The following is a 57671-nucleotide window of genomic DNA, read 5'->3' as shown; positions in this document are numbered from 1 at the left end:
TCCAATAGATGAATTCGCACCTAGACTTTCAGCCTGGCTCAGCGCTGAGGCGCTCAAATCGCGCAAGCAGAAACGAACCCTGAAACAGATGTTCCTGGACTTAAGGGAGCTGGGATATGAAGGGTCGTATGACCGCGTGGCAGCCTTCGGTAGGCAATGGACGGTGGGTCAAATGGACAGGGTCAATTCTGCGAGCAAATCAACACCATGGCTTCTGGCCCTGATAGGCAAATCTTCTGAATTGGATTTGTTCAATCATTTTCCCTGATCGAATTAATTAATTGTTGGCTAATGTTATCACCAACTATGATATCAGTGCGCGCAAGCGCCGACACGACCGTCGAACGACGCATCGGCAACGAAATCCATGCTCCAAATCTGGTTGATGGCAGTAGCGATCTGTTTGGGCTCACTCTGTTGCAAATCAACACCACATTCCATCAGCCAACTTTAAGCACAAGCAAAAATATCTCATGAAACGAGAAAAAGTTGTCTTTTACAGCATTTCCACTTGGCAAATAATCCCGTAAAGTCACAGCCGAACTGTAAAGACTCGTTAAGGGATACTAGCCCCTCAGGTTCGAGACGGTATTGGGACACTGTCTCGAGCCGGGACGTATAAAACACAATAATTGGAACGCCAAAATGTGGGCCATCCACAATATCCAGGGGAAATGGATACTTGCGGCTTGGATCGTTGGAGCAGTGTTGCCTGCGTACGGCGCAGGTATTACACCTGACGGGACAACAGCAACTACAGTAACAATGAGCGGCGGTCGGCCGACTATTAATATCGCGCCTGCGGTGTCCGGCGTGTCTCACAACACGTATACGGACTTCAATGTCGGGACGGCCGGCGTGTCGCTGAACAATATTGGCGTCAACGCGCGCAATATTATCAATCAAGTCACGAGCACCAATCCGAGCTTGATTCAGGGAAATATCACGGTGATAGGCTCGCGGGCCAACGTCGTGATCGCCAATCCCAACGGAATTACCGTCAACGGTGGTAGCTTCATCAATACCGGTAATGTGGCTCTGACGACAGGCGTGGTGTCCTTCAACGACATCACCTTGTCCCCGGGTAACGTCCAACGAAATGTAGTTCTCAACACGTCCAACGGCCAGATTGTTATCGGAGCTGCCGGGTTGAGCGGTGCCATCCTCGATCTTGAACTGATCGCAAAGCAAATCACAGTCAATGGCCCGGTACTCAATAGCGTTACCAACAATGCGGCGCGCATCAGGACAGTTGCGGGCGCTAGTCATTCGGAAATCGACGGTAGTGTCTCGCCGACCGACTTGCTCAGCACCTGGATTGGTCATACTGCACCGGGTACGAGCGCGGCCGGGACAACGGCGCTCGATATCACTTCACTGGGTAGTCTGACCGCGGGGCGGGTGGAACTGATCATCACCGAACAAGGCGCCGGCGTTCGCCATGCAGGTTCCATCTACGCCAACGTCGGTGACTTCAGCATTGCAGGAAATGGCGATCTCCATGTCGACGGCGGCCACATCAAGGCGGTCAATGATGTGGTCATTGCGAATGCTTCGGTAGATAGCCAAGCAGGGGCAGCAATATCATCTATTCAAGCTGGCCGTACGGTCGATATCCAGGCAGGCAATATTGCATTTTTTGACGCCGCCATCAGCGCAGGGACTCGCGCTGCTGACGCGAGCGGCAACCTGGTCGTGCTTCAGCGAGGAAACGTGCTGATCGGAACCGATGGGGTGCCTGGACTGAGTGCGATCTCCCTGAGCGGTACGCAGCTGGATGCCACTGGCGGGATTGCTTTCTACAATCAAGGCCAGTCTATGTCTTTGGGCGGCAATCAATTGGCTGCCGAGCAGGACATCATTCTTAAGGCGGGTGATTTATCTGCCTTCACCAGTTCGGCTGGTGCGGCCAGCATCATCTCCAAAACCGGAACTGTGACGCTCAATAGCTCGGCGGCGGCGACCTTGGCTGGCGCAGCGGTTAGCGGTGCCGCAGGAGTATCAATCAATGCCAGCAGTTTCAGCGCCACGGCTTACGCCGGCGGTGGGAGTGTCTCCAAGAGCGCTATCCAGTCGCTGGCCGGAGACGTCAACATATCGACCACGCAAGGCACTTCGCTGACTGGGACTGATCTCTTCGCTGCAAACAATGTTCTTCTGGCGAATGGCGGATTCTCCTCAGCCAATGAGGGAAGCCAGCGAACCACCGTTGTCGCATCGACAGGTGGCCTGATTGTGAATAGCAGCGCAGACATTTCAAGCATTGGCAGCCTGCTCCAAGGGAATAGCCGCATAGCAGGCAATACGGGGTCGCTGGGCGCGGTGACATTGACAGCGGCCGGCAGGATCTTCAATCGATCACCTTCAGAAGCTGTGCTTGGCGCCATCTTTGGTAAGGCGGATGACGTGGTGCTCAATGCGGGCAGTGATATCGAGAACCGGAATGCTCGCATCATTAGTAACCGAAGGCTTTCTCTTGCGGCCGGCGGCGCCGTCTACAACGTCATCGACAAGATTCCAGGTGCTCGCGGCGAGCAGGCGTCAAGCTACTCCGGAACTAGCACACGCTGGCTTGTCTTCTCAGAACGCAGCATCGGTTTCGACGTCGATTACGGGCAAGTGACGATGCCTAGCCAACTGGCTTACTTAGTTGCGGAAAGCGGCATGGACGTGCACGCCGCGAACTTTGCCAATCAAGGCGGCATTGGCTTGGTAAATGGCGGGGACATGAATATCGCCGTCACGAATAAATTCCGCAACGAAGCGCTACTCACCGGCAGTGCGCATTTCAAGCGCAGTTGCATGATCTTTTGTAGTGCCAGCGCCTCCAGTAACGTCACCACCTATGGTGGAAGCTTGTCGGCAAGCGGCAATATCAATATCAATGCAGGACAAGAGGCGGCAAATATAGGCGGCAACGTGCTGGCCCTAGGAAATTTGACGGTTACCGCTCCGGTCATCTACGCGCAAGGCGTGACCGGCTATCGTGCTTATTCTCAAAGCGGGATGAAGACCTGGTTTGGCAGTAGCTGGGCGCGTCTGTATGCCACCGATATTGGCGGTTCATGGCTTGCAGCCAACAAGTTGAAGCTCAATGGCCAAGGCATCATTGATGGCGGCAGTTTTACCGGGATGGCGGAACTGATCGCTAACAACGGCATCGTGACTTTGCGCACACCGCAGCGAGGTCAAGTATCAATCGAAAATAGCTTGGGATTGGGCAGCGGCATATGGTGAAGTCGGAATTGCTTTCCGACCTTGTTTGCCACATGGAACGGAAGAGGCGCCTAAAAGCGGGTATGGCCATGTCCATCGCATTGGTCTCGTTTGCTGCTGTGCAAGCGGTATATGCACAGAACATTCGTCCGGAACAGGATCCCGCTCAACGGCTGTTGCAAGAGCAGCGCGAACGTGAACGCCAGCGAGATGCCGAGCGTCCGCCTTCGCAGATCGAAATTCCCAAGGCCCCTCCTGCTGGGACGGATTTGATTATTGACGTCGAACAAGTGCCGGAGCCGGGACCGGTGTTTCAGATTGATCGCATCGACGTCACTGGAAACACCGTGCTTTCTCAGGCGCAGTTGGATGACGTGACACGTCCCTTCCTGGGCAAGCGTTTGGGTGGCGCGCGTATCAATCTTCTGTTGCGCCGCCTTACGGAAGCATTTGTGAATAAGGGATTGATAACGACCCGTGCTTATCTCGGTGAGCAGAATCTGCGGTCTGGTGTACTGGCTATCACCTTTGTTCCAGGAAAAATTGAGGCGATCAGGCTGAATGACCAGCAGCTTTCGCCAGCCGATGCGTCTGCCTCGCCCGACAGCGGCGGCTTGCTTACCGATATTGGCGTCAAGATGGCTATTCCCACCGCACCTGGGAGCACGCTCGAGCTGGCTGACCTGGAGCAGGGGGTGGAGCAGATCAACCGCATGCGCCGCAACAAGGCGGAAATGCAGATTCTTCCTGGCAGCACGCCGGGAGGCTCGGTGATCGGGATCACGAATAAGCCAGGCGACAGGCTTTGGTATAGCGCCGGTATCGATAACTACGGCAGCAAACAAACCGGATTGAACCGGACGCGCTTCGGTATTGAAGCGGACAACCTCTTGGGCTTTCAGGAAATTCTGTCGTTCAACTATAGCGGTAGCCGTGAAACCAATGCGCTGGTTGCCTCGGCTTCCGTTCCGTTTGGCTATAACACATTCAGCTATACGAACTCGCTATCTGAATATCAGACCTTGATCAGCGATACCGCGCTTCTCTATGGGAAGACTGTAGCCAGCACCTGGGGGTGGAATCGCGTCTTGTCCCGTAGCCAAGCCATAAGGACGGCGCTGGATGTGACTCTGTCTCTGCGCAAGGCAGACCGCGACATCAACAATCTTCTTCTTGATCCGCAGAAATTGACCGTGTTACGCGTCGCCGGCAGCGCGTTATGGCGCTTCCTGGCGCAGCAACGGCCCGCCACGCTTTCGCTTGAAGTAGGGATGTCAAAAGGGCTGAATGCCTTTGGCGCTAACAAAGATAGTCCTCAGATCACGGATAGCGAAGCCCATAGCCAGTTTACGAAGGTCGATGGCAATGCCGCACTCTCATTCGCATTGCCATCTCCAGATGTGCTCCAGCTCGCCATGCGGATGCAATTCAACGCCCAGTGGACAAGGCAGGCGCTATTCGGCTCGGAGCAACTCTTCGTGGGCGGCATGTCGTCGGTGCGAGGCTTCCGTGAAAGCGGCATCAGCGGCGATCGCGGAGCCTATGCGAGAAATGAGCTCATTTGGTCCAACGCACCGGCTGCGAGCGATGTGCGTGTGGAACCCTATGTTTTCTTTGACCTCGGAATGACCGAATTGATCGCCGAGCGACACACGCGAAAGCTATCCGGTATCGGAGCTGGGCTGCGCATGCAACTGCAAGCCGGAAAGCACGCCTGGACCAGCGAAATCACATTGGGGCGACCGGTTCAGCAACCTGACTTCCTTCCCCAGAAAGAAATTTTGCTATTGGCGACATTGAATTGGTCGTACTGAAACCTTCAATCAGATATCTCGAGTTTTTATATAGGGAGAATAAACAATGAAAAAACAGTTTGCGAAGAATGTTGCTTCCATCTTTTTGTGCACCCTGTTCGCGACTGCGCCTGCGTGGGCGACTGCCCAGACGGTACAGAAGGCCAATCTTCCCGCCGGTGTAGTGGCAGTGGTGAATGGGAAGAGTATCCCAGAATCTCAAGTTCAGGAGACCGTCAAGCTGACGGGTCTGCCCGATTCGGCGGAGTTGCGTAATGCAATCAGATCCCAGTTGGTGGCGCGCGAGCTGTTTCGGCAGCAAGCGGCAAAGACCCCTGCTCTTGAAAATCGCCCAGAGGTAAAGAAGGCCATGCAAGACGCTAAGGATGCCGCTGTCATCCAGATCTATCTGCGCGACTCGATCAAGCCCGAGCGCATCACCGATGACATGGTGCGGGAGCAGTTCAACGCAATCGTCGCAAGCCTTGGTCCCAATGAATACAAAGCACGCCTGATCCAGGTGGAAGATGATGCCACTGCAAAATCGGTCTTGGAGCAGATCAAGGCTGGTGGCGACTTCGGAAAATTGGCTGCGCAATACAGCACTGCGGCCAACAAAGCCAAAGGAGGCGAACTGGAATGGGTGAGCTTCAAATTACCGGCTCAGGAAGGCAAGACCCAGAACTTACCTTTGCCCGTTGCACAAGCTATTTCCCAGCTCGTTCCGGGTGGCGTCACACAGACTCCGGTCGTCTGGAATAACGAGAAGTACATCATTCGTCTCGATCAGTTGCGTCCGACACAGGTGCCACAGTATGACGACGTCAAATCTGCGCTGCGCCAAACCATGGAGCGGAAGGCGCTTGAACAGGCCACGATCAAGCTGGTATCAGAGCTGACCAAATCAGCGAAGATTCAGCAATAAAAATAGACGCATGCGCGAGTGCATGCGGGAAATAGTAAGCAAAGAAGAAATAGAAATTGGGAGCACCCCATGCGACGCGCCACGCCATCCACATTCGATTTCATCAACAATTCCGCCCGGACAAAAGTTGCCGTCGACAAGCTGTCGACCTTGACGATTGCGACCGGGCCCAAGTCGCGGCCGCTATGGCAGCGCATGATGTCTTGTGTATTGGCGTTCGTGTTGTGGTTCGGTCCGCTGCAGTTCATATGGACGGATGCCAAAGGCGCGGCAGCTCAAATCGGCGTCGGAGCAGACCTTTACGCAGCGCGTGAGGGCTACATTTCATGGGGTATATTTGCCTCCGAAGTGAAGGATGAGCTTGCAAAAGCAAAGCTGGATGGCAATTGGATTCCCGTTCTAACTCTCATTGAGACGCGGCTGCCGGGATATCTAAAGGTCGCACTGGGACCGATACGGGACCGGCTTCCCGATGTCAGCTTCGGTAGTGCTGCCTTGGCTGCACCGATTGCCGACCCTTCCGCACCAATACGATTTCAGCCTACTGTCACAACCAGCTCAGGACCAGGCGGTGGTGTTCCGGTCATCAATATCACGGCGCCGAATGCTGCCGGGATATCCCTCAATCAATACAGCCAGTTCAACGTTGACGCGATTGGCCTGATCCTCAATAACAGCCTGATTGGTGGCGGCACAACCCTGGGCGGCACTGTGGCCGCCAATTCTGGTTTGGACGGCCGGACCGCGTCGCAAATCATCAACCAGGTCACCACGCAAGGAAGTCCGAGTCGCATCGCCGGCACCATCGAAGTTTTCGGCGCGCAGGCTGATGTGATCATCGCTAATCCGAATGGAATCACCTGCACCGCCTGCGGCTTCATCAACACGCCACGGGTGGTCATGACAACCGGTGAGCCCCAATTCCTGGCCACACGCGGCGGTGCTGCCAGTGGCTTCGATACGGCGGCCGCGCTGTCGTACAACGTAACGGGCGGTCATATCCAAATCGAAGGATTGGCTGGTGCCAATGGAGTGCCAGGAGCGGGGATAGAGGGAAGTGCCGGCGTCATCGACTTGATCGGTGGCAGTGTCGGGATTAACGCATCCGTCAATGCCGGACGCCAGATCAACGTCATTTCTGGCCAGCAGTTGGTGTCCGAAGCAGTGGCAGGGCAAGGAAAGGCCGGTAGCGACTATAACGTCACCTCGAACGGCTCCGCGCTGAATTTTAGTGGTCCTATCCCGGGCGTGCAGATCGATGCCACAGCATTCGGTGCGATGAATGCAGGACAAATCAAGATTGTCGCAACGGCCGAAGGACTTGGAGTCAAGGCTGCCGTGCTTAATGCCAATAGCGGGAATGTTTCGATCGACGCAAATGGCGATCTCAGCGTTGGAGACGTTTATGGTAACCAAGCTACGAGCTTCCGCGCGACAGGAAAAGTTGCAGCGAACAGTATAACTAGTTATGGAAATGCAGGCGTTGCGGCGGGATCAGACGTCACCATCGGAAAAATGACGGTTGCGAATGATATCGATATTTCTGGCAAAAACATAGCGATAGCCAACGCAATGGTCGGTGGAAACTTGGTCGCGGCCGGCGTGGAAAACGTTTCAACCGATCAGTCGGGGGCGGTTGCCGGAAACGCAAAGTTTTCTGCTGGAACGTTGTTCGCGAATTCAGGAAAGTGGACTGCTGGCGCGACTGTAGAGATTTCTGCTCCGACCGTGGTCAATGCCACTTCAGCACAGATGGTCGGATTGAACGCTACAAAGGTTGTCGCCGGCGATTTGGGCAACTATGGGACTCTCTATGGAGGTGCCGTAGATCTAACATTGTCTGGTCGACTTGATAACTCATTTGGCAGCCTCCTTTCCAAGTCTGCTTTGGTCGCCCGTGCAAATTCCTTGTACAGCAATTTGGGCGGGACAATATACGTTGGCGATCCGAACGCCGCAGCAAACTCTGTGCCTGCAGGTGACATGAGTTTGACGATAAGCGGTAGCGGCAACAGCCTCAATAATCTTGGAGGGATGATCGCCGCCGGTAATGGACTGAGTATTGATGCTACGAATTCCACCATGGACCTGTCGGGAGCGCTTTCCGGGCGGCTCAATAGCGCTGGGCCTCTGTCGATTAGGGCTGGTACGCTCAACAACAGCGGCGCTTGGTTAGCTGGAGGCAGCAGCGTTTCGCTTTCGGGAACTAACGGAATAAGCAATCAGGGAGTAATACAAACCTCCGGAGACCTTTCATTGTCATCTGGAGCAACAATTGCGAATGCGGGCGTGGTCGTGGCCGGCCGAGACCTGACGGTCAACGGTTCGACTAACAATTTGTCTGGCGCCACGGTGCATGCTGAGAGGAACGCCGTCTTGACCGGTGGGGGACGGAATGCCGGGACAATCGAATCACTGAATGACGTTGCTCTGCAAGGGGCTAACTTCGATAACAGCGGCGGCACCATTCAAGCCAATCGAAATTTTTCGGCCAGTAGCATCGGAACGCTAACCAATGTGGCGGGAACCATCGCGGCGCAAGGGGATGTAGCAATACAGGCGAGCATCGTTAATAATGACCGCGCCGCACCTATTACGATTGCGTCGACGAGCGAAGAGGCGATCAACGTGGCATTGGTCAGGACGGCTAAAATCGGCAAGCAAAAGGTTGAGGTGCCGTACAACTACAACCCCAATGTGCCGTATGTCATTACCTATACGGTAGCTGACGCGTATTTATCAGATCTTTTGGCCAAAGCCAATAGCATCGACACTGGCGCCGGAACTTTCACTGTCATTGGGGAACAGGGGAAAGTTCTAACCTATGCCCTTCCCAAGGTTGATCGAATCAACTTCCAGCAAAAAGAGGGGGCCGCAGGGAAAATACTTGCAGGGAACAACGCACTGATCAACGCCGGATCGCTGTCAAATCGCGGTGGTGTCGTTACTGCCGCTAAGGAATTGACGGCTAATCTGGATGATCTACAAAATGGTTCTTCCGATACGGTCATTACCTCGCGCACCGGTGACACCGTCAATCTTGCCTCATTGACAGAGTTTGCAAGAACCAACCAGCCATATTTTTCTCTTCTAGTTGGCTATGTCGCGGCTGATAGCTACTCTCCTCCGTCCAGTGTGGTGGAGACCAGAGTACTGGGAACACGAGGAGTGCTAGCTGCAGGTACAAATGTCTCTCTGAACGGTCGAGGTAATCTGATCAATGCCGGCGACCTGGTCGCGGGCAATAACATCAATATCGCGTTGCCGGGCAACTTTATCAATCAAGGGACCTATCAATCGTCTTTCACGACAAGACCTGGATGCTTGCCCAGCATCACATGCCGCGAGAACAACGCGCATGTTGATACTTTTGCCTACCAACAGACATCCAATAACGTAGTAGCAGGCGGAAGCTTAACCGTTACGGCGCGAACTATAGCCAATGATTTCGGCACTCTCTCAGCACGCGGCAATGTCAATTTGAGTGCTGGCAGTGTTGATAACCTTGCGGGATCGATTCTTTCCAGCGGTGGCGATGTCAACATCGCGGCCGCCAGCATCATCAATCGTGTCGTCAGTCCTGTTGTTACTCATGTTAGTTATGGCAACGTCAATCCTGAATTTGCAGCTGGATGTAATGGCGGAGGAACGTACAAAGGCAGCGAATGCAACGTCGATAAGCAAAACCAAGCCAGTGCCGCTGCTGTTATAAGTGGGGCCCGAAACGTCAATATCGATGGTGATCATCTAGTTAATACTGGCAGCCTGATTACGGCAGGTGCCGACGCCAAGATCAACATCAGCAATTCTGTGGTCAACGCCGCAGTGTCCTTGAACACGTATTGGCAAGGGCATTGGACAGAGGAGACCTGCTGGTTCTGTAGCGACAAGGAGCACTACACAAACGGGGTAATTGCCGACGGCATTCAGGTTGCAGGTATTCAAGCCGGCAGCGTGCTTACCTTAGTGTCTAATGGCAATGTTCTGAACACCGGAAATCTATACGGAACAGATGTTTCTCTCTCCGGTTCAACATTGGTCAATGGCATCACTGATTCTCGTCAACCTACTGCAACATCCACAGTGGCTCCGCAGTTAATCGCCATCGGACCAACTGGCGGCGTGACTGATTCTGGTGGAGCACCTGACCCGAGAGCACCGGTCTACGCCGTGGCAGGCGGTGATCTATTGGCCTCATTCGGTCCCAGCTTACTGGTTTCGAATTTGCCCTCGAATCTGCGCCCGGGCACCAATTTGTTCTACTACGACGCTTCCACGGAAAGTAATCTAATCCGCCAAGCGGCTATTACCCAAACTGGAAGTGGTACTTTCGTCAAAGGCGTGGCATGGAATTCAACGAGTAGTTTGAGCATTGACGATCAGCAGAAGGCTATTCTCTATAACAATTCGATCCAATATGCCACCGAGCACGATCTGCAACTAGGAAAGCCGCTGACCGCGGATCAGGTTGCTGCATTAGATAAGCCGATGCTGTGGTATACAGAACAAAATGTTCCGGATCCGTCGTGCTCGTTCGGCAGCACAAAGTGCGGCAATATCACTGCTCTGATGCCGCAGGTGTATCTCCCGCCCAACTATGTGGGGAGAACAGCAGGAGGAGTCATTAGTGGCAGCGACGTCAAGCTCAGCTTTAGTCAAAGCATCACCAATACCGGCATCATCCAGGCTACAAACCTTGCCGTAAAAACAGCCAGCCTGACCAACGAACAGCGCAGCGTCGATATTGGCGTTTCGGATTACAAGGTCCAGGGTGGCTGGGTCGAATACAGCGGTACGCAGTTGCAACCAGGCGGCTTCATGTCGGCGGTCAACCTGAACGTCCAGGCCGATCGGATCACTGCCATCGGGGATGCCTTCCGGGTTGTCAATGCAGACGGCACCCATGACGTGACAGGAACCAATGCTCTACTCAATTCGTTGAGGCAGCAACTCGGAGGAGATTTCACCGAGATCGCTGCTCACGACAATATCCATACAGATTTCATCAAGGACACGAGCGGACCGGGGGCGTTTGGTCAGGTAATCGCAATTGCGATCGCAGTAGCCCTATCCGTAATGACCGGCGGGACGGCTGGTCTGGCTGTAATGCAGACCATCACCGGTAGCGCAGTTGCCGCAGGTTCGGCTGCAGCTATTGTTGCAGCCGGTATCAACGCGGCCATCGTCGGTACGCTCTCTAGTATTGCAACCCAGGTTATCACTACGGGACGTGTGGATTTGGGGGCTGCTCTCAAATCAGGTGCTGTCTCTGGCGTGGTTGCGGGTCTGACTGCAGGCGTGCTTGGCAATGCTCCTGGAACGCCCTCTGGATCTGGACTTACCGAGGGCGCCTCCAATAGCGCCAGCTCTGTTACGCCAAGCAGCGGTGCGGCGACCCAGCTGAGCAAGGGAAGTTGGGAAGACTTCGTGAGCCATCCGGGTACGTACACGGCTAACACGGCGATTCGTAGCGGCATAAGCGCTGCAATTAACTCGGCAGTCTATGGCGGAAGTTTTGGTACGGCATTCTTGAATGGAGTCGTGGCTGATGCGGCTGCAATTGGCGCTAACGGAATCGGGGGAGTGACGGATGCATATTCGCTCCAGAACTTATTAGGACACGCACTGCTTGGTTGTGCAGCAGCGGCTCTCGGTGGTGCCGATTGTGCAGGTGGGGCTGTTGGCGGCATAGCAGGTGCATTAGTGGCACCTTTTGTCCGCGATGGAGTATATGGTACTGATGCTTTGCACTACAACGACGCTGCTAACAATGCGACTGTTGCAGCTTTGTCCGCACTAGCCGGCGGAGGATTGGCAATCGCCTTAGGCGCCAGTGCAAGCGCTGCTGCCAATGGTGCAGTAAATGAAGCCCTCAATAACTCGCTTTCTGACCCTGTAAAAAAAGCTCTTATCTCTAGTAGGAATTGTGATTCGCTGCAATGCCTGACGACATCGGGAGAAAAGATCACGCAGATGTATCAAACTGCGCAGGCCGATATGCAGACCGCCTGCACAGGTGGTGAATCCACATCATGTCAGCAAGCTCGAGACGATTTCATGTCTCTGCGTAACGAATTGCAACGTATTAGCACTGTTTTGTCCGCTTCCTCGACATGTGAGACGGCTGGTTGTGTGGCGGTGAGTACCGGAGCAACCGTTGCAATAGGGGCTATGGTTGGGGCCGCACTGTCGAAGATAACCACACTTCTACGTGGAGTCTCTCTTTCCAAACCTACTCCGTCTTCGGAGGCTGCGCAGGCACCGAAGGAAATTCGAGGTTCCAGTGGGCCAGCTCCTGATCTGGCGAATCGAGCGACCGAAATTCGTGCTGAGCTGAATATCGGCGGAGGCAGAAACGTAGCTGTGGCCCAATATTCTATTGACGGTGCAACTGGAGAGTTGGTCGGCGTAAGTGGACAGGCGGCGCGGCCAGGAACGGTTGATGCACCTGCTCAGCAGATATTTGAAACAATACAAACCGGAAATAATTCTCGGACTCTTGATTCTGAATATAAGATATTGTCTTATCTTGCGACTAAACTAAACTCGGCTTCTCAAGGGGTTGTCAACCTCTATTCAGAGCTACCCGTTTGCGTTTCGTGTAGCGGAGTAATTGATCAGTTTCGGCAGAAATTCCCCAATATTGTTCTCAACGTAACAACAGGAAAGCCCTAATGAACCGCAAAGTGTTCGTTCTATTTGATGAATTGATAAAGCAAGGATTGCTGCTTCCTGAAGAGCTACATGGCTGTAACGAGCTAGAGATGGAAGAGTTAGAAGCGCATTTCCAATTTCGGCTTCCGGGTGCATATCGGGAATTCATGTCGCTTGCTGGAAAAGGGGCGGGGTCATTGTTTAAAGGGACAGATATCTTTTTCCCACGTGTTCTAAAGCTTCAATCCGAGGCGATGGACCTGCTGGCGGAACTTGGGAAAAGTTCGATTCTTTCCTCGTGCGCAAAAGTTTTTTGTATGCATCAGGGATATGAAATAAATTATTTTCTTTCTACCGAAGACGATCCCCCGGTAATGCAGTTCTTTGAAGGACAAGAAAGCCCCACGAACCCGTGGAGGACTTTTTCTCAATTTCTCGGTTCGGGAATTGATAGTCATCTTCAATACTGGGGAAATCTCCATAGTTAGTGTTGATTTGCTCGCAGAATTGACCCTCTCCAGTTGCCCCACCTTCCATTGCCTGCTGAAGGCAGCCACCTGGTCATACGACCCCTCGTATCCCAGTTCTCTTAAGTCCAGGAACATCTGTTGCAGGGTCCTTCTTTGCTTCCGAGATTTGACCGCGTCTGCGCTGAGCCAAGCGGAGAGCCTGGCGGTGAAGTCATCGAGCGAGCTTGGCGAACGCCTTGCTGGATAAGCAGGTTCGCTGACATCGGATCGGATGTGGCGGCGAACTGTGTTGCTGGAAATGTCGAGCCTGCGGGCGATTTCCCGAATTGAGATGCGGTCTCTGATGTACCAGCGTCGAATAATTCCAAGTAGGGCCACGTCTATCACTCCGTGCTCCCGCTCGCTGTCATGAGCAGGATTGTGGTCTAAACATGGGTCAACTTAGGATGCAAATTTCCAGGGAAATGGGTCAATTTTCGATGCAACTCAACAGCTTAGAAAAATAATGTGTTAAGTCGGTCCTGGATGGTCCCGGTGCATGCCACATACGAAGGATATCTGAATACACCGCCATGCGATCGCTTCCAAATCTCAGCTAAACCTCGATGCCGACCGTGGCTATTGCTGGATAGACGACGCGGGCAGCAGCAACGGTCTTTGGGATGTGGCAGAAACGATTTTGCTAGGAAAGATGGCGAAATATTGCTTTCAGGAAATTACGGGGTCGGCGTAATTTTTATGTGTTGAGACATTGCCGGACTGAATCAAATCAATTAATGTTCCCCCTATAAAAAAATCCATCAGGTACGGGGGTACAAGGTGCAAATAGATTTTCATCATGGGGTTACGTATATCTGTGCACGGTTGGCCGGCTTTGGTGGTGAAGAGGCTGAGATCATCGCCTATAGTGCGCAGTACGTAGATGATGCCACCAACGGTGGCGAGATCAATTTTGACAACGGGGCCATCTATAGTCGCATAGCATCTGCGCATAAGATGCTGGATTATCGAAACATGAGTGACTTGGCTGCTCATCGTGTATGGCTACCTTTCCATTTCTTACCTGGAAATGCTGGCGAGACGGAGAGCGAAAATCCGCCTGTACATAGTGCCGACGAATTTATACGACGATGCACTTGCCGGCCAGATAGCCATGTCGCTCGTCGAATGATGTTTGATGTCATTCGTCAACAAGATCGCCCCTATGCCCTTCATCGTTTGGGAATTGCTAGTCACGTTTACTTCGATACTTGGGCGCACCAAGGTTTCGTTGGCTTCCAACATGACGTTAATGTAGTAAAGGATATTGTCGCCAACGATGAAAAGCATCGTATGGGCTTCCGTGAGCAAGTTAAAGAATTTTTCCGAGAGAATTGGGATTCAGCCAAAAGTGAACTTGTGGGAGGGGTATTGTCACTAGGTCACGGCGCTGCACTGAGCTATCCAGATCGCCCCTATCTGCGATGGACATACACGAACGGGCTCGGAGATCGTATTGAACGAAACAATCCTCAAGACTTCAATGCGGCGGCTGAGAACCTTTATGCGATGTTTCGGCGATATTTGGACTACCGTACGGAGGGTGATGGCGCCCTCGACAATAATTATCTCCTTCCGGATGCTTTTCATTCAGTTAGAAAGAGCATCGAAGAAATTGATGATGAAAACGCCGAAGTACGTCACGCAAGGCGGCTGAAAAAAATAGCGTCGGGAGAATTTTCCTTTGCAGATTCCGTGGGCTATGTTCCAAAGGGGGGTGGATCATGGAAATACGCTGCTCTTGCCACGACTGCAAGCGATCGCGATGAGAATCCCTACACCTTCACTGAAGGTTTCAGCACCAGCAATTGGAAGAAATTCCACGATGCTTTACAGGTGCATCGTCTCTATATTCTTAGCGATTTATTACCTAGATTCGGATTGATTGCCGCCTAATGTGAAGGGCAATTATTAGGCCTTGGATTTTTGGCCGGCTGTGCTAATAGAAAAGAGAAATCGCTATCCTGCGTTCAACGAATCCCAAAAAATATATTCGGCGGCAAGTCACTGGCAGACGATTGGATAGCGCCTGACTGACCGAATGATTGATGCCGAGCGGTATGACTACTTCTGCAAAACCTCATCAAATTAAAGCATGGCCAGAATTGCGGGGATTGGTTCCCTTGCTGGCAGACCTCGGGAAAAGCCCTCGAGGTCGATCTATACATCTGCATTTGGACCTGTCTCAAGTCCACAAACTAGACTCGATTGGTTTGTCAATTTACCTCGCGCGAGTATCTCAATTTATTGAGAAGGCTGAAGAGGTCACCTATTTCATGACGCTACCTGACAAGCAGGACATAAGAGATCGCTTACAGCAGATTGATTTACTTTCGTTGATTGGCGAGCTAAACCTCAAGCCGAAGAAGGAGCGAGATCTCTTCGATCTCGACTTGGCGGCGATGACGGATGGCCGAATGAGGGATGACGCTTCTAGCGGGGAGAGGGACTTATGCATCGTGATTAGGCCAAGCGAGGGGCGCGGCGCTACGATCGCTCAGGCAAAAAGTAAGATAAAGAACTTCTTCCAGCGAAATGAGGGGCGGATTTTTGCTCAAGAACAGTTGATGATCATCTTTCTCGAGATGGTAAAAAATACGCTCGATCACTCCGGAAAGACTGCATATCTTGCATTGACGGTATCGGAGCGCAGCGGGCAAGGGTCGTTGCAGTTTTCGTACTGTGACACAGGGCAGGGCATTGGTAAAAGCATCCGTCAATTTATTCAAGCAGATGCCTCTGGTGAGAATCCCCAGCTCTTAAGATTAAAAGTCAAAGGGGGATTTTCTGACATCCTTCACTGGGCCATGCAACCGGGGAATTCGACAAAGTCAGGGAATGGCGTGAATTTCGGGTTAGGCCTAATGCTGATTGTTGATGGCGCAAAAAATTGTGGAATGCGTCTGGCACTTAAGGACGCCGATAGCGTGTGGCATTTGACATCCATGGAGAGCTCTAGCCACGCAGATATTCGCAAGTATGGAATCGCCACAAATGCGGGATCTTTGATGATGTTTTCTGGAGAGCTGGAATATCAAATATGACAAACGCGAGCATAAGAATGTCAATCGCAGCTCATGAGTTGGGATTGGTTGATCTAGATGAATACGGTTCGGCATCACAATTGGCGAACAGAATTGAGGCGGACGTAAGTCCTGCGGTAGAGAACATCGTTCTTGATTTACGGAAGTGCTGGTTGGAGTATTCGAATACAGCAATTTTTCTCGATTCGGCGTTAAAGACACTCCGCGAATCATCTTCCCTAAATGAGAAAGAATTGATACTCAAGTTGAGCATAGACTTCGGGGCGGCAGATTCTATGGCTTCGCTGTTGTTCCAAATATCCAAGCAGTTGGAATGTACTGCAAAAGATAAACCGGCGGAGATTGTGGCGCGCCTTAATCGCTACTGTGTAGAGAATGCCATCGCTTTGAGAATTGAGACATATGGGTTTCACGATGATGGCGATGCAGCCATGCCTAAGAAGACCTATACGTTTCCAGGGTGATCATGATTGATATTTCTGAAAAAATGAATGATGAGCAGCGTGCATCGGTCTTGCTTTTCGAGGTAATTGAGCGTGCAATTCGACTTCACAGCCACGTTGATCGTTCTTGTAAGGTGGTATCTCGCCCTGGTGCGCGTAGAACCGCTCAAGTCAGAATTTCTCGAGAAGTACAGAAGCTTCTTGAGCGGCATATCAATGAGTCGCTCAAACGATATAGAGACGTTCCAGCTCCCGAGCATAGGATTGCGAATCTCATTAATGATCTAGAGAGTCTTGCAGAGATTCACACGCGATTTTTGGTGGCGGTGCCAAGGCCGCATGAGCCCATTGAAATCATTAGTTATCTTCGTCAAATCCTATTCAGTCATCTTGAACCAGATTCCGACGAAGAGATCACCATACCTGACATTTTCGCTAGCGAGACATTGGGCGACCAAGCTCATTGGCTGAATCGTGGAGTATTAGATGCCTCCGTGCTTGAGGAGACCATTGAGAGAGGGAGAGAGGTTAGGCAATTCATGCTGGCCAATGAGGATATTGGAGACAAGGCCGAAGACTTCATTAATAAGAAGTCTGCGCCTAGAAGAAAAGATTTCAACTATGTTTCACTGCCGCGGGTAGATTTGGGGAACCCATGTCGTTGGCCATCGCTCTTGCATGAAATCGGGCATTTTCGGCTGGACGAAGAGAAAGTGTGGACGGATTTTTGCGCGGATCGCGACGGTGTTCAATTAGTGGCCGCCAGAAAGTGTATTGAAAGTTCGTCCGTTGATGCTGACGGCGGTACGATTGATCATGAACTGAGATCATGGTTGTATGAATGCTGGTGCGATGCGTATGCCGTCGTGAACGCGGGTCCTTCCGCATACTTTGCGCAGTTCCATGCATTCCTGTTTGGAAGCCCCCGAAATTATCTCTCTACACGGGAACAAGGCAGCCTTTACCCGCCCGCTTGGTTTCGGTTGCGTTTACTAATGTCGCTTTCGGAGGCGCGGTTGCAGCTAGAAGATGATGCCGCGCGCGCGAATATATGCGCACATATGTCGCGTGAGAAAGACATCTTCTACACAATTTTTGACGTCGATGAGAGATCCAGGAGTGAGTTATTCGAACTTCTGCATATTTTTCGAGATTTCATCCGGCGTCAGTTTCCACGGGAAAATTGGCCCTCTACTGCAAATGTTTCTTCCGAGGCGCTTAATCACCTCGTGGACGATATTGGTAAGGGGCTTCCCATACCTGCTATTTCATCGAGTGACATTAGGACTCAGCAAGCAGCTAACCCAGCGGAAATCTTATTGGCGGGTTGGATGCATCGAAGTTCGACCTATCGTAAAGATTTCTTGGAGACTATTGCTCCTTGGTTTGAAAAAATGGTCGACTTTAGCGATCTCATTCGGCAACTTAGAGCAAAGGTTGATCGTGCAGATGAAAGTCTAAAGCGATCATTGCAGATGGCGGAGTGGTTCAAGATACTCGATGAGCGTGCTAAGCAAGATGCCGCATCATCTAAAAGCCTTGGCTCGGTATCGTTGGATGGTGGTAGCGACGATAAAGTCGACGAAGTTAGATCAACTGATTTTGTTGGCTTGTTACCTGATATTCAGATCAATGCACTGCTGGAGAAGCGGGTGCTTCGTGTGATTCCTCTGATTGATGCGGACCGCCAAGTGTCAGGTAGTGTCATCGATCTACGTTTGGGCCATAACTTCGAAATATTTTTCTCAAACGTACATGGACAGGTTGATCCACTGAACTACAGTAGAACTAGCGAGAGTCTGGACGGTGATCTCTCAGATGCAGATTCGATGGAAATGGACGTTGATTTCCTTAAAAGTATTTCTATTGGGCCGGGGCAGTTCATTTTGGCGCACACCTTGGAATACATTAAGCTGCCTCCTGACGTTGCTGCTCAAATTGAGGGGCGCTCAAGCTTTGCCAGATTAGGGCTACAGATTCATATGACCGCCAATTTGGTAGAAGCTGGATTTGATGGGTGCTTGACCTTAGAGATCGCGAATTGTGGAAATTTTCCAATCAAACTTTATCCTGGAATGCGAATTGCGCAGCTGCGTTTCTTCAAACTGATGAGAGCACCACGAACGCCGTATGGGAGGATGTCTGGTACTAAATATCGGGGGATGTTGAGTCACAACAAAACACAGCAGTTCAGTGACTGGGAGATCGCAGCATTTCAAGAAGCTAGTCAGAAATTCAAAATTAATCCATGACTTGTTTGAACCTACTAATAAAAGCGATATATGGGGAGCGGATTGTGATTTTCTGCTATGTGGTGGCAGCAATAGTTGGGATTGCCGTGGCTGTTGTGGAGTTATTGAGCCGCTACGGTTCAGGCAATAAACCCTCTTGGATTCTTTGGGGGATTCCCCAAGCTATTTACTATCTAATTAATGGTGCGGCTGCCGCAATAGGGCTGTTTGTTTCGGAATCATTGGAGCAGACAAAGCTGATTGAACTCTACGGCAGCCATCCTGGCGAGGCAATTATCAAAATCGTGGGAGTATCGGTCGGTGCCATGTTTGTCCTGCGCAGTAGCCTATTTGCGGTGGGGAACAAGGAAGGACAATCAAAGGTCGATGTCGGACCTGCGCAGATTATCAATGTTTTAAATCAATATCTAGACTTTCAAATCGATAAAGCGCGTAGTGCCGCAGCTGTACTCGAGGTTTCGAAGCTTCTTGACACAATAAGTCCAGATCTCTTTTATCCGGATCTTGTATTGATTGCTATCACAGCTACGGAAGTGCATTCCAAGGACGTTCTGGAGAAGCTAAAGACGGATATGGAACTCTTATATGCAAATAAAGATTGGAAGAGCCCGCGCGCAAAAAATTTAGCAATGGCTTTACGCATTAGCAAATTACTAGGAGCGCGGACGTTGGAGCATGTTTTAACTGCCCTGAGTAAGGTTAGTGAGTCAGTGGGAGCTGCCGAGGCTGGATCAAGATCCACGTCAGGCGTAAATTCGCAAGATCCGGATGTTGCTCTGGATGAAATGTTGCAATTATTGCAACAAAAATCCCCAAAATCATCTGCTGGAGCTGATAGCAGTAGCGGACAGAGAGAAAATCCTTTAGCGGATACGCAAAATCAGGGCCAGCAAGATACAATAGGCAAACATACGCAAGGACTTGATGAGGGAGGTGAGAAGCAATGAAAACGACAAAGCAGAGCTCGTTGGAATGGTTCTTCAATACCCCTTCCTCGGCAAATTTCCCCCAGGTTTTTATGAGCCCGGCATTGTCCGCGCTTCAAAGTAATTTTGTTCAATTGGCCGATAGCGTTTTCGCTGCAGCTACCAGTGTGCATGACGATGTCTCCGCAGCGTCGATTCTGTACGAGCTCTCTAAGCGGGCAGGTGCGTTAGCGCAAGAATTCAAGAGTTCTTTCAATTCGCAGATGGCACAGGAGTTGGTTAGTACAACTAGAGCTATCGGGCTGGCGTTAAAACGAACGAGATCTGGGACTTTTCAAGTTGAGAGAGCTAATCGGGACTTTAAAGAAGTATTGTCTTGTTTGATTGTCTATGCTCGAGAGTCCTCGGATCACACCTTCAAGCAAAGTGTCATAGATCTCGTTCGGTCATTCGAAGCGGCGTTTCAGTGACTCAAATACGAACGAAGAAAAGTAAGGTCGCCAAAGCACTTACCTCGGAATCCCTCTCTGAATTGTCCTATACCGTGTTCGCGGGGGATGCCCGCGACCTCGTCCAGGAGTTGCTACCAAAGTCTGTACAGTCTGTCGTCACATCACCACCATATTGGGGACTTAGGTCTTACGGGGCAGAAAGTGAAATCGGCGCAGAAGCTACGATTGACGAATACCTAGATGCCGTCAGTGCCGTTTTCAATGCCGTAAAAGAAGTGCTTTGCGATGACGGGGTGGTTTGGCTCGTCATTGGCGATTCATACACTTCTGGAAACCGGCGATATCGAGATGCTGACAGATTGCATGTGCATCGAGAAATGACAACGCGTCCGAAAACACCGAAAGGCCTAAAGCCTAAGGATTTGCTTGGCTTGCCATGGCGAGTCGCATTTCGCTTACAGGCTGATGGCTGGTATTTGCGCTCTGAAAGTATCTGGCACAAACTCAATCCGATACCGGAGTCGGTAAAGGATCGCCCACATCAGAGCCATGAGCATATATTTTTGCTTAGTAAATCTGCAAAGTACTTCTTCGATTGGAACGCGCTAAAACAGTATGACTCACAGCGGCTGCGTCCTAGTAGAAGTGTATGGGCCGCTTCCGTGAATACAGGCATCTCGGGACATGCCGCACCCTTCCCGTTGGAGCTCGTGAAACCGTGCCTAATGGCGAGCACACGCCCGGGAGACCTTGTTCTTGATCCTTTTGCAGGCTCGGGATCTGTCGGTGTCGCGTGTAAAGAGTTAGATAGGTCGTTCGTTGGCATTGAGCTGATTACTAAGAATGTCCTGCTTGCGGAGACCCGGATCAACCAGGCCGTATCGCACCAAATGCAGTTTCCAGAGCCTGTTGCAACCTCGCCTGCTCCGAGAAGGAGAAAGGCGGAGCGTGCCGTTGGTGTAATGGAATAAGCCGGCGCAGCCGCTATTTTTTGCTGCGTCTGCTAGCAGATATCCCCCTTCATTTTTGAAAGTGCTTGTCCGTTTAGGGCTGGATGGATAGTTGCGTCTAAGCATCCCATGTAAGTGAATTTGAACAGGAGCGGAGTTGAGCATCTATGAGAACGTCGTCATCGGAAACTTTCTTTTTGGACTGGGTATGGCGCTGGGGGCGCGTGCAAGAACTAACATTCAACCGCCGGTCTCAATAAACCTGCTTCAGCAAACACCGCTGGATCCGATGCTGGGGGACGCTCTTTTGCAGGGTAGCCGTGCGATGCGGATTCTCGAGTTTAAGCGCGCAGAGAATAGTAGTCAGAAGGAGGCGTCCAAGAGGCGTGCGTTAGAGGCCATCCTGGGTAATAAGCAGTGGAAGCCCTTGGCTGAATTGTCACGTCAGGTGCATTGGTACATTGAATCTTCGCATTCAGTGAGCAAATTGGATTTCACAATTTGCCCTTATCTCGATTTCGAACATAGATCTCATTTAGTAGGGCCGACTTTTCAAGAGATGATTTCGAACTTTGCGGATGAATTGAGTAGCGACGGTCCTTCGCGTTCTGCACTATTCAAGCAATATCTAAATCTTCTGATTCTCACTAGCAAGAAACAATCTACCGGCTCTGGTGCCATGATCGTTTTTATGAGCGAATGCGGGGAACTTCGCTATGTGGCAGTGGAGCATTTTCATGAACTGGATTTGCATCTTGATAAATATCATGACCTTGTCAGGGGGAGAGCGAGCCACGCATCAGAATTGCGGCGACAGGAGTTCGAACGATTACAGCTGCAGGAGAAAAAGAAAGAATACGAACATGAAATCCAATATGGGCCAAGATAATGGCTAAGAAGAATCTAGACGCGGACGATGTTTTGCAAGCAGCTACCTCCGTAATCGAAGCCGCAGTTCACAATCAAGAAACTGCAGATGCACTGCTGGCGAAACTGAGAACCACGTTAAGAGCACTTGAGGCCGAAACTAGAGATTTGCCGAGAAAGGTTTCAGAAAAAGTCGAGCAACAAATGCAGGCTGCTGCAAATAATGCTGCAGACAAAATTGTAGAAAAATTTTCTGCTGCAAACCTGACTGCTATTAAGGCGGCAAAAGCTTATGAGAAATCAATTCAGGCTGGACCGAAACAGGTCATGCTTTTTGCGATTGCAGGGTTGGCGTTATTCGGTGCAGTAATCTTTGCAAGCGCGGTGTTTTACGTTCAAAGCCTTGATGCGATTCAGCAGAAACGGCAGGAGCGAGATTTGCTCATTGAGCAAATACAGAACTACCAGATTTTAAGCAGAATCGACTACATGTATTGTGGTCAGAGTCTGTGCGTGAAGCTTGATAAACATTTGAAGCCGAATAGATATGGTTACTATCCGGTTTCACTTCGGAATTGAAGTCACTCTTCTACAATTGAGATGGATATTAGCTAAAAAATATAGTCGTTTATTACTGGGGAAGATGCATGAATATGCCGTTGGAAAACAGAGAACTATCAATCCAAATTAAAGTAGTTCGTCAGTTTCAGCAGAACATGTTTGCACAGGCATTCTTAGCAGGATTCTATGGCGTTGAGATGGCCAAGGCCTTTGGTTGGAGTGCAGAGCAGCGGTTTCGGCAGATGCTTCAGGCACAGTCCATGTTGGCAGCAGGTGAGTCCAGGATGTACATGGCTGAAACCGAAGCGGGAAGCCCTGTAGGAATGATTGTGACCACCAAGACATCCGACAGAACGATTCGGCGACTGGAGTCTATATGGGTGGGAAATAGCTACCGTCGCCGAGGTGTCGCTCGGCGGCTATTTGCGGAGGCGAGACTTGGCGGTGCGGATTTCCATTCTTTCGCAGCACCAGAGGCAGTGGATTGGCATTTGGCGAACGGCTTTCGGGCACTCGGGGACAGAGAGGAAGGAACCGTTGAGATGTTTACGGGGGCATACAATCCTAAATACAAATTCTCGTATCGAGTACCACAATTAACCGAGGCCGATCAGCAGCACCTTCGGAGTATCGAGGAGTTTGAGTTAAATTTCCAGAAAAAATAGACGGGCGACTTAGCCGGCTATTTCATCCTCAGGTTGGTTTGCTAGTCCACCTTCAGATGAACACCGTTAATACCTGCAAGAGCTTAACGGCAACGGACTTGGCAATAGGCGGCGCAGCACTCAGACTTTATACTACGCCGTAGTGGCAGTCGCGGAGTGAGGCGTCACCAAAAGGTGAGCTTTTACGGGGAGCGTAGTGTTTTCGTGCGATCTCCGCTACCATAAAATCGTAAGTCCTCGGTGCGGCCTCTGCGAAAGTATTCTCCCGAGAGTATTGTCGTTTTTTGGGGAATGCGGAATCCATTGGCGATCTGACGCGCCGCGAAAGTCGGCCCAAAAAGGAGCTTGCTATGGCGATTACTTCCTTACCTATGCAAGAGTTTGCGCTGGATGTACATAAGGCATGTAGTGCGACTGAAAACGGTCCTGTCTATATTACGGACTGCAGCATAGACACGCATGTCTTACTCAGTTACGTCGATTATCAGCGCTTACTCGCACGCAAGGGCAACATTGCGCATAGCCTAGCTATGCCTGAACAGGCTGATATCGAATTTGAAATTCCACGCATCAATATAACTCTCCGACCAGCAGATTTCAGCTGACCATGCTGGGCTGAATGCAGAAAGGCCGACATCTGTCGGCTTCCCTATCTCACATCAAAAATTTGTCGGCCTAGTCTCTCGGGCACCTAATCCGTGTCGGAAAGGGCCTGCTTTCGCATTTTTGCGGTGATCTTGGAGGGCTAGAGGGCTGCTTCGGCTGGCTGGGATGGGCACTCAGACTGAGTGAGCGGGTAACGGCAAGGTTATGCATCAACTTTCTGAACGTGGCAAAGTTACGGTTCCTTGACTTTAGCTTTGATGGGTGCAGAGCGCGATGTAGTGTGAGGACATTCAGTGCTGCGAAGGCGGTGGCGCTTGGGTGGTGGCAAACATATCGTTTCAAGGCGCGGCAGCTTTATCGTTCCCGCCTCAATCTGCGTCGCTCAAGGCGACTCCATCACATTCACTCCATAGTCGCCGAGCTTCGGAGTAATGCTCCATTCCAAAAAACCTAAGTTCATATGGCATATGGCATCCTCCTATGCGCACCGCTGCGCAGGTGTTTTTTAGTTGACCGATGTTTGTCGTTGGCCGATAACAAGCGTCAACACTTAAATTTCAGTGGAATCATCGTCCCGCAAAGCACCTCGTTCAATGACAGTGCTCGGCTGAATCAGTGTGCCAGGCGCAATTACAGAATTTGCCCCAAGGCGGCTATGGTCTCCGACCAGGGCGCCAAACTTCTCAATGCCAGTATTGAGCAGAATACCATCGGCGCGTACAGAGATAGTTTTGTGGACCCGTTCATTGCGATGATTGCATATTATGCTGCCCGCCTCGAGATTGACATCGCGTCCGATAATCGAGTCTCCGACGAAATTGAAATGCGCCAATCTGGATTCTGCGAAAACGAAGGATGACTTGAGCTCACACCCGGGCCCAATACTGCAGCGTTCATCAATCCAGTTCCCACCACGGATATAGGCATGGGCTCCGACGAAGACGCCTGGGCCGATTATGGCTGGCCCTTTCAGGATTACGCCTTTTTCAACGGTAGCCGTTACATGAACGGCTACTTCGTTCTCAATGTTGAATTGAAACCGGTCGAGATCCTCCATCATCATCCTGACGATAGATTCGCTTTGGCCGGTAAGCCGCCACGGGGTGAGGTTCTTCCAGCTGGAAAGAGGGGTGTCTTCTATCGCAGAGATAAATTGAGATAAGTGCATGATTTGCATGGGTTTAGAAAACTTAAAACAGACCGTTTTCTCATCTTAGACAGACTGCTTCCGGACGCTTACGGACATCGGTCGCCATTCATTCAAGGCCAATCAACTGCGGTAACTCTCGCACAAAATCCGAACGTTCCCCGTAACTAGATGCGAGGTCCCGGATTTGAGTAGCAAGGTTTAGCTGAGTTGGCTCCGACGCCCGTTGTAGTTGGATCGCAAGCGCTTCCATTTGAGAAATCGCCGTGTCTCCATTCATATGCGAATCGTCCGTAAATTCCAGGAAGATAAACATATCGATTATTGAGCGCACTATATGTTCGTCGAGCATCTGATGCTGTGAACTTGTTCGTACATGATGGGCGGTGGACAACAATTATATGGGCTGCTCATGGTCGCTTGAGGCCGTCACGTGGTCAGGAACTTTGCCATTGAAATGTCGGCAAGGTAGGACCCGTCGGGAAGTCTTATCCTCTTCGAAAATCTGCCCTCTTCCACAAAACCGAAGCGATCATACAGTCGTTTCGCCACCAGATTTCCCTCCCTGACGCGTAGCTCGATCTTTTCGACCACATGATTATCGGCAGCCCAAGCAAGCAGAAACTCCATAAGCGCAGTGCCAATGCCGCGGCCCGTATTTCCCGGGTGAACGACGATGGTTAGCGAAAATACATGCGCCGTGGCACGCATAGCGCCAGGCTCAAGCAAGGCGTGCCCGGCAGGAGCCCCGTCGACTTCGGCGACGACATAAATTCCGGCTTCTCCCAGCCAAAGGATCTTTTCGTAGAAGGAGCTTTCGGAAAGCTCCTCGGGATCAGAGACAAGCAAGCCAGGCGTCCGGCTCGTCGTGCACTCGGCGCGGTATAGCGTCGTCGCGTCTCCAGGTTGGGCACGTCTTATCTTGATCATGTTGAGACCTTTGCGGCTGCGTAGTCAAGGCATTCCCCGATGACCAACATCAGTAGAAAGAGGCTGCTTCTGGCCGGCAACAGACGCCCGATACTTCTCTCATATTGCAGACATCCAGCCGTTGGCTTCAATATTTGCCAAAGCCCTTTCAAAATGTTCCATTGCTATATCGCAGTTGACGCGATAGCCTCCCTTCGAATGAGCACCATCGATTTTGGCACTCAAAACTCCCGGAGTATTAACGAGCATTGCCAGTAGCTCGTCTTGCTCTTTAATCGCAGGTAGTGCATTGCCTTCAAGTCTTATGAGTCTTAAATAGCCCATCATTTCACTTTATCAGGTTGATCTGGAACGTCCGTTTCTGGCCGATTGCGGACACGATGCACCGCACTCTATCATCGGCCGCCACGCTTGGCGAATAGCGGGTTACGCCATTAGCTGACTACCGGGCTTTTCCGAAAGCCTGTGCATCCTTCGGCGGATTTTCCATCACCCGCTACACTTCCGGTCGCTCCATCGCTTCGCCCGCATCATCGTGACGCGTCCTGCACCGGCAGGGAGTCAGAAAAATAAGTGTTGCGCACTCGGCGCGACTTGCCCAGATAGCGCGTCCATGCAAACGCGATGGCGCCACCCAGCAATAGCCCCACTGCCGCTTGCACCACCTCGAACGCGGTCAGCTCGCCGAAGGCAATCCAGGGAACAATTAGGTAAACGGCGGCCATGCCGACAATACAAGTCACCCACAGCACCCGACGTGCCCAATGCACTGCAGCGGGAGTGTGATCTTTCCACAGTCGCAGGCCCGCGCTAATGCTGAGTGCGGACCAAATCGACAACGTGGCATACATTCCTAGGCGGTAGGTTTGCCATTGCGACATGTCCAGCAACTCAGGATACGCCGTCTGCGTCCGGTGCATGTCGATCACCTGCCAGACACAGCCCAGCGGATCTCCCAGAAGCAGCGCCAGCACCAGCAATAACAACCATCCGCGCACGCCCTTGAGCGGCTTATCCGGCGGTCCTCCTTGCAGGGGGCTGAAGTGGCTGCTGTTATCTTCGATATGAGATTGACTCATACATCCTTTCCATTGGAGTTATTCGCCCAAGGCATCACCAAGGTTGACATTCGACGTCCAGGTATCGTGCGGCCATTAACGGTATTCACCTGCAATGACCACCCAACATGGGCATGAGCGGCTAGGTCGGCCTTCGCTTCGATTCCCGGAAGAGGCCACTGATCGACCGTATTGCCTGCGCCTCGACCAAATGAGACATCTGTAATCGTGTCAAACATGGAGAGGCGTTCATCGGCACTATTTGTATAATCTTCTGGATTTCGTGAACGATAACTCTTGTGAGAGTTTGCCTTCTTTTCAAGCGCTCGCCATATTTCCTCGTCAGTATCTTGTCCAACGACGACACCCATCCCTCGTACTTCGAGCACGAACTTTTTTCCCATCTGTTCGAGCATCATATGTCTACCAGTAGCGGATGCGACTGCGTGATCATCGGTTTGGCCTGCTACTCCGCGCGTGTACCTTCTGCTGCACTCGAAGACCGATGCATCCAGACCCAACTTCCGGCATATGCCAAGGCTGCCGTTCCAAGCGCAACCAATACGCCGTTTCGAATACCGCTTCGCATATCACGTCCGTCCTGACGTTGCCATGCTGGAAATCAGCGTGGCGCCACAAGAGGTTTTATGGCCCTCAAATGCAACTGCCTTGCCCTCAATCAGTACCTTCGGATCGCCTTCCACGATGACACAATCATGATGACCCGCTATCGGGCAGCTGCATTGATCGCCGACGCAGGCAACGGCGCGTCCCATCACGATCGATTTCTCTTGTCCGGTCACGACCCTCCCGCCGTGGCTGGTGGCGTCACCCAACCGAATGACTCCCCGCATACACTCTCCTGGCTACCGTTGGCGTTATTCGAACGGGCTTCTATTGCCGTGATTCTTCGCCCATGTCGCCTTCAGCGCGTCGTCCGGCGGGCTGACCATGATGATACTGGCCATGCCGTTCGGACGCCGGTTCACCGTCGCGCTGGAGCCGCCCTGGTGGTAGCTGGCGATCAGTCCGAGACCAATTTGCACCATGGGTGAACTGGTGCCGGTGTCGCCAACGCGCGCGCCAATGTCGTAGCCTTCCTTGACCTCGTCTGGATGGGGGGCAGAGGTGCCCATCTGCATCAAAGCTTGGTTTAGCGGGATGACCCATTGCTTGTTGCCGGTGGTGTCGTAGAAGACGCGTTTGGGTTCGGTGTTTTCAGGTAGTGCCGAGGTGGCAGCTTCCCAGCCCGCTTTCAGCGCGGCTGCTTGGAGTGCGGTCTTCAGCGGTTGGCCTTTTTCATCGGTGAGCTTCACATCGACTGGACGGTGTAAGTAGCCCAGCAGGGGCGCGCTGTCGTATTGCTTCAGCTGCCAATCGGTCCAGCGAACAGGAATATATGGTGTTGGCTTGAAGTCACCTGGGCCCTGGTTACTGATGGTTTTCCATAGCTCGGGGAGTTGGGCTTGCCACCAGGTTGCCGACATCATTACGCCTGGAGACGGTGTACCTACTCCTGCCATTTTTTCCTGCTTGTCGTAAAGGGTATTGAAACTATCGGAGCCGCGATCATCATTTTTTTTCCAGAAGAAATTCCACAGCTTGACGATGTCATATTCGGTGTCGTTCTTGTTGATGTTCGACCGCTGCTGCACGGCAAAAGGCTTGATCAGTTTATCGACGCGATCTGATCTACTGACTAGGAATGCCGCCACACTGTCTGGCATGGCGGGAATGACATGGCCTACTTCAGGTGTATCTACGTTGCCTGGTGTCTGCATCAGGGAACGCATCATTGACCCATCCGCGCTAAATATCAACGCTGCCGGCACGTCGGGGTGAGTATCGAAGAAGGAGAACAGTTTCTCAATCATTTCAGCACCGTCATAGGTGTTGGCGTCTTCCTGCCATAACAGCAGCGTCACGCCCAGGCCCGCTTGTTGACGTAGACCAGCAAGATCTCCGGCGGGACGAGAGGTTTGCTTCGACTTTGGTGGATAAAAAATGAACACCGGAAGAGGCCACTGATCGACCGCATTGCGTGCGCCTTCTCTGAAAACCAAGCCTGTTGCCACGCTTAGATCGGTCAGCCGTTGGCTTGCACTATTAGTGTAGTCGTCTGGATTCAGCGAACGGTAGCTAGTGTGGTTATTGGCTTTTTCTTCGATTGCGTCCCAAATTTCTTCATCACTTTTTTTTGCAATAGCGAGTCCCATTCCGCGGACTTCCAGTACAAACTTCTGTCCGGTCTGCGCTAGCATCGTGTGGTTCACTGAATGGTGCGTCTCAATCGCCGCAGGCGAAGGCTGCTGTTGAGCATTTGCCCCTTCGGCGGCATTCGATGAGCGGTGAAGCCAGACCCAACTCCCGGCATAAGCCAAGGCTGCAATTCCAAGCGCGACCAATACACCGTTTCGAATACCGCTTCCCATATTCACTGTCTCCTGTCCTGTTGACTGCCACTGATGGTAGTCCTCGTTCATGATATATCCGGTCCACAACGCTGCTCCGACCAGGAATGTGGCCACATAGGGCCATATACGCGGTTTCATCGTATGTTGCCCAATTGATTAAAGTTCTTGCTGGCCAGATCTTGATAAGTGCGCATTTCCATCATTCGCTCTTGGGCTTCTTTTTCTCTAATGGCTTGAGACGCCTTTGCGGTTAGTTCGCTTGTCACTAAATCGGGCATCGTCAGCGAAACAAATTGCTCTCCGGGAAATGCACCTGTCTGATAGTAATCAGCACACGCCTTAATGAAATCTCGATCTTGCTGGGACAGGCGATCAGTAAAGGCCTTGTTCTGCGTAATTTTGACAAATGCCGTAGGATCCATTTTCCAGTCCGCAATACGTATGAAGAGATCACGCCAAACCGGATCATCAAGCGTTACTGCCTGTCTGATTGCAACATCCATCGCAGTAACCCAGCGGTGATTCTCGGTGGAGTGCAAAATACCCGAATGATAGTTGTTGTCTTCGTAGACCTCTTCGTCAGTCTGCATACGTTCTCTCGCACGCTTAGGGGTCTCTTCATGCTCCACGATATAGAACACCGCACCTACTCCCGGAATGGTCGGCGGAAGGCCAGGCCTGATGCGCCAGTTGTGTGACTGCTCGTCCAGTGGCTTGCCGGCATTAAAGGCTGCCTTCGCTTTATCCAGGTCATAAAACGGATTCACCGTTCGCTCATATGTCTCCCACTTGAAGCTGGCATATTGGTTTCCCAGCATGACGTTTTTTGTGACGTCGTCCGGCGCAACCTTACCTGCTTGGTCAGCATGCCCTGGTCTGGGGCCGCCGGTCATTCCCTTGACCTCACCTCCATACAGATCGGGCTCGCAAGGGGGCTTTAATACTTCACCGTTGATATAGCGAATGTCGTTCCGTTTGAAATCTTTTTGTAGCGCCGTGCTGATGGCGAAGTTGCTCGCCCCGGCATCCGGACCGGGTGCCAAACGCTCGAATTGATCGCGTACCGGGAAACGTCCGACTGTGTTGCCAACGAGAACCTTCTTCCATTTTCCGGTGGCCGAATCAGGACGTTCCATGCGAGTCCACATTCTCTGGAAAAATCTCAATTTCTCCAAGCGTGCCATGGCTTTCATGGGCTTCCCTTCTTTGGCAGCTACGCCATCTGCCGGGACTTCATCCGGTACCCCAAAGGTGCCAATGCCTCGCACGCTTCTTAGGCCGACCACCGTATCTTCCGGGCAGAAGTACAGGTAGACCTTGCCCCGGTTGTCGCGCTCATCAAAAGTGATCCATTGCTTCCCGCTCTTGTCCAGTCGCTGGCCGTTGGTTTTACTCCACTTCGCACCCGCCCGGCCACGACTGTTGCAGTGGTTGATCATTAACTCCGCCAGATCGTTAATGTCGTAAGGATCGGCAGTGACTGCGTTGACGATGTTGATCAAGGTCTGAAGTTTGGCGTGACCAGTCTGGCTACAGTCACTGGTCTCATACAAGCTGTAGGGACTATCCACCATGATGATGCAATCAACACAGCGCTGTTTATTCTTTTTCAAAATAGCTTGGGCAAGCAGAGTCAGGATGGTGCCCTGACTATGCCCCATGATGGTAATCGTCTCATTCTCTGGCTGCATTCCATGAGCATCCGCAAGAGCAGAGGGCTTGACAGAACGGATAGTGGTAATCAGATGAGCCAGACGGGTAGCGGCTAGAATGAAGTAGCGCCGTTCAGGCGCTGCAGCGGCATAGAGCGAAGCCCCGCCCAGACTATTCTTGGTCACGCGGTTTGTGATCCAGTCAGCCCGAAACCCTTTTCCGTACATGTCTGGAATATTGTTTGTGGCATTGGCGAAGAAACCTCCAGCTTTACCAAAATGCTGATCAAGCCGGTTTCCATGGATATCCTGATACTGACCGCGGATTGTTTGGAAGCCTCGTCCATCGTCAACGCCGCCCTTTACTTCCTTGGTATTGCTTTTCCCTTTGGAGTCGAAACGCGCTATCTCATCATTGCGCGCACGATATCCCCAATAGAAAGGGATAAAAATACTTTTTGTCGCGCCAGTGATTTCTTCACGTCTGTATAGATAGGTATCAGGGTCGGCTAGAATATCGCGCTCCTGCTTTTCTGCCTTTGGTTTGGCTTTTACGCGTCGATATTCAGTTCCGTAGCTCCCAGCTTTCAAATCCCGACGATCCAATCTCTCATTCAGCCCTTGGCAAAGGCCTTCCTCAACAAAAGAATAGACGGCCCCCGGATCATTGACGCCATGAATGAAAATCACGATCCCAGGCAGATCACCTGGTACGGCGACATTGCGATTATTGGGCCGGTCGCTGCAGGTGACGGCAGCACCTTCCCCGATTTTATTGAATTGGCTGTCGGTATCGGCCATGATGATCCTTGTTCTTCTTTATAACGCAGGTTTCAGAATGTCGATCTTGAGGATACGCATGGCATCATCCTTGACCAATTCGGTCAGCCCGTTCGCATCGCTCTTGCCCTCGATCACACGGCCATCGTCCAGCATGATGCGGTAAGACTGATTAGCCGCAGCAGGCGCGGTGTCGGCGGATTCGCCCGGATAATGCAAACGGAAACGCTGATCCGTCGGCGCATTGCTGAAACTGGCCTTGGTGGCTTGCTGCGTCGAGGGACCGCCCCACTGATGGGATGCCGACAGCAGCTTGATGTCGCCCTGGGTTCCCATGGTCACGCCTGCACCAATCTTGATGTAGCTGCCATCTTCAGCGACCAGGCGTATGGTCGGCGCCGTGATCAAGACCTCGTTCTCGTTGGTGCTGATCTTCACGCCCTTCTGCGCATTGGCGGTCAGCGCTTCGTTCTGCGCCTGCAGCAGCACTGGCCCTTCGCCGGCAATCGCCTGGATGCCAGTGCCGCGAGAAAACAGCTGCATCCCCTTGCCCGCCGTGGCATTGAAGCGCTGGCCGCTCATTAGTTGCAGATGTTGTTGTGCGACCTGGTCGATGTTTTCCCCGGCATAGGTCAACTGGGTCTTAGGCGTGACCGCCACCGACCCCGTGGCCGCGCCAAAGGCCATGATGGCCTGCCCGGCAGTGGCGGTAGAGGCCCCGCTGTCTTGTCCGCTGTTATTGCTTCCTGCATTCCAGTTCTTGAAAGCGCCGGCCAGCGCATTCTGCCCGGCGCCGTCAGCAGCCTGGCCGCCATGCTGGCCCGCATAGTCTCCCAAAGACTTGAAGAGTTCGGTGCATTGCCCGAGCAGCTCATTGAGTTCTTCGCGATCCAGCATCTGCCCGGCAGCCTTGTTGCGGGCGTAGGTGGTCAGCAGGATGCCTTGTGCTGCCCGCAGCGAGGCGGCAGCATCAGTGCGCAGCTCTGCGCCTTCTCCGCGCGCCTGGCCGTTGCCATCGGTGCGCGGCTGGGTCAGATAGCCGAGGTTCAGTTCGCTGGCCGCGTGTTCGCTGGCCAACTGGCTGCTGATCTGGCCGGGCGTATCATCAAAGCGCAACTGGTTGTAGCGATTAGCCTTGATCTCCTTGGTCTTCATCCCCGACAGAAAACGGTTGCCCGGCAAGCCGCCTGCATGGCTGAAGGTGGCCGGCATGTTTGGCCCATTGTGCAAGACGCCGGTGACGAACATCTTATCCGGATCGCCGTTGAGGAAATCGAGCGCAACCTCCATGCCTACGCGAGGCAAGGTGTCGTGTCCATAGCCATTGCCGGCCCAACTGCTGCTTACGCGCACATAGGCACTGTCCGCGTCCGTTCCGGTGGCGCCCGCGCCCTGCGCGTGCACGTGATCCGCTGGGTTCAGCCCCTGAAGCTGAACCTTGATGCGACCGAGCTCGTCGCAGTGCACCTCTTCGTTCTGCGGACCGACTACTCTTGCCGTTATCGGATGGACGCGCGGCAGGTCGATCCGTGGATCATAGGTCGGTGTGAGCGCAACGCCGCGCCGCACGCAGGTAAAGCTGTTCTGGTAACGGGTTTCTTCCGTGGCAGAGGGGGCTGACTGGGTGACGATATCCGGCAGGCCGCTGCTCCAGCGACTGCTGTCGAACAGCATCTGCGCCCGCTCGTTGAGTGCCTTGGGCAGGTTGTTTTGGCCGCGATGATGCAGCCGCGTGACCATGAACTGCCGTTGTTCCAGCGGCAGTTGGCTGACGTCCGGGTGGCCGGTCAGTTCGAACCAGTGGCCCACGGCCAGGTCACGCACGCCACTAGTGCCCTCGATACTGGCCGCCCGCAGTTCGTGCGAGAGCATCCTGGCGGTGGTCAGGCGTTGATAGTCTTCGCTGGAGTCTGCGGCATGCGGGACATCGATGAAGCTGTCGGAGAGCAGTTGGGCCAGGTCGTTGCCTGCCTCGCCCTGGTCGAGGATGCTGACCTGCGATGACTGATCCATCGCGCCGTGCTTGTAGTCGGCACTGGCGCGCTGGACACTGCCAGAGACGATGTGCTGCGACGCCGACCACAGGGTGATTCCGTCGCGCTCTTCGGTCGCGGCCTCGCGGTGATAGCGCACGATGCCGGCGCTGGCCTGGGGCAGCTTCATCGGATCGTCGCAGAACACCAGCGTGTGGATCGGCAAGCTGGACTCGCTCTCCGGCCCACGCTTGTCGGCTGCCGTGAACCAGGCAATGCCCTCGCGTCGGCACAGGCGGCGGATGAAGTCAGCATCGGATTCGTTGAACTGCAGCGTCATTTCACGCACGGGATAGCGGCTGCGATCCGTGGCCGACAGGTCGAAATCAAAGGCCCGCGCCAGGGCAGGGCTTCTGGTTTGCCATTCCTTCAACAAAGTGTCGATGATGTCGGGCACGCTTTTGCTGCGGAAGATGCGCGTGTTGATCCGCTTTTCCAATACGGACAAGGCGTCGCGGATCGTTAGCTGATAGGTGGCGAGCGAACCGTCGGACTGGCCGGCCCGGGCGTCGGTGATGAGCCCGCAGATCTCATGCAGGGCGCCGCGATCCGTGACCAGCTGGACGGAGACCGGTACGCCCAGGAAGGCCTTCAAAGGCAGGTCCGAACGGGTGGACAAACAGGTCAGGTTTCCTTCAATGCCTGTGTAGAGGCCTTCCCTGATATCGATACGCTGCACAACCAGCACTTGCTCGAGCGTGCTTTGCGCCTTCCCCCAATGCAGCCGGATGGCCCGGTTGCTCTGGTTTAAGGCGGATGAGGCGAAGGCCTGCAATGCGTCGGCCAGATTCATGGCGCGGCTCCGGTGGACGCGGAAACGAATGATGTCGCCATGGTGGCGCTCCCAATTGCAATAGTTTTAATTTTTTGACACGACAGCAGAGCGATGAGGCAGAAAGCTCATCAAAAGTCGCTTATCAGATTACAGGAATACGAAGAAAGTTTCTCGCGAAGAAGAGTATTCAGGCTCAGCCGTGCGCGATCGCTCCCCCCCTTGGTTTTCCTTCTAGGGGCGTCGAAATTGTCGCTGCGTATCCCAGGGGCTTTGTTCTATCCCATTGTTCCGTTTGTAAGCTTGTTGAGATATTAAGTTAAAAGCGCAAAGCGTATATTGGTAGATTAAAGTACTCAATGCGTATATTATTTGGTGATGAATATGCCTCAACAAGTCTTTTTGCGCGACGCAATGCGCATTCTGAATATGACTCGGGAATCCTTTTCCCAACGCATTGGTTGCACCAAGCGTGCATTGGATACTTGGCTATTGCCCGACGAGTCGAGTGAGTTCCGGGCCATGCCTGAGATGGCAAGGCGTTTTATTTCGGAGATTCTGGCGGCCGGCGATCTCCGTGCCAGACGTGAAGAGTCTGGGTCTTCAGCACTGCGAGGCAAGGAGATGCCGCCCCGGGGTTTCGGTCGTTTGAGCCATTTGCTGTCGGTGGCACAGTTCAGCCGCGAGTCCGGCGAGCGCTTATTTGCACTTGCCGACATCATGCAACCCATCGCCAGGCGGCGCAAAGTCAGCCGTGTGCTGGAAGGTGCGGTACTGGCAAATTTGTTCTTCGAAGCCAGCACTCGTACTCGCCTCAGTTTTGCCTCGGCCTTCATGCGCCTGGGCGGCTCCGTCTGTGATACCACCGGATTTACCTATTCCTCGATGGCGAAAGGAGAGTCTATCGGCGACACCAGTCGTACTGTCAGCGGTTACGCCGATGTACTCGTGGTACGACATCCTGAGCAGGGCTCGGTGGCGCAGTTTGCCAGCGCCACCCATGTGCCGGTAATTAATGGTGGTGACGGCGCGGGTGAGCATCCAACCCAGGCCTTGATTGACCTGTACACGATTCAGCGCGAGTTCTCACGCCTGGGCAAACTGATCGACGGCAGCCATATTGTTATCACGGGAGACCTCAAATATGGGCGCACCGCCCATTCGTTGGTTCAGATGCTGTCCCTATATCGACGTATGCGTTTCACGCTGGTGTCGCCACCGTCCCTGGAAATGCCTGAAGAGATCACGCAGCTGATCGCCCTGCGTGGCCATGACGTGGAAGTATCGCATTCGCTGGAGCGTGCATTGCAAGGCGCAGACGTGATCTACACCACCCGCATCCAGCGCGAACGCCTGACCGGAGAGACCATTGACAGCTTTCTGTCCATCTTTGAAATCAACAAAAAGGTGGTCAATCAATACTGCAAGAACGACGTCATCGTGATGCATCCTCTGCCGCGCGACAGCCGACCGGGCGCCTATGACCTCAATATCGACCTGGACGGAGATACACGCTTGGCGATCTTCCGTCAGACCGACAATGGCGTGCCGATTCGCATGGCTATCTTCGCTACCATTCTTGGCGTTGACGGCCTGGTACAGGGCTCGTTGCGGGAGGCGAACTGGGCTGTGCCCGAGACATGGGGGCCAGACGACGTCTTGGATATCGATTCGCTTGAAGTTGGGGCGCAATAGGAAAGAAGGGTACATCCAGCCAACGCCCGCCATCTAGGCAATGTCTACTCAAAGTCTGCTTCCGGCCGAGGCTGTGTAAAAAGACTTGCCGCCACTTGAAGTAAACGTTCCGAAGCGAATCCTGTCCAATCAGCAGTTCATCGTTCAGGGCATGCCATGAAGCGTTTCATCGAGGGGCGGGATCGTAATCAGCAGATTCTACTACCCGAGCAATTAGACGACTACGTCACCGACTGTAATCCAGTAAGGGTGGTCGACGTTTTTGTCGATGAACTGGATTTGGTCCAGATGGGCTTCGCCATCATGCCCGCAGCAACGGGCCGACCTGGTTATCACCCCTCAGTGATGCTCGAGATATACATCTACGGTTATCTCAATCGATTGCAGTCAAGCCGCCGTCTGGAGCGCGAGTCACAGCGAAACGTCGAACTGATGTGGCTGACCGGCCATTTGAAACCGGACTTCAAGACCATCGCCAACTTCCGCAAGGACAACGGGGCCGCCATCACCAGTGTATGCCGTCAGTTTGTGTTGCTGTGTCAGCGCCTTGGTCTGTTCGCCGATGCGCTGGTTGCAGTCGACGGTAGTAAATTCAAGGCCGTCAATGGCCGTGACCGTAACTTCACGAGCGCCAAACTGCAGCGGCGCATGGAAGAGATCACGGCAAACATCAATCGCTACCTGACCGAACTCGACACAGCAGATCGATATGAACCTGAGCGCAAGCAACTCACAACAGACAGGCTGCGCGAGAATATCGCCGCCCTCAAAGCCCAAATGCAACATCTGCAAAGCATCGATTTACAGCTCAAACAAGCGCCTGACCAGCAAGTTTCTCAAACCGATCCTGATGCGCGTTCGATGAAGACGCGTGGGACCGGCGTTGTTGGGTACAACGTGCAGACAGCGGTGGATGCCAAGCATCACCTCATCGTGGCACACGAAGTCACCAACGTCGGAAGTGACCGGGATCAATTGCTCTCGATGAGCCGGCAGGCAAAACAGGCGATGGGAGTCCAGTCACTAACAGTGGTGGCCGACCGTGGCTACTTTAAGGGCGAAGAGATCCTTGCGTGCTCAATGGAAAATATCGACGTCATCGTGCCCAAGAATGTCACTTCCAATGCGACCGCTGAAGGCCGTTTCGGTAAGGCCGACTTCATCTACGACGCACAAACCGACGAATACCAATGCCCGGCAGGAGAGCGTCTCACCTGGCGCTTTATGAGCAAAGAGAAAGGATTAAATCTGCATCGATATTGGAGCTCGAACTGCCAACAATGCGCCCTTAAAACCAACTGCACCCCAAGCCCTCAACGCCGTGTGACACGCTGGGAGCACGAAGCCGTCTTGGAATAGATGCAGCAAAGATTGGAGCAGACACCGGACGCAATGCGCATACGCCGCCGGACCGTCGAACACCCGTTTGGCACGATCAAATTCTGGATGGGCGCAACTCACTTCCTGACCAGAACAAAAGCTCGTGTGAGCACGGGGATGAGTTCGCATGTGCTGGACTACAATATGAAGCGGATGATGAATATACTCGGCGTGGCATCGCTGTTGAAGGTAGTGAGCGCGTAAGCGCTTTAACATCTTGCTATCAACGCTCCGATTGAGCTTCATTCATTCCCGCATGAGAACGCTATCGAGACCTCTGTAATAGGTCAGTCGGCCAAGAACTGAGTAAAGTAGGCTGAGCCTCTGTTTTTACACAGCCTCGGCCGATTGCGGCCATCCCTCAGATATGTCGTTCTCACCCTCACATCGCGTCTTCTCCGCCAAGGCTAATGCGTCGTATTCAGACATGAACTCTGATAAACGAAGGCCGTTGCGCATAAACTCGCCTTCAGGCAAGCACTTGAGTTTTCGCTGACCAGTGCCTGTATCTGGGATTGCACATTGCTATGCACATGCCGTACCACGGCCTTTTGGATGGCGGTGCGTGGCTTAAAGATAAGGATGCGTGATCCTAGCCTCCGAACAGCCTTTGAAGCAGGCCGGCGTTGAACATCAAGGACAGTATCAGAGCGGCAAACAGTAACCCTGTGGCATATGAAAGAGCCTTGACCTTCGCATGGTGTCGATTGACGTAATCTTCTGCCTCATCACGAGCCTGTTGTGCCTGCTTCATTGCTGTCTCCGTCTCCGACAGGAACTGGAGTAGCGGAAACTGTTTGATATTCTTCTCTTTCACGTTTAGCTCTTTCACATACTTATTGACTGACTCGCCTTGCGCTTTGGGGTGGGAACGCCCCTCTTCATACTTAAAAACAAATCCGAAACCACCATACCAACGGTCTCGGGCATCGGGGGGAAATTCACTGGCCAGATGTTCAAAGACTTGAATGGGATGCAGGAGCTCTTCAGGATGGTTGGTCAATGCCCAGCGGATCACCTCGTTAAAACATACCGTGCCAATACCCAGCCCGCGCATGTTCCGATTCTCGATCAGCAGATAGCCGTCTGTGACCCGGACAAAGCAATTTCCCTTTTTTCCCGTCATGGAAACGATGCGCCGCGCGGGAATGTCGAAGTCATAAATCTCGAACGCAGCGACATCAATTCTCGAATTGTCCAAGGCCTTCCGAATAGCCAGTACGATTTTCTGTTGTCGGCGGCCTCCTTTTGACTTTATTTGGATAACCTTCCATGAGAGCGAAGCAACGGTGCCCTCTATTTCACCTTGAAAATCTGTCTGAACTACTGCGTACGGATCTGATGAATCGGCCACTAGGTGCATCGCCACATCGGCAGCCGACAAAAAGCTTTTCATTCGCGCCAATTAGTTATCGTGTAGAAGGAATGAGAAAATAAGCCTGAATTCTTGCTTTTGACTAGGTGAAGCCATTTTTAATTCGACTAAAGCTTACTCAGTCTGGTGTGGTCAGTGGAGGAACAGACCCAGTAGCTTCGGAATAGTGCGGAAGCTGAGCGATCTACTGGTTTATTTCCCTCGTCTACATCACCGATGAGGGCTGTCCCTTGGGGCGATCCGTACGAGTCCATTTCAAGCTCACTCAAGCAAAAATAGTTGCCTATCTACGTTGGAATGGGCTCGATAGCTGCATAGGCACCTTTGTAGAAATTAAGTCCCAATGTCGCAACGAAAACCGGATGAGCACTGCCTATCCTATTGCCGAGATGACTTACCGGCGGATCGTACTTTTTCCCTCTGACGAGAATTCTTTGAAGTTTTGGCGTTGCGGGCTCAACGTTTCCCACCCAGTCAATTCCAATATCGAGACTGTTTAAATCAAGAACAAGAGAATTACCGTCAATGAAGACTTTGAAGTCTTTGACCGAGAATGGACGCCCGAATTTGTCGGATATAGAGATGATCTGATCAGACTCAATGGTAGATGCGATTGTATGAGTTTCTGCATTACGCGCCTGCTTCAAATACTGTAAAAGCGGATCGGCTCTACGAAGTTTGGCATTTGCCCTCAACCAAGATTGGGCGGCTCCGCCCGGAAGCTTTTGCACAAACCGCTCTGTCCTCTCCCATGATCGCTCTACGCGAAATAGGAAAGACTCCCAGGCGGTCTTCAGATCCGATAGGTCTGTTGCATTGGCCATCTCTTCAATCGCCCTGGTCGCGGCCTGAATATCTCTATTTGTGTCGATCATCATCAAATTTCCGTTACCCAGTCAACATATAAGGCGCACTTAGAGCACATCTACCTCGATCGCCCCATCACCTCGATTTTTGAAATGAGGTAATAGCATCAAGTCTACCGCGGGTCAGTTTGCCAGAATTCTCCCCAATTGCCGAATCTCTGATTCGCATCGCACAGCAAAATCGATATTTGTACACACTTGCCCTAGGTATTGCGTCTGCACCAATTTGGTTGCAGTTCAAACGCATCACTATTTGCAGGACCGCGTCACTATCGGATTTTCTGGGAACGGCAGAAATTGGCCGGAAGCTGATCCGTGTCCCATTGAAAATTCATGACCAAGAAGTACTCCTTCGCTGATCAAAAAAACTTGCGACCTAGCTAGGGTGTCATATAAAGAATTCATCATGAATCACGAAGGCTAAGTCTTCAAAATGAGGAATTCAACATGCCAATTACTGCACCTAAAACGATTCCTGCTGAAATGCATCAGCTGTTCCAAATTGAGCGAGGCACTACATTGAAGGTGCGCTTGAATGACCGATCATCTCGGCGCTATGAACAATGTGTGTTGACCCGAGCGGACGATGAAGCAGTGTTGATTAATTGTCGTGATTTTTCGGGCAGCGTCTTTCATGTGGTGGTGGATCTTAGCGAAGGCACCATTGGCTTCCCAAACCACGTCAGGGACATCCTATTGGATGCCATTTTGCTCAAAGCCATCTATCTTCACCTCACGAGAATGCTAGGGCGAGAGGGAAGCGATGACGACAGCGTTCTTATCAGGAGCGTACAAGTCAACACGCCGGTCTTATGAATTATCGAATTAAATCAAATTCCCTGGCTCTATCTTTCCAACTTTTTTCGCTACTGAAAAACCAGAACACGTCACTTCCGTCGATAGGCTCACCAGAGGACATATCTCGGCCGGTCCGAATCATTTCCTGCGACTTGGATGTAAGAAGTTTAATTGCCGGGTTTAAGGCTCGATGAAAAAGGTCAAGTGGAAGATGCTTTAGTAGTGGGTGCTGGTGACGAAGTTTTTCAGCCTCAATCCAGCCCAGACACATAACGTAATAGAAGCTTCTGTTTTTGAGTTTATGCAGCTCGATCAGCATCAGAAAAATCGTGCTGAGGGCACTCATCCCGAGTTTTGGGTCTGAAAGCGCTTCCAGCGCTCTTGTAAGGATGACGGAAAAGTAGAACCGCATTTTTGGTGGGGGTGGCTCAGATGGCGGCGCCTCTTCTGGCTCTGGTTCCTGGACCGAAAACATATCTTGCGGTGGCGGAGGCCTCTTGCCTCGCCGCCGATCACGCCTTCGTTCACTTCGAGCAATTTTCTTTTCTGCGCGCTCAGCACCTGGAGAGGTCAGGCGATATTTCCCTTGCCGCGGACGCAAGGCGTGGCGAAACAAGGGGTCTAGTTCTCTAATCGCCAACTCAAACTCTAGCCGCGTCCATTTTTTCGGAGAATAGAGGCACCATATTGGACTGCGGTAATACTGAGCGGTCCCTTTGAGCACCTTCTCGATCCGATTCAATCTGGCTCCGGACGGAGCAACGAGACCACGCGTGTATCGGGCCCACATGGAATCCCATTTCCCATCCTCTCCTAGCAGACTCTCTAATGATCTCTTTTTGGCGGCCACCTGAAGATGTACGGCCAAGCTCCAAATTTTTATTCGTGTCGGCTCAAACCGTGAGCGCTCAGGCCTTCCTTGCATTATAAAAATCCAATTAAAACAATAAGTTAAGCATGTAAGTCACTAAGTTATTATTTTACTATTGCGCACGGCAGAACGCCTCATAGCATGAATCTCAGGTGACGCGATGATTTGCACAGGCCGCGAGGCCGAATACACCGTGCATGTCGTCTCGTCTTTGAGTTGCGTGTTGCCGCGAGGTGTTTTCGCGGGAGGGAAGAGAAAAATGCTGACCGATGCTGAGCTTGAATCGCTGATGGACAAACATGGACTAAATCAAAAGGCGCGTGCTGTCATTAAGCACATACGGGCTTCTGGCCCGTCCCGACGGGCCGATAGCGGGGCTGTAAATGTTGCCTGCCGTTATCCCAGCAAAAAGATGGGGCAAGTTATTCAGGCTGAGAGCCATACTTGCGAGCTCGCCACAATCATCCCGTGGGAACACGATGACAGCGTCTATGAGTTCTACGACCAATGCCCAAAGATAAAGCTGCGCTATAAGGATAAGGCGGGCAAGGGTCGTGGCCACTACCTTACGCCCGATTTCTTTCTGATCTCAGAAGAATACGTTGGCTGGGTCGAGTGCAAAGCAGAGACCTCGCTCGAAGCTCGGGCGGTTAATTCCACACTTTGGGCGAAAGTCGATGGGCTATGGCGATGCGCTTCCGCCGAAGCATATGCTGAGCAGTTCGGGTTACGGTTCAAAGGGATGATTGATACCAATATCAATCAGATCTGGCTGCGAAACGTGAATTTCCTCGCCGACTTTTATGATAAGGATTGTCCACAAGTTGAGCCGATTGTTGAGCGGCAGATTCATGATGCTTTCGACGGAAAAAATTTCGCGCCATTGGCGAAATTGTTGGCTTTGGACAATGGAGCACTTGCTGCACCCATTTACAAGCTCATCGCTGATGGCCGGCTCTATGCCAATCTTGAGTCTCAGCTTTTGGTCGACATACCCTTTGCTCACGTCTTCCGCGATCAGCGCACTGCTGACGCGTTTCGGCTCACGCGGCATGAAGAAGTAGCCCAGCGTGAAATCGAAACCGTTTCGGCGATTTATATCGAGACGGGAACTAGTTTTACGTGGGATGGCAAGCCGTGGACCATCATCAACGCCGGCCAGGACAAAGTCTCGATTAAAGACGAATCAGGCCTGATGCAGAGTTTGACCCGCGCGCAACTGCTGAATCTTGTGAAGTCCGGCGAGGTTCATGGGGAAAGTTTCTCCAAACCATCAACCTTCGATGAGGTTAGCCAGATCATTGCGTTGGCATCAGAAGAGGATCTGCGTGAAGCCGATCGCAGAGCCAAGGTATTGGACGACATGAAGGCCGGCAAGACACCCAAGGAGTGCGAACGAACTCTTCGGACCTGGCGATCGCGAATGCGCTACAGCAACCAACTGCTGGGGAACGGTTTTGTGGGACTTATCTCGCGTTACCGTGCTTGCGGGAATTGGAACCGGCGCCTGTCACCAGCCGTCTTGGAGCTGATTCAGTTGGTGATACGCGAATTTCTCTTGGGAACTTCGTCCAAAACGAAACAAGCCTGCTATGCCATCTTATGCGCAAAGTGCGACGAGGCAGGTCTTATCGCCCCTAGCCGGAAGACGTTCGGCAAGGAGATCCGGAAAGTCGCAACTGTACATGCGCAAGTGCGCGCTCGCTTTGGCCCTAAAGCCGCCTATGCGCTGTCCGACATTGTTCACTGGCGATTGGACAATGCGGTTCCAGCGCATGGAGACCGTGCTTTTGAAATTGCACACATCGACCATACGCAAATGGATGTGCAGCTCGTGGATAGTATTTATGGAGAGCCTATCGGGAAACCTTGGTTGACGGTCCTCATGGATGCCTTTACTCGCAAGGTATTGGCTTTTGTGATCACGTTAAGAAAGCCTAGCTACCTAAGTTGCATGCTCGTGATGCGCGAATGCATCCGTGCTCACCATCGCGTGCCGGCAAATATCGTGTGTGACAAAGGGAGCGAGTTTTTCAGTACTTACTGGGAAGTCTTATTGGCAAGATTGAATGTCACGAAGAAAACCCGGCCCACGGCGAAAGGCCGATATGGCTCAGTGATCGAACGTCTCTTCGGCAAGTTCAATACCGATTTTCTTCATCAGCTGTCGGGAAACAACACTCCGCTGCAGAACCCCAGAGCCATGTCCGGATCTCATGATCCTCGCAAGAAGGCCATATGGACGCTTGCCGAGCTGACGGTGCAATTCGAGAAATATCTCGAAGAGACTTACTCCGAACTCAAACATCCGGCACTGGGTGTGACACCGCGGCTGGCCGAAGAAGTGAGTCTGAGAAATTCTGGGACGCGGCATGTCCGGTTGCTCACCTGGAACCCAAGCCTAGCGTTGCTCTGCCTTCCGGATGTAAAAGGTGGAGAAAAGCGAATCTTCGCTGGCCGCGGTATCTGGTGGCAAGGCACTTATTATTACCACCCTCGAATGTCAGAGCCGGCGCTGATAGATACCAAGGTGCCTGTTCGATATGACCCTTTTGACTTTGGCGTGATTTACGCGAAAGTCGGGGACCATTGGCTTCCATGCTCTTGCCCTGCTATTTCGGAGCTTGCTAACAGACCGGCATTTGAAGTCCGCATGATGACGCTTGAAATGGGAGCGCTGAAGTCGGATGCAGCTGTCGAGATGTACAACAACATCAAGCGCGGTAAAGCCATCTTGGACGCCCATGAAACAGAACAGCGACTGATGCAAGAGAAGCGTGATCGGGAACAACAGATTTCCGGAACCAGCTCCGAGAAAACACCTGCCGCTCATTCACCAGTTGCGGGTGAGGCGCAGGCGGAGGCCGACCCTAGCCAATTGATCGACGACGATGACATTGATTCTTACGGAGAATTTAAATGAACGCGGCGGAGATCGAGGCGGAACGTAAGTTCGTTGCCTATACGGCTAACCATCCGCATATCGAAAGGGCCTATCGCACGGCATTGGACGCTATCCGCGGGGCCAACCATAGCCCTCAAGTCGTCATCATCGCGGGCCCGACCGGTGTCGGCAAGACCCGTCTTGCAAAATCACTCTATCGACAACTCAGGGAGGATTATGAGACTGAATCTGTAAGCAGCCCAGAGCAGATACCCGTGCTATTTGGCAATGCCGTGGCCACCCTGGGCGCTAGTTTCAGCTGGAAAGACTTCATCACGCGATTGCTTACTCGAACAAACGAGCCTCTGACTGACAAGAAGTTGGCTATTGCCGGGCAACAGAATCTCTTCGCTGATCTGCCGCTGGCCCGATTCAAAGAAAATTCGACTACGGATGCGCTGCGGATCGCACTTGAGAATTGTTTGCGTGAGAGAAAGGTACGGACCTTAATCATAGACGAAGCCCATCATATGCTGATGGTAAAAAACAAGAGCGATAGGTCGACCTTGGAGTTCCAGTTTGAAGCCATTAAATCCTTAGCGTTGGAAACGCAGACGACGATCGTTCTCATCGGAACTTATCGTCTCTTAGACATCAGGGATCTTAGTGGTCAGCTAATCCGACGCAGCGAGATCATTCATTTCCCTCGCTACGACGCCCGGATTCAGAACCAGCGTAAGCAATTTTCCGTCGTGCTTAAGCAGTTCCTGGCAGCGCTTCCAATTTCCCACCCATTTCTGGTCAATCGAGATCTAGATCATTTTTATAACAAATGTTGTGGTGAGGTGGGGATTTTGAAGGATTGGCTCGTACGCGCCTTGAATCGCTACTATCAGTCCGAGAAACGGCCGGCGTTCGATCATGCTTTCATCGATGGTTATGCGCTTGCTAATAAGGCGCTGCGTACGATTGCCACTGAAGCCTTGCTGGGAGAAGAGAAGCTTGCGGACATCTCCGAGGACGAACTGAGAAAACTATATATGGAGGGAATCCCTGAAATTCCGGACGGAACGCAAAATGCAAAAGGGAAGCGACCGCCTCCAGGGCGTCGTAAGCCGAATCGAGATCCCGTAGGAGCGTCCAATGCTTGACGCGGGCAGCGAGAACGACGCATTTTCTTGGTCAGCACCTGACCTACCGGAAAATCTCACACGTTTGTATCGTCTTGTTCCAGCGAACGAACCAACATGGGGGCGTGAAGGCCTGATTTCCTTCATCGTAAGACTAAGTCGCGCTCATTCGGTCAATCCCCGACTGTTGATTCAAAAGGTTTTTTGCGAAGCTGAGCCAAAAATGGCCAGGATCCTAAAGAATCGGTTCTACGTAAAAGATAGCCGGACCATTAATGCGGTGGGTGAATACGGGCGGCTGTTCGCACAGATCACGAGTCAGCTGACGGGGCATGGCAGTCTTGATGCGCTGACCATGCTTCCGTGGCAGCATGTTCTTCCTGAGAACGGCGAAGCGATGACGGCCAAGCATGTGAGATGGTGCTCAGGGTGTCTTGCCGAGCAGGCGCTGATCTTGGGCTTCAACTATCGCCCACTGATTTGGTCGCTGGATCCTTACAAGTCATGCTGGCGCCATCAGCGACCGTTGCAAGATCATTGTCCGCGGTGCGACAACGTGCAGCCCTTTATTCCCTCCGTCCCTGTTCTCGGGCACTGCGTGTATTGCGGGGCATCGCTTCTTACTCTCAGTTCCAGCATTCCGGCCGAAAACGTTGATGCAACGCAATTCAAGTTGGAGGCTTCTTTATGGGAAATGCTTGAGGGCTCCTTGAGTGAGGAGCCATCGCTGGAAGCGTTTAAGACAAACTTGCGTTTGCTGATTCACCAGCGCGCGGATGGTAATAAAGCCCGATTCTGTGCCGATCTTGGATGGGACCAGTGGGCCGCCAACGCATGGCTTCTAAAAGGCCAACGTCCGACCCTCCAACGGCTGGCTGCATTAAGCCTCAGGCACGATATTTCGATTCCAGCACTGTTCACAAAGCCAATGCTTGATGTCCAGGATGCTGAGTGCCTGCCTGGTATTGAGTTTCGGAAGGCTGTGAGGAAAGCTCGGCCACAATTCGCGACCGAGGACCGTCAGCGTATCGCTGAGCAACTGGCCAATGAGCTATCTAGTACGACACCACGATCGCTCAATGCAATCGGCAAGGCACTGGATATCAGGAGGTCTGCCTTGAAATACTGGTTCCCGGAGTTACACCGACAGCTCGTTGCTCGATATCGTGCGTTTCGTATGCAGGAGGCCATTCTTGCAAAGAGCGGTCGCAACAAGATCCTCGAGGAAATTTTGGTTAATCTTGTGAAAAATGGCATCCGACCCAGCAAACGCATTGTGGATAAGAAACTGAGCGAGCATGGCTTGGCCCTGGTGCGAGAAGATCTGGCTGCCACGTATCGATTTTTTATGACGCGCCTAGAAGGTAGCGCGACACCCTGAACGCGTTGTTTCTACATGACCAGGGACTGGGCCAGGCTATTGCCGCTTTCCCGTATCACTGCAGACACCGCATTCACAGCATAGTCAGAGCGCACATGCTTGCGCAGCGAGCGCTCGTCCACCTTCTTCAGTAAGCTTCTGACGATGAGGTAGCGTCTCAAGAGGCGGCTTGAAATGCGGATGCGGTGCACTGCCGAATCCACATCGGGCGATTTCGATAGCTGACTCAGGCATTTTGAAATGGCCCAACCGTTGACCCTGCGCTCACTGCGCAGTCTTGATACGATCGGCACGGCGGTTTCACTGGCGTCGGGGTAGCTCGAAAGACCTCTTGATTCTCGATATCGTTTGAGCATCGCCATTGCCGGCGCCGGCACGTGGACATACTTCTCTGTCGGCATATTTTTCTGTCTAACCCGAAGCTGCCAGATGCCGTCGAGTGCCAGAAAGTCTGACATGACGCCATCGGCAAGTTCTTGGGACGACAACGCCATGCAGAATACGAACTCCGCCACGAAGAATTGCCGTTCCAACGGGTCGCGAGAACCTGCTTTGAGTTGGGGGCGGTTATGCCATTGCTGTCGAAGGGCATCCCATTCATCGACTTCCTGTTGCGATGGGGCCGTTAACGAGGGAGCTTTGGGGCTATCTGTGGGAAGCTTGAGCTCAATAGAGGTCCGCGGGATACGGATGCCGTGGCGTTCCAGTTCAGCCATCATACGGAGAAGGACATCGCGAGTGAACGATAGCGTGCGAAGGCTCTTCGTGCCTGGTCGCGTGGCCAGCGTTTCTCCCGAAGCGAATGCGTGGAGATAGCGTTCAAGATCTGCTTGGGTTACAGATTCGAAAGTGAGCTTTTGTCCAAGTAGCCAAGCCTGTACTCGTTCGAGCTCGCGCTGATAGGCGCGGCAAGTGTTGGGTGTGCCGGCATAGCGGTCTACCCAACTGGTTAGTACCTCAACAGCGCGCTTACTCTTCGTTGCCAAGCTGCAGCTCCCCTTCAACCAAGCCTGCGAGATCAATGGGACCGACGTCGATCTGATTTTGCAGATGCTCGTAGAGATCTAGGTCGGCGCCTGGAGCCTCGAGTGAGAAAATCAATGCAAAGCGGGCGTTGGTAAGCACGCGTTTCAGCTTGAGACGTTCTCGCCACCATCCAATTACTGGATAGACTGCGAGAATATTGCGGGTGGCCAGTTCGGCAGCAGTGCCAGTCCAAGTGTCCGAGTGGATAGAACCGTGAGCCTGAAGCTTGGCACCTAATGTCCAGCCAGTATCTTGGTTGGCTTCAGGAACATCTTCTTTGTCGGTTAGCAGGGCATGGTTGATGCGTTGATTGAAGGCCTGCGCGCTCTCGTCCCATCGCCGCAGGGTGAACCGAAGGCCATGGGACGCATAACGGTATTTTTTTTCCCAGCCCCGCTTCCCAGGGCTCGGTTCTACAAAGTACGAAAGCGTGATCTTCAACCGAACGGTTTGTTCTGCCAGACCCAATAACACCTCTTTAGGCCAAGGGAGCTCGAACAATCGCAGCTTGTTCATTTTTCCGCTCGATTTCTCGATTCGGTATGGTTGGAGAGACGACTGAACCATGATCGTCACGCCATCACGCACGCTGTTTAAGGCTCTTTCAGGAGATACGACGCCATAGCCGACTGTTTGCAGCATCCGACGCTTAGTCACCTGAGAATTGTCGGTGAGGTATCGCGCAATTTGTGATTCTGTCCAGTTCGCGTGGTGGACAATGAGGCCGCGAACAGTCTCTGGCCAGGCATCCGGATACTGGGTCATGATCTGAGCTGCCAGTCGCGACGCCAACGCAGTGGCTGCGCTTGTCATATTGAATGTGACCGTTGGGCGGAATGTTAGAGCCCGGTTGGTCGTCAACATTTGCAAGGTGTGCGGTTGGCTTGTTTCCGTTCCTGTTGGATCGACAGCCAAATTTCCACCTTCAAACAATACCTCTGGCTTGACCGGCCATTCGCGGCTCCAACCAAAAGATGTCGAACTGAAAGGGCTCAGATCGCCGCGGCCGGCTAGGGCTTGCCAGCCAGCGTAATCAGGAGACGCAGGTAACGACACTTTATCGGTGTAAGCTCCAACAGTGAGCACGTTCCATGCTTGAGCCGGCTGTTCAACCATGTAATCTCTGTTTGACGTCGGATACCCCAACCATCTGTCGTCGGGGGAAACGTTGCCGGCGCTGATAGCGAACAATCGTCTATTTCCCGCAGTGGCACCATCTGCGAGCGAATGGCCGAAGGCAAGTTGGTCGAGTGCAGCAGAATAGGCGGATGGTTCGCCGGATTCGTGTGAGCTGGTGGTAATTGCCTTGCAGATGACACGCCGGCGGTGTGGCGCAGCGATTTCACAGCGCGCTACTGCCTGGGCAACAACCTGGCCCAGTACTTCATGATCGACCGCTGCGTCAAAATTGGGCGGCGCCATAATCTTCACTGATTCAAGCCGATGCTCGACTTGTTCTGGATCGGGACGCGTTGCAGCAGTATGAAGGCATCCATAAAGCGCTAAACCCGCCATCTTTGTGCCGTGACCGTCGTGGTCTGCAGTACCCCACGCAGTGTCTACGGAAAGCATGTCGGTGGGCTTCAACGCGGGTTCCAGCAATGGATGTGTTCTCAAAATTCCGGTATCAAACACGGAAACGGCAACATCGTCGGCTCCTGTGATCTGGTCCTCGAGAGCCTCTACGATCGCATCGTGTTCATGCACCGTCATATTTTCAGGAACGGCTAGCGGTTCATTTGCTCGCCGGATCTCTGCGATCATATTTAGGACGACGAAAGAGCGAGCAAGCTGGGCCTTGCTGCAGCGCGCATGGACGACAATGCGCTCTGGAAACTCAAGTCGTTGCTGGGCGAGATGGATTTCGAATTTCTGCGCTGCGAAGTGGAACCGGTTATAGACGGCCGCGGGAGTCAATTTCTCGGAACGTAACCAGAGCTCCCACCAGACTACATCATTGTCTGCGGGGATCGGGCCCACATCGGTCCATAATGCTTCGAACGCTGCGACACCGATGGATTGAATACTTTGTGCCAACTCCTTATTTCTTGGCTCGCGAGTTTTTCCGGTATCAACGTTGATGTAGTCATCGATCTTCGCAATCAACGAGCTGATTTTTCCGTCTGGGATGAAGCAGGTAGCGTACATCTTGTGCTCTACCTTTCTGACGTTCAGCAGTTGAATATGGCCATGGCCCGAGTCAAGGCGTGGCAATGCCAATTCAAGCTCCGGAAAGCTCTCAAACTCCAAAATAATGCCAGGGGACGATGGAATCTGGAGCGCAGCAAATTCTCGTTGTCGCTCCACCAGAACAGGCAAGATGACTTCTTCCAAGGTGCGTTTGAGCCTTCTGCCGTGCACCTTACGGTCTACATTGGCAACTTCGAACTCGCCCATCGGACCGCCTGGTCGGCGGCGATATCCCTGTTCGATGGTCGAGCGATCTCCCAGCCACAGATGTGGCAGACGTTCTACTTCCCCAGCCATATACCCCCGCTACTATTTTTAGTTGTTGGTAAAGGTTTTTTTATCTTGGATGCGTTGCTTGATTGCTTTGGTCAGTGCTTCAATCGTAATGGCTCGGTTGCCACTACCAATGACTTCTTTGAGAGCGTCGTCGTAAGCGCGTTTGCCATCGGCATAGCTGAGACCTTCAACCAGTGGTGCGATCGAATCCCAAGCGATTGAACGATATTTTTTTGGAGTGCGACGCTGCATCAGCTCGATGAATTCATCGGCTGTAGGGAGTGAGAATTGGAGAATGTCGTCGAAGCGTCGGAAAAGAGCTTCGTCGAGGATTTTGGGATGATTTGTGGCCGCAACGATGACGCTTTGGGAGGCATCCTGTTCAACCATCTGCAGGAATGCGTTCAGGATCCGGCGCAGCTCCCCGATGTCGTTGTTCGTTGCGCGTTGCTGCCCAATGGCGTCGAACTCATCGAAGAGATACACACCACGTACTTGCTGGATGCTGTCGAAAATCAAGCGTAGTTTCGCCGTAGCCTCGCCCATATAGCGAGTGAAGAGGCTATCCAAACGCAGCGTGAACAATGGCAGCGACAAGGCGCATGCCAGAGCTGCCGCGGTCATCGTCTTGCCGGTGCCCGGCGGACCGATGAGGAGAACCTTGCGGCGGGCTTCCAGACCATGTTCGGCGAGAAGCGCGGATTGACGCTGTTCGCGAAGCAGCCTGTCTAGGCGCTCACGAGTGTCAGGCTCAAGAATGAGATCGTCGAGCTGAGTTTCGGGGTAGGTGACATGAACCAGGTCGGCCAGCTCGCCTTTCGGTTGGCGAATTGGAGTTGGTTTGCGCGTGGCGGTAACGACGACTTCTGGATTACGGGCTTTGACCTGGTCTACCAAGTCGCGAATCTCACCCGCCAACTTCCCATGGCCGGCCTTCGCTTCGCGCGCAGCAATCTGCAGCGCGAGAGTCATGAACTGATTCTCGTCCGCATCCTTATAGGCGCGAAGCATCGCCTTGATTTGATCGCCGTTAGCCATTTTCTTTTCCTTGGACTCGTACCCCCCGGACGAGTTTTATCCAAATTTTCCCGAAGTTTAGCGCCGACGAGGGGATTCGACTAGTAAGACACTGATATTTTAAATATCAGTGGTTAAAAGTAAAGCGAAATCTCACTTAACGAGAAAAATGGTTTCCAAAGAGCCACAGGGAGTGTACTTTGCTGTCGATGCACATTCCGAGTTTTGCGCACCAAAGAGAAAACGGCCCACCAAAGTGGGCCGTTTAAAATTTCGTTTGTCTTGAGGGGGAGGCAGCCACCGGAAGGCTTTGCCCGCTTGTCCTCAAGCACACCAAGCAGGTATATGACCGCTTTTTTGTGGGCTATGCTGAAGGAAGGCCAAATACCCGAGCAATTTCCTGAAAGTAGCAAGCGCGCGTGATTGGCGGCATCAATTTTCCATTCTAGGCAAATCAGCATTAAAGGAGTTTGCAATGGCAATTACTTCCTTATCCACAGAAGAGTTTTCCCAGGATGTATTTAAAGCGATGAGTGCGACCGAGAATGGTCCGGTTCTTATAGCTGACAGTGGCACGCCAACACATGTATTACTTAGTTACGCGGATTATCAACGCTTACTCGCGCAGAAGCGCAGCATTGCTAGCAGCCTAGCCATGCCAGGCGATTCTGATGTGGAGTTTGAGGCCCCACGCGTCAATCTTAGGGTTCGGCCTGCCGACTTCACGTGATCCTAGCTGGGCAAGGATCCGATCTAATATCGATGCAGCCGGGAGTTTGAGCCGGCAGTTGGATGGTTCCAGAATTTCACTGCGGCAGTTGGATGGTTCCATTGTATGCAAGTGCGGGGCTGAATAGCGCAGGCGAGCAGGCGGATTTGTGTCCCTATAACTCGTTATGACAGGCAGGAGAACGTGACCCCGGCAGAATTAAGGTTCTACATGGCGGCAGCACGATGCTTCCATCTACACTAGTCGTCGTCCGACTCAACGTCAAAACGGAAGGATAAGTCCGCCGTTTGGCAGCCTTATGCTTCCAACTCACTGTGGCATAAATGGGCGTCCACCTTCAATGCAGGTGCAAGGCGCGAGCCGGTCTTCTCTACCAACCAAGTGCCAGGCTCGATACAAAATTGCAAAAACAGCAACGTATTCTGCTGGGAAACAGTATGCAGGTGTTGGCCGATAGATACCTTGCGCGATATCAATTCCTCACCATGGGTCTTGCCTGTTCTTTGGATATTTGTCGATTCTCTAGGTAAAGGTCGCAATCAGCGCTCTTCGGCGCAGATGATTTCGAGCGCTTGTTGCCGTGAACGATTGCGTGTCATGGACGGTGGGGGGCCGAGAGGTGGGGCAGGCGGGCGGTTGGATTTCTTCTGTAATTGGGGATGGTGACAAAGCTAACTGCCAAATTAACAATTCCATCGAGTCGGCCCCCCATCCATGCGAGGTCCTGATCCAATTGGTCATTCATTAACGATCCGCAAGCTCTTTAACCCGGTACCACTAAAGATTTTCCACTGAGACGAACAAATATCTCCCAAAGATACAAAAAATCAAGTTTTTTAGTTATACCTGAGCATTCCCAGAATAATTGTCTAGGCTGGGGACCATTTTCAAACCCATCTCCAATGATTAATCGATCCGCCTTTACCCCCTTCTTTACAACAAATTCCACACCTGTTTGCCTGCTATAAAATGCAACGTTATTGGTTATCTCTGCTACAGCCAACCCCATTATCTGAACACGATTAAGGATTTTTTCATTATTATCAAAGTCCGTTAAATCTCTAAATGGCAGAGATTGATACAAACGGGTCTTTTCTAACTGGATTTTACTTTCTTTGACTGCGGCTAGTTCGGCTTGTGCGACTACCAGTTGGTATGCGGATTGGTTCCACATCTGCTCGGCAAACGCCATGGTTTTTATTACTTTCAATATAATTGGCGGAACGACTTTCTCTTCCCCTGTAAAAAAGCTTCCTTCGAAGTAATTGGGTACCTCTTCGATGTTATCGGCCGCCCTGCTGCTCTTTAAATCCTGCCCATTGAGTGCAGCCACGGCAAATGCAAATGAGTCCGCATTTTTAATGGCCATAGCAGGAAATTCATTTATAAAATTGAAGAAACGATGCTGGCCATAGGCGATATCTTCGGCGTCGACACCTGGAGTGGCATGGGCAATTTCATGAATAATTGTCATGGCCAAATTGAAATCGCTATGCTTAAGACCCGTTGGCAAAAACGTTATTAATGCCGTTTCTCCGGAACCTTGGGTATAGGCATTACCATCTCCTTCGTCGATGTTTAACACTCTGTATCCTGTCAATTCTCTTTCGATATCCTCAGCTAGTTCATTATTGACCTCTACCGGCTTTCCTTTAATAAGCGTCAGCGTTTCAAGCATCGCTTCCAGTCGAGGTTTGACGTCCCATAAATTATCTTCGTGAAAGTATTGCTGAATACGTTCTATAGAAGCGTCGATTGCCTCGATGCCTCGACGCAAGTAGTCATGGGCACTATCAAACGCCTTATTAAGTTTGGTTGGGATTTTGGATTGCCCGACGGCCTTTACGCGCGCTCTTTGTATCGTCTGCTGTCCGTGCGAAGTAAAAAAATCAATGGGAGCAGCCACCATTGATTGTTTCGCTTGCATCGTTCCAACGGAGACCGCTCTGCCTCCCATCACATCCGCCTCAGTCTCCAGCCCCGCGTCATCATTGATGGCCATTCCCTTCATCTGCGTGGTCGGTTTCACTCGCCCTTGCGCTTGCTGTACCACGTGCCAAGCCTCATGTGGCAGATGCTTCTCCTGCCCCGGCGCAACATGGATGTCTGTTCCCTGCGCATAACCCAGTGCGTTCAACTGTGCAGGCTGCGATGAGTTGTAGTGCACCCGGACAGAACCCATCGACACGCCGGACAGCGACTCGATGCCGCTCTTGAGGTTGTCCGGCAGGCCGGTGTTGTTGTGGCGCGGTAGCGCTTCGACCTTCTGAAGGGGGGCTTGCGGCGTAACGGCGGCTTGAAGTCGGACCTCGTCGTCGTTGGCCTCGGAGCGCTGGGCAGGCGCACTCTGCATGGCGCTGAACCGGGCGGCGTCGGCCATCCGGGTGCTGGAGTCCAGCATACCCTGCAGGGTGCGAGCCTGGGCGCCTTGCGGGCTGACATCGGCCATGATTTGGTAAGCGCGCAATTGGGAAACTGCCGGGCCGGCGTCCGCCAGCACTTGCAGCCCCTTCAAGGCGGCGGTTTCGGGCCGGCGGTCGTTGAACTGCAAGGCGCTTTCACCGGGCTCTTTGGCTTCGCTGCGGGATTGGTGCTGTTTGTCGGCATGGCTGCGCATGGTGGCTCCTGGGCGAGATAGGCAGCCGCCCGGGGCGGAGTTCAGCGCCGCCGGCCAGCATGCATGGTGTCATATTATGCAGTGCACCTGATGGAAACGTAAGGCCGCGATTGCCGTGACTCAGTTAGTGGCTGCTTTACCCATCAATGCCCGCCCAATAGGCGAGCGGCTGTGGGTAAATGTTGGTATTCAAGCTACTATTGCAGAGCGCATCAGGGCCATCAGTTCTCGATGCAACTCAACAGTGTCTCCTCAAGGGCGCCTCACGCGACGCCACCAGCACCGAATTCGGTCCTGGCCATTTCAACATGACCGCTATGCATCCAAAACCCATCTCGCTTGGGCATCGCTGGTACATACCGTCGTTAGCAGGCGGAGGGAGTAATGATATGGGACTTCACTTCGCTGATGCGCGCGCACTTGCCAGCGTTCGAATACTTCGCGCGATATCAATTCCTGACGAAGGCCCTGGTGTGTTCTCCCGAATTCGGTGACGAGCTCAGATGAAGGACACCGGCTGGAACTTCTCCTGCAGAAACTTCCCATTCTTGATCAGCGCCTCGGCGTCGTCCTTGTTGATCAATTCAGAAAGCTTGGTCAGCTGATTGGCGAGTATGTCCAGCTGATCGAGCAGCAACTGCTTGCATGTCTTGCCGCCCTCCACCGTGTGGACAGCCGCAAACGCCGGCGGCAGCTGCAGGTAATTGCGCACGGTCTGAGGCAGATCTCGTGTCACCGCATTGATGAGCACGATGGAATGTTGCATGGCTACCTTGCCTTCCTGAATCTTCGGCACCAGATCTGCGACCGTCTCCCTCATTTTCCCGAGCTTCTGGATTGCCTCCTTCGGCAATCTGGACCCGGCTTGCGAGAGCAACTGGTCAATCGTTTCCCGCATCTGGTTCTCGCGTTCCTCCTGCAGTATTTCCAGGTTCAGCTCCCTGTCTTGCGGCGCTCCAAGCCATCCCGCCACGTACAGTGCCACGACGATCGCGTACCACCAGTCATTGATGAAGCCCGCAAAGAAGCAGCCCAAGCCGACCAGCGCCAGGACGCAGCCGGCCAGGTTGCGGGTGCTGTACAAGAAAAGCAGCGCCCGGAGCTTGAACGATGGGCTCCCCATTACTGATATCCGCGTATTTCTTTGAAGATAGCCTGCAGCCCTGACTTGCGACCATCGAAAAGGCGTCCGCCGGTCATTTCAGCGAGTTTCTTCAGGTCGCTGGCGCTGGCTTCACCGAACATGACCGTAAAGACCTTGATGCCTTGATCCTGTGGCGGCAAGGAGCGATACCAGCTGGCGAACTGGTCGATGCTGATGCCGTCGCCATTCTGGCCATCGGTCATCACCACCACCGAATAGAACCTTGCGGGATCCTTTTTACGGCGCTCGACCGCGCTCTGATAGGCCGTTTGGGTGGCCGAGTAGATCGCAGTGCCGCCACCCGCACTCAATGAGTTCACGCTGCGTTCCAGGCTCTTGAGCGTTTGCTGGTTCATGCTGGCGTCATCGCCCATGGCAAAGGACACGCTGGAGAGGACATGGTCGCTAAATGGCACCAGGGTGATGTGCTCGCGGTTGCGGAACTTGGCAAACCGGCCACTGATGGAGCTATCCGCGCCAGCCAGGCCCAGCATGGTCGTCTTCAGGCTGTCGATACGCTGGCCTGACATGGAACCGCTGGTGTCCAGAACGAAGGTGCTGTCTGTGGGCAGGCGGACGTTGTTGTCGAAGGCATAGAGGATGGCGTCAACAACGGCAAGTTTGGCCGGGAACGACAGTTCAGCGATGGCCGGCATAGCGTCGTCCGGGCTGATGGCATCCGGGTTCACTGGCCGGCGCAGCGTTTGTTTGGCCATCTCCCGCTGGAACTCTACCCCGCGGATGTACGCCACCAGCTTGTCATAGTCGGCGCGCTTCTGCGGGTTGATCAGCATCAGCGGGTAGTCTGCCGTCACGATGCCATCGCGCGGATAGATCAGGACCAGCTTTTCGGCCAGGTCACCACTCCTGTTCATGGACTGCAGCGTGGACGCATAGTTGATGAGGCCGTCAACCTTTCCTTGCTCTTTCATGAAGGCGTCGGAAAGCCAGCCGGAGCTGCCCGCCGTAAGCCGCTGCGCTTTGAAGAAGGCGGCAAGGCGCTTGGAGTCGATGTCTTTCTCTTCGAGCGCATCCCCTTTGCCCGAGAGCGCGCTGGCCAAGCCAAGCAGACCGGAGAAGCCGGTGTTTGACGAGGTCGGATTGGTCATGCCGAAGGTGAACTTGCCTTGCTCGGCGGCCACCGCAATGTCCTTCCAGGTCAACTGAGGATTGTTTTCCCATCCCAGTTCTTTCGCCTTGCTGGCTTTGAGACCCAGAACGACGGGCGTGAGCATGGTCCGCTCCGAGGCGATGATCCTGGACTTGGCCCCCGGCACCAGCATCGCATAGTGATTGTTGGCCAGCCAGGCAAGATCAGTGGCGTCACCCGCCTGCAAGCGCTCCACCGCCTCCAGCGTGCCGGCGTAATTGAGCTGCAGCCTGATGCCGGTCGCCTTTTCGATCTGCGGCAGCATGGGCTCGATGTCCTTGAGCTCGGAGCCGGCCATCACGGTGAGCACATTGCCGTTGCTGGAATCCGATGCGGTCGTGCTGCTGTCGCAGCCGGCGACAAGGAGCGCCAGACCGAGAACCACAACGCGTGCGATATGTTTCAACATGGGCAGCTTCCTCAGAGATTGACAGGACCGTCGATGACGGAAGTCGTGGCGCCGGCCTGGCGGGCTTCCTGGGCACGGCTGCG

The 57671-nt window shown here is 52.7% G+C and carries 41 protein-coding genes and 3 pseudogenes (2 of these 44 running past the window's edge); 24 read left to right on the top strand and 20 right to left on the bottom strand.

Annotated elements, in window-relative coordinates:
• The 6 genes and pseudogenes from BGK68_RS27285 to BGK68_RS02530 all read left to right on the top strand — a co-directional run.
• Positions 1-160 (top strand): annotated as a pseudogene (locus BGK68_RS27285) (IS21 family transposase); its annotated part reaches 164 nt to the left of the window's first position; the annotation flags it as partial.
• 485 nt (positions 161-645) lie between these two features.
• Positions 646-3237 (top strand): two-partner secretion domain-containing protein, encoded by a 2592-nt coding sequence (locus BGK68_RS02550; RefSeq protein ID WP_075255795.1) that lies wholly within the window; start codon positions 646-648, stop codon positions 3235-3237.
• Positions 3238-3299: 62 nt separating this feature from the next.
• Positions 3300-5030 (top strand): ShlB/FhaC/HecB family hemolysin secretion/activation protein, encoded by a 1731-nt coding sequence (locus BGK68_RS02545; RefSeq protein WP_075259654.1) that lies wholly within the window; start codon positions 3300-3302, stop codon positions 5028-5030.
• Positions 5031-5076: 46 nt separating this feature from the next.
• A complete protein-coding gene (locus BGK68_RS02540; RefSeq protein WP_075255794.1) occupies positions 5077-5934 on the top strand; it encodes a peptidylprolyl isomerase in 858 nt (285 codons plus the stop codon).
• A 69-nt stretch (positions 5935-6003) separates the two neighbouring features.
• Positions 6004-12609 (top strand): two-partner secretion domain-containing protein, encoded by a 6606-nt coding sequence (locus tag BGK68_RS02535; protein WP_075255793.1) that lies wholly within the window; start codon positions 6004-6006, stop codon positions 12607-12609.
• Positions 12609-13076: an SMI1/KNR4 family protein gene (locus BGK68_RS02530; RefSeq protein WP_083657710.1), complete on the top strand. Its 468-nt coding sequence runs from the start codon at positions 12609-12611 to the stop codon at positions 13074-13076. The genes BGK68_RS02535 and BGK68_RS02530 overlap by 1 nt, the downstream gene beginning before the upstream one ends.
• Before the next feature lie 261 nt (positions 13077-13337).
• Here the strand turns inward: BGK68_RS02530 and BGK68_RS28515 are convergent.
• Positions 13338-13436 (bottom strand): annotated as a pseudogene (locus BGK68_RS28515) (winged helix-turn-helix transcriptional regulator); the annotation flags it as partial.
• Positions 13437-13877: 441 nt separating this feature from the next.
• Here BGK68_RS28515 and BGK68_RS02520 point away from each other — a divergent pair.
• The 11 genes from BGK68_RS02520 to BGK68_RS02465 all read left to right on the top strand — a co-directional run bounded on the left by BGK68_RS02520 (position 13878) and on the right by BGK68_RS02465 (position 23862).
• Positions 13878-14993, top strand: coding sequence for a DUF6765 family protein (locus BGK68_RS02520; RefSeq protein ID WP_075255792.1), 1116 nt, complete (start codon positions 13878-13880; stop codon positions 14991-14993).
• A gap of 164 nt (positions 14994-15157) precedes the next feature.
• Complete coding sequence (locus BGK68_RS02515) at positions 15158-16141, top strand: hypothetical protein (protein ID WP_143432936.1); 984 nt, start codon at positions 15158-15160, stop codon at positions 16139-16141.
• Positions 16142-16158: 17 nt separating this feature from the next.
• Entirely contained in the window at positions 16159-16605 is a 447-nt protein-coding gene (locus BGK68_RS02510) for a hypothetical protein (protein WP_143432935.1), read from the top strand.
• Between the two features lie 2 nt (positions 16606-16607).
• Positions 16608-18836 (top strand): dCTP deaminase, encoded by a 2229-nt coding sequence (dcd, locus tag BGK68_RS02500; protein WP_083657709.1) that lies wholly within the window; start codon positions 16608-16610, stop codon positions 18834-18836.
• Positions 18833-19783 carry a hypothetical protein gene (locus BGK68_RS02495; protein ID WP_075255787.1) on the top strand — a complete coding sequence of 317 codons (951 nt, stop codon included), beginning with the start codon at positions 18833-18835 and terminating at the stop codon, positions 19781-19783. Before dcd ends, BGK68_RS02495 begins: the two co-directional genes overlap by 4 nt.
• Positions 19780-20232 carry a hypothetical protein gene (locus BGK68_RS02490; RefSeq protein WP_075255786.1) on the top strand — a complete coding sequence of 151 codons (453 nt, stop codon included), beginning with the start codon at positions 19780-19782 and terminating at the stop codon, positions 20230-20232. The genes BGK68_RS02495 and BGK68_RS02490 overlap by 4 nt, the downstream gene beginning before the upstream one ends.
• Complete coding sequence (locus BGK68_RS02485) at positions 20229-21185, top strand: DNA-methyltransferase (RefSeq protein ID WP_075255785.1); 957 nt, start codon at positions 20229-20231, stop codon at positions 21183-21185. The genes BGK68_RS02490 and BGK68_RS02485 overlap by 4 nt, the downstream gene beginning before the upstream one ends.
• A gap of 136 nt (positions 21186-21321) precedes the next feature.
• Positions 21322-22053, top strand: coding sequence for a hypothetical protein (locus BGK68_RS02480; protein WP_075255784.1), 732 nt, complete (start codon positions 21322-21324; stop codon positions 22051-22053).
• Positions 22053-22610, top strand: a complete 558-nt coding sequence (locus BGK68_RS02475; protein WP_075255783.1) for a hypothetical protein — start codon at positions 22053-22055, stop codon at positions 22608-22610. The genes BGK68_RS02480 and BGK68_RS02475 overlap by 1 nt, the downstream gene beginning before the upstream one ends.
• Before the next feature lie 68 nt (positions 22611-22678).
• A complete protein-coding gene (locus BGK68_RS02470; protein WP_083657708.1) occupies positions 22679-23257 on the top strand; it encodes a GNAT family N-acetyltransferase in 579 nt (192 codons plus the stop codon).
• Between the two features lie 350 nt (positions 23258-23607).
• Complete coding sequence (locus tag BGK68_RS02465; protein WP_075255781.1) at positions 23608-23862, top strand: prevent-host-death protein; 255 nt, start codon at positions 23608-23610, stop codon at positions 23860-23862.
• A gap of 551 nt (positions 23863-24413) precedes the next feature.
• On the opposite strand, the gene BGK68_RS02460 is transcribed toward BGK68_RS02465, so the two are convergent.
• The 9 genes from BGK68_RS02460 to BGK68_RS02420 form a co-directional block, all read right to left on the bottom strand.
• Positions 24414-25040: an LbetaH domain-containing protein gene (locus BGK68_RS02460; RefSeq protein ID WP_075255780.1), complete on the bottom strand. Its 627-nt coding sequence runs from the start codon at positions 25038-25040 to the stop codon at positions 24414-24416.
• A 399-nt stretch (positions 25041-25439) separates the two neighbouring features.
• Complete coding sequence (locus BGK68_RS02450; RefSeq protein ID WP_075255778.1) at positions 25440-25940, bottom strand: GNAT family N-acetyltransferase; 501 nt, start codon at positions 25938-25940, stop codon at positions 25440-25442.
• Positions 25941-26039: 99 nt separating this feature from the next.
• Entirely contained in the window at positions 26040-26267 is a 228-nt protein-coding gene (locus BGK68_RS27275) for a hypothetical protein (RefSeq protein ID WP_143432934.1), read from the bottom strand.
• A gap of 203 nt (positions 26268-26470) precedes the next feature.
• Entirely contained in the window at positions 26471-27019 is a 549-nt protein-coding gene (locus BGK68_RS02445) for a DUF2569 family protein (protein ID WP_075255777.1), read from the bottom strand.
• Entirely contained in the window at positions 27016-27417 is a 402-nt protein-coding gene (locus BGK68_RS02440) for a type VI lipase adapter Tla3 domain-containing protein (RefSeq protein ID WP_075255776.1), read from the bottom strand. Before BGK68_RS02440 ends, BGK68_RS02445 begins: the two co-directional genes overlap by 4 nt.
• Positions 27418-27588: 171 nt before the next feature.
• Positions 27589-27852 (bottom strand): PAAR domain-containing protein, encoded by a 264-nt coding sequence (locus BGK68_RS02435; RefSeq protein WP_075255775.1) that lies wholly within the window; start codon positions 27850-27852, stop codon positions 27589-27591.
• Positions 27853-27876: 24 nt separating this feature from the next.
• Complete coding sequence (locus BGK68_RS02430) at positions 27877-29550, bottom strand: type VI lipase adapter Tla3 domain-containing protein (protein WP_075255774.1); 1674 nt, start codon at positions 29548-29550, stop codon at positions 27877-27879.
• On the bottom strand, positions 29547-31865 hold the full coding sequence (locus BGK68_RS02425; protein WP_075255773.1) for a T6SS effector phospholipase Tle3 domain-containing protein: 2319 nt from the start codon (positions 31863-31865) through the stop codon (positions 29547-29549). The genes BGK68_RS02430 and BGK68_RS02425 overlap by 4 nt, the downstream gene beginning before the upstream one ends.
• 18 nt (positions 31866-31883) lie before the next feature.
• Positions 31884-34670 carry a type VI secretion system Vgr family protein gene (locus BGK68_RS02420; protein ID WP_075255772.1) on the bottom strand — a complete coding sequence of 929 codons (2787 nt, stop codon included), beginning with the start codon at positions 34668-34670 and terminating at the stop codon, positions 31884-31886.
• Positions 34671-35027: 357 nt separating this feature from the next.
• On the opposite strand from BGK68_RS02420, the gene BGK68_RS02415 reads away from it, so the two are divergent.
• Both BGK68_RS02415 and BGK68_RS02410 read left to right on the top strand, forming a co-directional pair.
• Positions 35028-36344, top strand: coding sequence for an aspartate carbamoyltransferase (locus tag BGK68_RS02415; RefSeq protein ID WP_075255771.1), 1317 nt, complete (start codon positions 35028-35030; stop codon positions 36342-36344).
• 156 nt (positions 36345-36500) lie between these two features.
• A pseudogene (locus BGK68_RS02410) lies at positions 36501-37928 on the top strand (IS1182 family transposase).
• Between the two features lie 388 nt (positions 37929-38316).
• Here BGK68_RS02410 and BGK68_RS02405 read toward each other — a convergent pair.
• The gene (locus BGK68_RS02405) at positions 38317-39120 is read right to left on the bottom strand and encodes a hypothetical protein (protein WP_143432933.1); all 804 of its coding nucleotides are present in this window, start codon (positions 39118-39120) and stop codon (positions 38317-38319) included.
• 266 nt (positions 39121-39386) lie between these two features.
• On the bottom strand, positions 39387-39977 hold the full coding sequence (locus BGK68_RS02400; protein WP_075255769.1) for a hypothetical protein: 591 nt from the start codon (positions 39975-39977) through the stop codon (positions 39387-39389).
• 435 nt (positions 39978-40412) lie between these two features.
• On the opposite strand from BGK68_RS02400, the gene BGK68_RS02395 reads away from it, so the two are divergent.
• Positions 40413-40781, top strand: coding sequence for a hypothetical protein (locus BGK68_RS02395; RefSeq protein WP_075255768.1), 369 nt, complete (start codon positions 40413-40415; stop codon positions 40779-40781).
• 1 nt (position 40782) lies between these two features.
• Here BGK68_RS02395 and BGK68_RS27270 read toward each other — a convergent pair whose 3' ends face one another.
• Positions 40783-41505: a hypothetical protein gene (locus tag BGK68_RS27270; protein ID WP_143432932.1), complete on the bottom strand. Its 723-nt coding sequence runs from the start codon at positions 41503-41505 to the stop codon at positions 40783-40785.
• 388 nt (positions 41506-41893) lie between these two features.
• Between BGK68_RS27270 and BGK68_RS02380 the strand changes: the two genes are divergently transcribed.
• From BGK68_RS02380 to BGK68_RS02370, 3 genes are read left to right on the top strand one after another with little or no spacing between them, the layout of a single operon-like run.
• The gene (locus BGK68_RS02380; RefSeq protein ID WP_158035407.1) at positions 41894-44557 is read left to right on the top strand and encodes a DDE-type integrase/transposase/recombinase; all 2664 of its coding nucleotides are present in this window, start codon (positions 41894-41896) and stop codon (positions 44555-44557) included.
• A complete protein-coding gene (locus tag BGK68_RS02375; RefSeq protein WP_075255764.1) occupies positions 44554-45669 on the top strand; it encodes an AAA family ATPase in 1116 nt (371 codons plus the stop codon). The genes BGK68_RS02380 and BGK68_RS02375 overlap by 4 nt, the downstream gene beginning before the upstream one ends.
• Positions 45662-47029 carry a TniQ family protein gene (locus BGK68_RS02370; protein WP_075255763.1) on the top strand — a complete coding sequence of 456 codons (1368 nt, stop codon included), beginning with the start codon at positions 45662-45664 and terminating at the stop codon, positions 47027-47029. Before BGK68_RS02375 ends, BGK68_RS02370 begins: the two co-directional genes overlap by 8 nt.
• An 11-nt stretch (positions 47030-47040) precedes the next feature.
• On the opposite strand, the gene BGK68_RS02365 is transcribed toward BGK68_RS02370, so the two are convergent.
• The 3 genes from BGK68_RS02365 to BGK68_RS02355 form a co-directional block, all read right to left on the bottom strand.
• Positions 47041-48015, bottom strand: coding sequence for a site-specific integrase (locus tag BGK68_RS02365; protein ID WP_143432931.1), 975 nt, complete (start codon positions 48013-48015; stop codon positions 47041-47043).
• Entirely contained in the window at positions 47999-50452 is a 2454-nt protein-coding gene (locus tag BGK68_RS02360) for a S8 family peptidase (protein WP_075255761.1), read from the bottom strand. The genes BGK68_RS02365 and BGK68_RS02360 overlap by 17 nt, the downstream gene beginning before the upstream one ends.
• A gap of 108 nt (positions 50453-50560) precedes the next feature.
• On the bottom strand, positions 50561-51559 hold the full coding sequence (locus tag BGK68_RS02355; protein WP_075255760.1) for an AAA family ATPase: 999 nt from the start codon (positions 51557-51559) through the stop codon (positions 50561-50563).
• Between the two features lie 454 nt (positions 51560-52013).
• Here BGK68_RS02355 and BGK68_RS02350 point away from each other — a divergent pair, with 454 nt between their 5' ends.
• Positions 52014-52268, top strand: coding sequence for a type II toxin-antitoxin system Phd/YefM family antitoxin (locus tag BGK68_RS02350; RefSeq protein WP_075255759.1), 255 nt, complete (start codon positions 52014-52016; stop codon positions 52266-52268).
• Between the two features lie 763 nt (positions 52269-53031).
• On the opposite strand, the gene BGK68_RS28180 is transcribed toward BGK68_RS02350, so the two are convergent.
• The 4 genes from BGK68_RS28180 to BGK68_RS02325 form a co-directional block, all read right to left on the bottom strand.
• On the bottom strand, positions 53032-54885 hold the full coding sequence (locus BGK68_RS28180; protein WP_158035405.1) for a M35 family metallo-endopeptidase: 1854 nt from the start codon (positions 54883-54885) through the stop codon (positions 53032-53034).
• Positions 54886-55384: 499 nt separating this feature from the next.
• A complete protein-coding gene (locus BGK68_RS02335) occupies positions 55385-56008 on the bottom strand; it encodes a hypothetical protein (protein WP_075255758.1) in 624 nt (207 codons plus the stop codon).
• Positions 56008-57588, bottom strand: coding sequence for a VWA domain-containing protein (locus BGK68_RS02330; protein ID WP_075255757.1), 1581 nt, complete (start codon positions 57586-57588; stop codon positions 56008-56010). Before BGK68_RS02330 ends, BGK68_RS02335 begins: the two co-directional genes overlap by 1 nt.
• An 11-nt stretch (positions 57589-57599) precedes the next feature.
• A protein-coding gene (locus BGK68_RS02325) for a toxic anion resistance protein (RefSeq protein ID WP_233149221.1) crosses the window boundary here: on the bottom strand, positions 57600-57671 show its final stretch. 1128 nt of this gene lie beyond the right edge of the window; 72 of the gene's 1200 nt are visible here — the last part of the coding sequence; the start codon falls outside the window, past its right edge; the stop codon is at positions 57600-57602.

The sequence above is a fragment of the Herbaspirillum camelliae genome (assembly GCF_001929405.1).
Taxonomy (GTDB): domain Bacteria; phylum Pseudomonadota; class Gammaproteobacteria; order Burkholderiales; family Burkholderiaceae_D; genus Herbaspirillum; species Herbaspirillum seropedicae.
Note: the sequence above shows the minus strand (reverse complement) of the source record. Positions and strands in the feature narration are given on the sequence as shown.

Excerpts from the sequence above, each read along its gene's own strand:
- BGK68_RS02465 (WP_075255781.1), top strand. The coding sequence starts at position 23,608 with ATGGCGATTACTTCCTTACCTATGCAAGAGTTTGCGCTGGATGTACAT.
- BGK68_RS02450 (WP_075255778.1), bottom strand. The coding sequence starts at position 25,940 with ATGATCAAGATAAGACGTGCCCAACCTGGAGACGCGACGACGCTATAC.
- BGK68_RS02380 (WP_158035407.1), top strand. The coding sequence starts at position 41,894 with ATGCTGACCGATGCTGAGCTTGAATCGCTGATGGACAAACATGGACTA.
- BGK68_RS02490 (WP_075255786.1), top strand. The coding sequence starts at position 19,780 with ATGAAAACGACAAAGCAGAGCTCGTTGGAATGGTTCTTCAATACCCCT.
- BGK68_RS02540 (WP_075255794.1), top strand. The coding sequence starts at position 5,077 with ATGAAAAAACAGTTTGCGAAGAATGTTGCTTCCATCTTTTTGTGCACC.
- BGK68_RS02475 (WP_075255783.1), top strand. The coding sequence starts at position 22,053 with ATGGCTAAGAAGAATCTAGACGCGGACGATGTTTTGCAAGCAGCTACC.
- BGK68_RS02460 (WP_075255780.1), bottom strand. The coding sequence starts at position 25,040 with ATGCAAATCATGCACTTATCTCAATTTATCTCTGCGATAGAAGACACC.
- BGK68_RS02445 (WP_075255777.1), bottom strand. The coding sequence starts at position 27,019 with ATGAGTCAATCTCATATCGAAGATAACAGCAGCCACTTCAGCCCCCTG.
- BGK68_RS02440 (WP_075255776.1), bottom strand. The coding sequence starts at position 27,417 with ATGATGCTCGAACAGATGGGAAAAAAGTTCGTGCTCGAAGTACGAGGG.
- BGK68_RS02430 (WP_075255774.1), bottom strand. The coding sequence starts at position 29,550 with ATGAAACCGCGTATATGGCCCTATGTGGCCACATTCCTGGTCGGAGCA.
- BGK68_RS02350 (WP_075255759.1), top strand. The coding sequence starts at position 52,014 with ATGGCAATTACTTCCTTATCCACAGAAGAGTTTTCCCAGGATGTATTT.
- BGK68_RS02435 (WP_075255775.1), bottom strand. The coding sequence starts at position 27,852 with ATGCGGGGAGTCATTCGGTTGGGTGACGCCACCAGCCACGGCGGGAGG.
- BGK68_RS02545 (WP_075259654.1), top strand. The coding sequence starts at position 3,300 with ATGGCCATGTCCATCGCATTGGTCTCGTTTGCTGCTGTGCAAGCGGTA.
- BGK68_RS27275 (WP_143432934.1), bottom strand. The coding sequence starts at position 26,267 with ATGATGGGCTATTTAAGACTCATAAGACTTGAAGGCAATGCACTACCT.
- BGK68_RS28180 (WP_158035405.1), bottom strand. The coding sequence starts at position 54,885 with ATGCGCAGCCATGCCGACAAACAGCACCAATCCCGCAGCGAAGCCAAA.
- BGK68_RS02425 (WP_075255773.1), bottom strand. The coding sequence starts at position 31,865 with ATGGCCGATACCGACAGCCAATTCAATAAAATCGGGGAAGGTGCTGCC.
- BGK68_RS02355 (WP_075255760.1), bottom strand. The coding sequence starts at position 51,559 with ATGGCTAACGGCGATCAAATCAAGGCGATGCTTCGCGCCTATAAGGAT.
- BGK68_RS02370 (WP_075255763.1), top strand. The coding sequence starts at position 45,662 with ATGCTTGACGCGGGCAGCGAGAACGACGCATTTTCTTGGTCAGCACCT.
- BGK68_RS02515 (WP_143432936.1), top strand. The coding sequence starts at position 15,158 with ATGACTACTTCTGCAAAACCTCATCAAATTAAAGCATGGCCAGAATTG.
- BGK68_RS02330 (WP_075255757.1), bottom strand. The coding sequence starts at position 57,588 with ATGTTGAAACATATCGCACGCGTTGTGGTTCTCGGTCTGGCGCTCCTT.
- BGK68_RS02375 (WP_075255764.1), top strand. The coding sequence starts at position 44,554 with ATGAACGCGGCGGAGATCGAGGCGGAACGTAAGTTCGTTGCCTATACG.
- BGK68_RS02510 (WP_143432935.1), top strand. The coding sequence starts at position 16,159 with ATGTCAATCGCAGCTCATGAGTTGGGATTGGTTGATCTAGATGAATAC.
- BGK68_RS02535 (WP_075255793.1), top strand. The coding sequence starts at position 6,004 with ATGCGACGCGCCACGCCATCCACATTCGATTTCATCAACAATTCCGCC.
- dcd (WP_083657709.1), top strand. The coding sequence starts at position 16,608 with ATGATTGATATTTCTGAAAAAATGAATGATGAGCAGCGTGCATCGGTC.
- BGK68_RS02470 (WP_083657708.1), top strand. The coding sequence starts at position 22,679 with ATGAATATGCCGTTGGAAAACAGAGAACTATCAATCCAAATTAAAGTA.
- BGK68_RS02415 (WP_075255771.1), top strand. The coding sequence starts at position 35,028 with ATGAATATGCCTCAACAAGTCTTTTTGCGCGACGCAATGCGCATTCTG.
- BGK68_RS02530 (WP_083657710.1), top strand. The coding sequence starts at position 12,609 with ATGAACCGCAAAGTGTTCGTTCTATTTGATGAATTGATAAAGCAAGGA.
- BGK68_RS02360 (WP_075255761.1), bottom strand. The coding sequence starts at position 50,452 with ATGGGCGAGTTCGAAGTTGCCAATGTAGACCGTAAGGTGCACGGCAGA.
- BGK68_RS02335 (WP_075255758.1), bottom strand. The coding sequence starts at position 56,008 with ATGGGGAGCCCATCGTTCAAGCTCCGGGCGCTGCTTTTCTTGTACAGC.
- BGK68_RS02420 (WP_075255772.1), bottom strand. The coding sequence starts at position 34,670 with ATGAATCTGGCCGACGCATTGCAGGCCTTCGCCTCATCCGCCTTAAAC.
- BGK68_RS02405 (WP_143432933.1), bottom strand. The coding sequence starts at position 39,120 with ATGAAAAGCTTTTTGTCGGCTGCCGATGTGGCGATGCACCTAGTGGCC.
- BGK68_RS02395 (WP_075255768.1), top strand. The coding sequence starts at position 40,413 with ATGCCAATTACTGCACCTAAAACGATTCCTGCTGAAATGCATCAGCTG.
- BGK68_RS02400 (WP_075255769.1), bottom strand. The coding sequence starts at position 39,977 with ATGATGATCGACACAAATAGAGATATTCAGGCCGCGACCAGGGCGATT.
- BGK68_RS02550 (WP_075255795.1), top strand. The coding sequence starts at position 646 with ATGTGGGCCATCCACAATATCCAGGGGAAATGGATACTTGCGGCTTGG.
- BGK68_RS02495 (WP_075255787.1), top strand. The coding sequence starts at position 18,833 with ATGACTTGTTTGAACCTACTAATAAAAGCGATATATGGGGAGCGGATT.